This window comes from Rosenbergiella epipactidis (assembly GCF_018494055.1).
GTDB classification, from domain to species: domain Bacteria; phylum Pseudomonadota; class Gammaproteobacteria; order Enterobacterales; family Enterobacteriaceae; genus Rosenbergiella; species Rosenbergiella epipactidis.
Genome location: NZ_JABBFQ010000004.1, coordinates 230,687 through 273,303, shown reverse-complemented (window position 1 = coordinate 273,303; position 42,617 = coordinate 230,687). Strand labels below are relative to the sequence as shown.

Sequence of the window (42,617 nt, the reverse complement as noted above, 5' to 3'; positions counted from 1 at the left end):
TGTCACAGCGACGGATGCGGCGAAAAATACCTCTGCAGAAGCAACGACTATCGCGCCAGATACGACTGCGCCAACAGCACCGACGGATGTTACGGTCAGTGATGACGGTTCAACAGTGACCGGTAAGGCGGAAGCAGGATTGACTGTCGCTATCAAGGATACTGATGGCAACACAATCGGTAGTGCAACAGTCGGTAGTGACAGCACCTTTAGCGTTACCCTAACTACAGTTCAAACCAATGGCGAAACCTTAAGCGTGACGGCGACGGATGCGGCGAAAAATACCTCTGCAGCAGCTACTATCACTGCGCCAGATACGACTGCGCCTGCAGCGCCGACTGATGTAGCGGTCAGTGTCGATGGTGATACGGTCACTGGTAAGGCTGAAGCTGGCTCAACCGTTACCATCAAAGATGCTGAGGGCAACACAATCGGTAACGCCACGGTCGGTAGTGATGGCACCTTTAGCGTGACACTGCCTGCAGCACAAGCGAATGGCCAAACCCTAACTGTTACGGCGACGGATGCGGCAGGTAATGTCTCCCCAGCGGCAACAATCACCGCGCCAGATACGACTGCGCCAGCAGCGCCGACTGATGTAGCGGTGAGTGATGACGGTGCGACAGTCACTGGTAAGGCGGAAGCTGGCTCAACCGTTGTCATCAAAGATGCTGAGGGCAACACCCTGGGCAGTGCAACAGTCGGTAGTGACGGCACCTTTAGCGTTACCCTAACTACAGCACAGACTAATGGTGAAACCTTAAGCGCGACGGCGACTGATACTGCGGGGAATACCTCTATTGCAACGTCTGTCACTGCGCCAGATACGACTGCGCCTGCTGCGCCGACTGATGTAGTATTGAGCGATGATGGTGTAACTGTTACAGGTAAAGGTGAGGTCGGATCGATTATTACAGTTACCAATGTCAATGGTAAGGCCTTGGGAACCGGTAAAGTGGACAGCGATGGAACCTTCTCTGTCACGTTAGATGCCGCACAAACGAATGGACAGACACTCAGCGTCGCAGCTTCTGACACATCAGGGAATACTTCAGAAGCGGTATCAGTAACGGCCAAAGATACTACGGCACCAAATGAACCGACTGATCTCGTGATGGATGACACTGCTTTAACGCTATCAGGTAAAGGTGAGGAAGGTACAACCGTTAAAGTCTACGACAGTAACGGTAATGTTGTGGCGACTGGGACAGTCAATGACGATGGAACATTTGAGGTTAAACTACCGGAAGGGTTATCAGTCAATCAAGACCTATCAGTAACGCTTACTGACTCGTCGAACAATGAATCAGATAAGGGAACAATTACTTATTCAGATAATAGTGGGTCGGGAACAGATGACCAACTTATCGCTAATGCCGATACGCATACGGCAACGGTAACCGCTGTTCAAGATAATCTAACAGGCACGTCAGGAAATATTGTTCAGGCGGTAGGGTTGACTGCACTCAGTGTGGTTGATGTATCACTGTTCTCGTCTAATACCTTTAACTTTACAGTGAGTGATAACACGTCGGAAGACGTCACATTGGATGTGAGCGGTAGTGTGGCGTTAAGCGCCGTTGCAGGATTAACGTCGCTGCTTACGCTGTTAGGGTTAAATAGCTTTAGTGCAGATCTGTCGGTCATTGATACGAGCACAGGTGAAGTCGTTCAAACGCTGTCTAACGCTATAACAATCAACTCTGGGCTGGTTAACCTGACCTATAGTGGTTCGGTCTATATCCAGGGCTTGACCTCTGGAACCTATACGGTCGCCGTGTCATCTGCTAACTCATCTTCGGTGCTTGGACGTTTATTGTCCTTGTTGGTGAGCGCGAATGTTGGGACAGTACTGAGCGTCGATATTACCGATTCTGTGCAGTATGTGTTCGGTGATACCAGCGGTAATGTATTGAGTTCGGATACTGCCGGAGACGTTGCGGATACGGGAACCAGTATTCATGTGACGAGTGTGGTAGCTGACAGTGTCGATGGTGCTAGTGCGGTGACTGTGGCAAGTAGTGGGTCGACCACTATCACTGGCGAGTACGGTGTGCTTAGCATCGCCGCGGACGGTAGCTATAGCTATCAACCGACCAGTGCGACGAGTGATATCGGTAAATCGGATGTCTTTACTTACACCATTACCAACGCGTCAGGGCAGACGGCAACGGCAACCTTAACCTTGACGATAGAAGGTACGCATTCTACGGCAGTGGCAGATACGGTATCCGTTAGCGCTGACACTGCGTTGGCGGCGGGTACTAGCTTAACCTACACCACGAATACGCTAATCAGTGCCTTAGCAGTTGGGAAAAACTCAACGGTCTCTAGCACCGCAACAGAGTCCTTTACAGTGGCCTCAGGTACCACGTTGGATAGTGCAAGCTTAGTGTTGACCTTTAGTGCAGCGAATACTGGACTGGGGAATAACTCGACTACTACGGTCTCTGGAACATTGACGATTCTCAACCAAACGACGGGAGAGTCGGAGTCGACAACGCTATCAAAAATCACTATGTCTTTGGCTGATTTATATAGCACGACTCAAACGATATCGCTTTCTTCTTTGGGGCTCAGTGAGCTTACGGAAGGGAACTATACGGTCACCTTTACTTATAGTGCGTCGAATGCCCCGCTGACCATCTTAGGCACTGGTGGAACGGCACTTACCGTGACCAGCTCTTTATCTGGAACCTCGGTGGATACGACTCACCACTACACTGAATCTGAAACCGTAACCGGCAATATCCTAGATGGTACGGACTCTGATAGTGTCGCCGATACCTTCGGGAGTGAATATCAATCCTTTACGATAACGGGTAATAACGCTTCAGGTACCTCGGTCTCCTATACGGTAAGCGGGGGGGATAAATCGATTACTGATGCGAGCGGCAGTGCGGTGAGTGGTGATTCGGTCACGTTGTACGGTAAATACGGAACCTTAGTGTTATCGGATGACGGTTCTTATACCTACACCTTAAAAGCAGGTATCGATACGTCGACCATTACCTCTAAGGAGACATTCAGTTATTCATTGAACGATAGCGATGGCACCTCATCGACCGCTAACTTAACCATCGATTTGCATCCGGTGATTACGGGTAGCGCCAATGCCGATACCATCACAAGTACGGCGTATGACGATACCTTCACGACAGGAAGTGGTGCGGATACCGTGGTGTATAAATTGCTGGCCGATGACAACACTGGAGGTAATGGCAGTGATACCTGGACTGACTTCTCCGTCAGTGATGGTGACCACATAGACGTTTCGGCGCTACTGGTTGGCTGGCACAGTGAGTCGAGTAGTTTAGGAAATTATATTTCTGTCAGCCACACTGACAACAATACCGTTGTTTCGATTGACAGGGATGGAACGGGCAGTGCTTACAGCTCAACCACACTGGTCACTCTTGAAGGCGTGAACGTCACGCTTGATGAATTAATTGACCACAATCCGTCATCGTAATGATTAGGCGGGAGGCAACTCCCGCTTTTTTACGTCTGTAATAAATTAAAAAGTTTTACTGTCGACGCAAGAGAGTTGTTTTATGAAGAAATTTTGCTTGATCACCTTAAGTCATTTAGTGGTTCGGGGGGTGTTGGGGATCAGCATTATCACTAGCGTTCCGGCGCTGGCTGATGAGTCGATAATCAGTGCACATCAGATGATTGGTGAGGAGAATCTTCCAGATTTATATAGCGTCACGCCGAATGGGTCGGTGTATAATGGTCAGCCGCTGGATATGTCAGATGCGGTCGCGATGGCGGTTAACTGGCACCCTACCATTACGCAAGCAGTCGGTAAGTTATTTGAGCAATCGGCGAATGTCGATGTCGCCAAAGCAAAGTATTATCCACAAGTGAATGCTGGGGTGAATAATGGCTACAGCAACACTTACACCAATAAAGGCTATTCGCCCTCGATCGATATCTCTCTTTCTCAGATGTTATACGACTTCGGTAAGGTTTCCAGTTCTGTGCGTGCCGCCAATGCTGCGGTCGCTCAGCAACAGGCCGAAGTGATGCTAACCATCGACCAAGTTGCCCACGATACCGCTTCAGCAGTGGTTCAGGTGCAGGGGTATCAGCAGCTGGTCACTATGGCCACTCAACAGCTCGACTCCTTAAAACAAATTGGTAACTTGATCCGGCAGCGTAATACTGAGGGAGCCAGTCCACTCTCCGATGTGGTACAAACCGATACCCGTATTGAGGGAGCCCAAGCAACCTTGATGCAATACCAAGCGTCTTTACAACGCTGGCAGGCGACCCTCGCGACCTATATTGGCGTACAAGGGGTTAACCGAGTCACACAAGATGTGCCCGAAACGTTAACACGAGCCTGCGCGGTGCAGCATCCGGATTACAAGTTAATCCCATCGGTATTGGCGGCGTGGGCGGGAGCAAATCAAGCTCAAGCTAACGTCGATAATGCCAATGCCCAAATGATGCCGACCATCTCCCTAGAGCCGGAAGTCACGCATTATTTAAATGACCACTACTCGGGCAGTAGCGAGTTGGACAAGACCCAATATACCGCCTCCATCCGTATGCAAATGCCACTTTATCAAGGTGGGGGATTAAGCGCCTCTCGTGACGCAGCAGAGCAAGCCTTATCGGCGGCCAATGCGGCGATCAAAGCCGCACAGTTAGAGGCCTATCAAAAATTGGCTACCTCACAAGATGAAGCCACTAACTTGGGGCAAACCTTGGTGATTCAACAGCGGCAACAGGCACTTGGTGAGAAAACCTTGGGGCTTTATCAAGACCAATACTTGCAATTAGGCACACGTCCCTTACTCGACCTGTTGAACGTCGATCAAGAAATTTTCCAAGCTAAATTTAGCCAAGCGCAAACATTGGCGCAACTCAACAGTTTACAACTCGATTGCCTGTTCAGTACCGGCATGATGCGTTCCGTATTCCGTTTAGATAACCGCCGCATTCAGGGAGTGGATATTCGCCCATGATTAAAAAAGAGACTACAACTCAACGCGACGAATGGGTCGATGCCATCACGTTAATCGCGAGACACTATCGCCAATCCTTTTCCCCCGGTGCATTGGATGCCGCCGTACCTTGGTTATCGGAACAAAGCCTGCAAACTAAGTTACAGCACCTTTCCCGACTTGCTGGATTAAAATTTACCCTGTTAGACCAATCGGACAAGTTAATCTCTGGGCTTCGTTTACCGTTGGTCGCAACCTTAAAAAACGGTTCAGTTGTGGTCATCGAAAGCTTCGATGGACAAGATTGTGTCGGCGTACGTTTTATGGAAGAGGGCGGGTTAGTCAGTCAGATAAGTGTGACCGAACTGCTAGAGCAAACGGAGTGGGTGGTTGCTTTTCGTCCTATTGCGCCGGTTAAAGACAGTCGTACCGTCCAATACTTCTCGACCTATACGCCTGATTGGCTGAAAAAGCTGATTATCAAAGACATAAAACCTTACTTACATGTGATGGTTGCATCGTTCGTAATCAACTTGTTGGCGCTTTCAGGTATCTTATTTTCGATGCAGGTCTATGACCGCGTTATTCCCGCACAATCCTATCCCACGCTATATGTACTCTTTGGTGGGGTAATTATCTCCGTGGTCTTCATGTTTATCTTGAAGCTGGCACGGGGACATATTACCGATTTACTGGCCAAGCGTGCCGATATTCGCGTCTCAGATCGGGTATTTGGCCATGCGCTACGGTTAAAAAATTCCGCCATTCCTCGTTCGACAGGCAGTTTTATTGCGCAAGTTCGTGAGATCGAACAAATTCGTGAGATGGTCACCTCGCGTACCGTTTCCGTGTTGGTGGATCTCCCTTTCTTCTTACTGTTTCAACTGGTGTTGGTGATCGTTTCGCCGTGGTTAAGTTGGATTGCGCCTATCGCGGTGATTATCATGCTAGTGCCTGGGCTGCTTTATCAGAAAAAACTGGCCCGCTTAGCCCAGCAGAATCTACAAGAAGTGACCTTACGTAACGCTATTCTGGTAGAGAGTTTACAAGGGATCCAAGATATTAAGTTGATGCAGGCCGAGAGCCGTTTCCTACAGCAATGGAACAGTTATATCAGCATCACCGCAGAGTCTGGCGTAAAAACCCGTCAATTAACTCATGGCCTGGTTGCCTGGGGCACCACCATTCAGAGTTTAGTCTATGCGGCGGTAGTGGTGGTTGGTGCACCGCTAGTGATCAGTGGGGATATTACCACCGGTGCCATGGTCGCAGCCTCGATGCTCTCGACACGAATGATCGCGCCGATGACAGCGCTTTGTGGAGTCCTCGCTCGTTGGCAACAAGTTAAGGTGGCGAAACATAGCCTTGATCAACTGATGGCACTGCCAGTTGAAGATCATCCGGATGAGATGAAGGTTCACCGCGCGCTACTTCACGGTAACTATGAGCTACAGCAAGCTACCTTTAGTTATGGACAAGAGAATGAGTCAATCCCGCTGCAAGTAAACAAACTGTCGATTAACGCAGGGGAAAAAATAGCCTTATTGGGACGGATGGGGGCCGGAAAATCGACGCTACTACAAGCGTTGAGTGGAAACTTGGAGAAGGTTTCTGGTCAGGTACGGCTTGACGATTTAAGTCTAGAGCATATCGATATGGCCGACATGCGCAGGAATATTGGCTTACTGACGCAAGAAGCTCGCCTATTTCATGGCACCATCCGCGATAACCTGCTGCTTGGACGTCCTACCAGTGATGACGAAGAAATCTTTGAAGTCTTAACACTGACGGGGGCCATCGATTTTATTCGACAACTTCCTTTAGGGTTAGAGCATCCGATTATGGAAGGGGGAACGGGACTTTCAGGAGGCCAGCGTCAATCGTTATTGTTATCGCGTACGCTATTACGCGATCCGAATATCGTGCTTTTGGACGAGCCGACGGCATCCTTTGATGAGCCGTCCGAAAAACAGTTTATCGAACGGCTTGAAAAATGGATTGGTCATCGTACCTTAATTATCGCCACCCACCGTGCCGCCATCTTATCGCTTACGGAACGCGTGATTGTCTTAAAAGAGGGGCGCATTGCGATGGACACCTCACGTGAAGAGCTATTTAAAACCAAAGGGAAAGAGACTAGCCCTCAAGGAGCGACGCTATGAGCCAATCCACTACCTCCAATAAAGGCTATTTACCCTACGATCCCGCTGAGATATTGAGTGGCGGCGAGATGGACGAAGCGCATATCGTCAAGTCAGCGTATCTCATAGCGATTCTCGCGGTGTTAGTGATTATCTTCGGCGTTTGGGCCTGGTTTGGCCAAGTCGATGAAGTCTCGACCGGTACAGGAAAGGTCATCCCCAGCTCACGCGAGCAAGTGTTGCAGTCACTGGATGGTGGGGTGCTCACAGAGTTACCGGTACAAGAAGGTCAGCGTGTGAAGTTGGGGCAGGTGGTTGCACGATTGGATCCGACGCGTAGCGAGTCTAACGTTGGAGAGAGCGAAGCGAAATACCGGGCCTCGTTAGCTGCGAGCATCCGTTTGGATGCGGAAGTGAATAATCGTCCACTCGTCTTTCCGGCGAGCTTACAGTCTTATCCTGATCTATTAGCCGCAGAGACGCACCTCTATCAAAGCCGCCGTGATCAGTTAACCCAATCGATGAGGCAGCTACAAGACTCGATGTCGCTGATTAATCGTGAACTTACTATCACTCAGCGCTTGGCGAAAACCGGTGCAGCCAGTAGTGTGGAAGTGCTGAGGTTGCAGCAAAAGCAATCGGATATTGCGTTAAAGATTACTGATTTAAAAACCCATTACTACGTGGACGCGCGCGAACAACTTTCTAAAGCCAATGCGGACGTAGCGTCATTAGCGGAGGTGGTTCGAGGGCGTAGCGATAGCGTAAGTCGGTTAACGATTCGCTCCCCGGTACAGGGGATTGTCAAAAATATCAAAGTGACCACCATTGGCGGGGTCATCGCACCGAATGGCGAATTAATGGAAATCGTTCCCGTCGATGATCGTTTGCTTATTGAAGCCCGTATCTCACCGCGGGATATTGCATTTATCCATCCAGGTCAAAAGGCGATGGTAAAAATTACCGCCTATGATTACGCCATTTATGGCGGTCTACCCGGTGTAGTTGAAACGATTTCACCGGATACGATTCAAGATGAGCAAAAGCCAGAAATTTATTATTACCGTGTTTATATTCGTACTGACCATGATTCACTGGTCAACAAACGCGGTAAACATTTTGCGATTAGCCCTGGGATGATCGCTACCGTCGATATTAAAACCGGTGAAAGAACGGTAATGGATTATTTAATCAAGCCTTTCAACCGAGCAAGAGAAGCCCTGCGCGAACGTTAATCGATTTGCCACATTTTAAAGGAAACGCTAAACATGGCATTAAGTGATTTATTACAACAGGCGCATTTTGAAATGATGAGCGTTAACGCGCCCGAGCATGCCGCTCCTTATCCTGCTTGTATATTATTCTTCAGTCTTTGCGATGGAAAACAGCGCGCATACACTCATATTTCGACCGGGAAGACTTTTAATCAGGCTTGGACATCTGGCTCGCAATCTATTCAGCGGTATCGGCAACAACACGATCTTCAAATCTGTTGGTTACGGGTTGAACGAGTCGATCATATCGAAGAGATGAGCTGGGCAGGGTTACAAGATAAGCTGGGTAAAACAAAGCGTAACTATTTCCGTTTCGGACTCAGTTTTGACCCCGACTTCACGCATGCCATCCTGGAACAAGAGTTAGCCGCGAATGCCATACTCTATGACGGTAAGGTGGGGGTTGCTATCCCTAATGAGACTAATCTCAACAACTACGCTCAGCGCCGGTTTTCCTGTTCGCTAAGTTGGCCAACCGATCCCCAACAGAGGATCTGGCGGTTTAAAACCCAAGCGGTTTTCTGCGATGCTTCTGGGGCAAAAACGATTGAGCGCGAAGGCAAAGCATCTGGATTTAGAAAAATAGCCGAACCTTGGCAAGCGCATCTACCGAACCTTATTAATCACTCTGCGCAGTATCTTGCTTCGCAAATTAAATCGACGGGCGAGTACCACTATGGTTGGTTTCCCTGTTTTGACAGGAAGATTAAATCCTACAACGCGCTACGTCATGCCAGCTCCACCTATGCGCTCATTGAGGGGTGGCAGGTCACCCAGCAGCCCCAACAGCGGCAAGCGATAGAGCGCGCCTTAGCGTATCTGACCGATGAACTTATCCAATATAAAACCTTAGCGGAGGGTCGGCAGGCGGCATTTTTAGTGGATACCGGCGATGAGATAAAACTCGGCGGTAATGCAGTCAGTATCTTAGCCTATGCAAAATACACTGAAGTCACTGGCGATATGACCTATCTACCGCTGATGGAAGCGTTAGCGGAAGGAATATTACTGATGCAGGATGAACAGGGAAAATTCGTCCACGTCTTGGAAAACCATGATCTATCAGTGAAGGAGCCCTTTCGAATCATTTATTACGATGGGGAAGCGGCCTTCGCATTGATGCGCCTTTATAAATTATCGCCAAATACCCGTTGGATAGAGAGTGTTGAGCGAGCGTTTGAATATTTTATTGAAAATAAGCATTGGCAGTTTCACGACCATTGGCTTAGCTATTGTGTAAACGAACTAACACTTTATCGGCCGCTCGAAAAATACTTTAAGTTTGGCTTAGATAATGTATGCGATCATCTAGATTTTATTATGGATGATATAACTAATTATCCTAATTCAATTGGTTTGCTGGCCTCTACCATAGAGATTGTAAGTAAGGTAAATAGCCTGAAAGAAATTAGGTTTTTATTAAAAGATTTTAATGTTGAAAGGCTTAGTATATCTTTAGGGATTAGAGCTAAATATTTAATGAGTGGTTTTTTTTGGCCGGAAATTTCTATGTTCTTTTCATCACCAGAAAAGATAACAAATAGTTTTTTTGTGCGTCACCATAGTTATAGAGTTCGTATTGATGATATTGAAAGTAACCTTTTAGCATGTATAAATTATGCTAAAAATATGGAATGTAGAAAAATAGAGAGGGTTAAGGAAAATCACACCCGCTCTAATGAAAGGATAACAGTTTTTTTACTTGAAAATATAAGAGAAATTGGTAATGGTATCGAGGTGGCTTCTTTACGGCGCGCCAAATTGTTCAATAATCATCTCAATATAATACCTTCTTTAGTTATATCGCATTACAATCCAACACTTTCAAAAACTATCTCTAGCCTAAGGAATAAATCATTATTGGATGAAAGTACACGAGTTTATAGTATTTACTTTGAATTGATTAATCTCGTCAAAAAAAATAAAATATCATATTTAAATAAATTAGGTATTCAGGGTAAAAAAGTTGTTTCTGCAAATGAGATATGCCCAGTTGGTAAAGTCGTTTATAAATTTGCAGAAGGTAATTTTGTTATTGATGATTTTGTTGATAGTTGTGGTAATGTTCTATTGCGTAAATTTTGGCAAATAAAAAACAATAAGAACATATTAAATCATATAGAATTGAATAACAATGAAGGGGGGAGGAGATTTTTTGATAGTGAGGAGAAGTTCTCATCTTGGGCATTAGAAGAACAATTACCTAGAAATAAAAGTTGGGATTTTATTGTTGATAAGAATAGGGCTTGGAAAGATTTCGTTTTATCAAAACCCCATACTAGAATTAATTGCTCTATTACTACAGTTATTCATTCTACACACTTATTTGAAAGCAATCGATTTAAGCCATCTTATAGTTATTTTCTTAAATCACCTGATGTTGTAGATAAAATTATTGTATTAACTAAAGAGCAATACCAAGACTTGTTATCTATAGGTATTAATCCGGAAAAAATGCACGTTATTCCGAATCACTTAGATGAGAGTCTTTTTGATAAAAGATTACCTAAAAAATTAAATAAAAGAGTTATTTACTTAGCGAGATATTCACCAGAAAAACAACATTCACTTCTTATTGATGCTTTCGAGAGGGTACTTCAAGAGGTACCAGATGCTGAACTTTATACTTACGGATTAGGTCAGTTAAAGAAAAGTATAGAAGATTTAGTGGAAGAAAGAGGTCTTGGTCACGCTATAAAAATAAATGGCTATACTGATAAGCTTGATGAGGTTCATCAGCAAGCTTGTTGCTCAGTACTCTGTTCAAATCATGAAGGACAATCACTATTTGCTACTGAATCGATGGCTTTTGGAACTCCGTTAGTAAGTTTAGCAATAAAATACGGACCTCGAGATATTCTTGAAGGGCACGATGCAGGAATTCTTGTGAGTTCTGGACATAGAGATGAGTTAGCCAATGCACTGGTTAGTATTCTTAGCAGTCCTGAGCGGCAACTATTACTTCAAAAAGGTGCAATACGGTGCGCTGAGCGTTTTTCGAGTAATAATATCGCTAAAAATTGGCAAGGTTGGTTGGTTTCACTAACTTGATTCCAAGGCTCTTAATTTGATATAAGGGCTGAATCTCTTTTTATAAATGAACAAATATAAATTTTTTTGTGATATTTTTATTGAACTAGTTGAATAATATATGAGGAATGTTATTAATGAGATTGATACTAATTTTATTACTTTTTTTCTCTATCAAATCTTTTTCTAAAAATGAACAGAATGTATCCTTACCAATGAAATGTATTAAAGGTCAGCAACTTTCTAATCATTTTCTTGATGAGCACTATCAATCTGGTGTTTTTACCCTCTACTACACACTTAAAGGTGATGATAAATTATCAGATGTATCTAGGGTTACATCAAAATCACCGCCAGTCAGAATTATTGATATTGCAAAACAGTTAAAATCCGCTAATCAATTTTATCAGCAAGATGTAAAATTAACCTTCCCATTGAATCAATCAATTTATAAAGAAATAAAACATATTAATGTTTTTATTATTGATTTGAAATTGAATGGAAGTGCTTTCGATAAACCTGCCTTCGAAACATTTTCTGATGGTAGTACTACGAAGTGTGGACTCAGAATCATGATCTCTAATAAGCTCGATCCTCATGTTAAACAAACGCCTGCGCATGAGTTATTCCACCTCTATCAGTATGGTTATGCAATTTTTAAACAGACGTGGTATCTGGAAGGAATGGCTAGATGGATGGAAACAACATTTAAAACTGATGAGAATGTTAGGGTTGAGGTAGATAAGCCGTTTAATTGCCGTTCGTGGTACACAAAAAGTTATGATGCTGCTCTATTCTGGCAGAGTGTAGCCCATCGTTATGCTGATGTAATGGTAACTACACCTCAACAGTATTATTCTGGGCAAGAGCCAGTTTTTAAAAAGGAATCTTTTGCTGGCGGAGGGATGGTAGCCCCATTACTAAGTAAACTCAGCACGACAAGCAGGGAAATTGCCCTAAAAAACCATCGACCGATTCGAGATTGGAGCGCAGCGCAGCGCCGTCAACCGCGAGATAATGATACGATTTGTCGAATCGTCAATCAATTATAGATATTTAGTTTATAAAGAAAAAAATTCAATCACTAGCTCATAACATCAATATCCTAATGTATAATTCTCGCTAAAATATAAAAAGGATTAGCTCGTGTTAATCTAGGTAGGTACCTGTATTTTTATATATTTAACAAAAAAATTTTAATAAATAGTAGTGTGCTAGCCAATGATATGTTTTTTCTCATACTCTTTATCAGTAAGAAAAACAAAATCAGTATGGTTAATGATAAGTACCAAATCATTCATTTTTTCTTCGAGAGAAAATAGTTGAGCTTTTGTAATATCATCGAAGTTCACAGTAGTGCCAATGTACTGGGCGAGAAGATAGATAATACTTTTATTTTCAATTACTTTTCCGCGTGGAAGACTAAATATAATTTCAACTTCTGGTACGATTGAGATAATTTTCGGCATTAAGTCACCTTTTCAGAGAATACCCAACGATCATACGCAGTGCGCAGTGCTGTTGCATCAACAAATAGAGAAGAGTCACCTCACTTTTTGTGATGATCGGGCGGTGAGAGGATTTTTTGTTGATAAGATTAAATATAAAAATGCTCAATAAAGATGAATAGTAAAGTAAATCATTGATAAATAATAGCATCTTGCTCAGTGGGTATTGTTTCTCTGTTACAGAGCGATCTTTTATAGATGGGGATAATCTATGGTGTTTGCCATTATGATAGAGAATACCTTGCTTAGTCTACATGCAAGAGTAGTGTTTTTCTCTAACCAGATAAGAACTTTAAGCATAATAAATGATGGATGTAGACGCAATGCTTACTGACAGGATAAAATTAGTTCATCGACATAAGCAGTTTGTGCTTTCACTTATTAGAAAATAAAAAAGAGTATCTTCATTAATAATAAAGCCGATATGTTTTGGCTTTATTATTAATTGGTATCGGAAATTAACCGGTGATTTTAAATTTCCCTTAGATTGTATAGAACAAGCCGATACCTATCCCTAATAAGAAAATATAAAGTAAACAATATTTCAAGGTGGTGGACATTATATCACCGCTGAGATGCTCCAGTTTACTGGCCGACACTGCAATCGCGATACTTTGAGGGGAGATCATCTTACCCCCAGTTGCTCCAGCTGTATTCGCCGCGGCGAGGGCGTGGGGATCAATACCTAACTGTTGTGCCGCCGTTGCCTGTAGCTTACCGAATAAGACATTCGCATTGGTATCACTGCCAGTGACAAAGGTCCCCAATGCCCCGATCACCGGTGAGATAAAGACATAGCCAACGCCTGTCGTCGCAACTAAGGTTGTGGCGATTACCGTGATCATGCCACTTTTATCCATTACGGTCGCCATGGCAACGATCGCTACAATCGCAACGATAGACTTTTTAAGTTGGCCGAGGGTGGTTAAGAGTAGTCTAAGCATCTGTTGCGGTCGGCTCCCCTGAATCGCGCCGCCAATCAATGAGGCGAGCAGTATCAGTACGCCAGGGGTAATAAGCCATTCGATTTTTAACCTTAACGTTTCTGTGGCCGTTAAAGGGAAAGCGATCTGACTAGAGACTGCGCCTAAGCTCTGCTTAATCGCTGGAAAGAGCGGCGAGCAGAGTACAATAAAGATAAAGGTGAAGAGATAAATGACGCTGGCCTTAAACAGTGTGGGGAAGGCAACGCCCTCGGTGGCGCGATCAGATTTTTGATAGCGAGCGAGAATAATGGTAATAACCAAGCCGCCCAAACTGCCAGCGAAGGCAGGTAATTCTGCACCCAAGTAGCGCGCCACCACGTATTGAGGAAGTAGCGATGCAACGCCACAACAGAGTGTAATCCAGAATACACCACGAATAGCCTTAACGCCGCCACCAATGATCGCCACCAATACAAAAGGGAGAAGAATATTAAAGGCGGCTAACTGCAGGATAATATGCGTACTTAACGTTTGTACGGCTAGGCCGGTTTGCTCGGCTAGCATAATCACAGGGATGCCGACCGCACCAAAGGCTGTGGGAACGGAGTTAGCGATTAACGATACGACAGCCGCTTTAAGGGGCGCAATGCCTAAAGCGATCAGGATTCCTACCGGGATGGCGACAGCGGTTCCATAACCCGCCACCGCTTCAAGAAATCCGCCGAACCCCCAAGCGATAATCAACACTTGTATTCGTTTATCATCACTGATGGCCGCTAGAGCCTGCTTAATCACCGCCATACTGCCGTTTGCGAGCATAAGGTTGTAGCCATAAATTGCGGCAAAAATAACGATCACAATCGGCCACAACCCTTTAGTGACGCCGTAGAGCGACGCTACGCTCAAGGCTTGTAAAGGGAATTCAAAATGCCATCCAGCAATACACCACGTGACGATGAGCGTAATCAATACGGCGTAGTGCACCGCGACGCGACACATCAAAATAAGAATAATTAATAGGGCAAGGGGGGTAACTGCCAAGAGAAAGGAGAGTATATCCGTCATCATTTTCAATTCCTTGAAGAAGGCGAGTAAAGATTAACCGCTGAAAAACTATACGGAGTTTTTAGCCTCGCGTTATTGATTTGCGGCATAAAGCTACGCATCGGCAATCAATAGGAGAAACTCTCTGTATCAGTAACCTTAAGTGGCAGGACGGGCGATAAACTTCCCCTAGTTTGTGATATCTCTCGCAGTAAAACTTGATGAGAGCTCAGTGCATCACAACGGCACCGTATAGCTGTGTTGGCACGCCACTTGCTAGCTTTCTCTTTTACGCAAAGAGAGAGGTCGGCCTAATGTCACAGTACCGTTACCGTATTTATGGACTGCTTTTTTTAGTGGCTTTAGTTAACTATATCGACCGGGGAGCGCTCTCTTTTGCCGCCTCGGCGATTGCTCAGCACTATGACCTCAGTAAGGTCGCGCTCGGTGCATTACTGGGCTATTTCGGGATTGGCTATCTGCTTGGGTCACTCTGTGGCGGATTTCTTGCTGACCGTTACGGGACCCGTAAAATATGGCTTATTGCCGGCATCTGTTGGTCCTGTTTAGAAATCATGACTGCTTGGGCGGGGGAACTCGGTATCTCGCTACTCGGTGGCTCTGCCTTAATGGGTTTTGCATTATGTCGCGTACTGTTCGGGGTCAGTGAAGGGCCTGCGTATGCGCTGATGAATAAAACAATTGCTTATTGGGCGCCGGATCATGAACGAGGGGCTGCACTCTCCATAGGCCTACTTAGTACACAAATTGGTGCAATGCTTACTGCGCCAATCGCGGTAGGCTTGATGTTATTAACCGGACATTGGCAATCAATGTTTATCGTACTGGGATGCTGCTCGCTGCTCGTCATGATGATCTTTGCCAAAGGCTTTCATAATCGTCCTACTGACCATCCTCGGATCAGTACCACTGAACACCGCTATATCCTTACAAACCAGAAGGGTGAAGAGGTCGCCGACGAAAAGCTCGCGTGGTGGCAATTTTTTACCTCCCGGACTTTAGTCTGTAATGCACTGGGATATTTTAGCTTTCTTTATATCACCTTCACCTTAGTTACGTGGATGCCCAAGTATTTGCAAGATACCTTCCATTACGACTTACACGCGTTGTGGTATATCGCCATGATCCCGTGGAGCGGCGCGGCAATCACCGTACTCTGTGGGGGGAAGATCAGTGATTATCTTTTAAAACGCTATCGAAATTTACGCTTGGCACGCAATCTGTTCGCGGTAGTCAGTCTGGCCGGGGCGGCAGCCTGCTTCCTTGCAATCCCTTCCGTTGGCTCAGCGGCGGCGGTGATCGCCTTAATGACGTTGGGTAACGCCTTTAATGCATTAATTAATAATATTTATTGGTCAGTGGTGATTGATGTCACACCAACATCGTCGGTGGGCGCTTACAGCGGGATGACCTTAGCGATAGCCAACAGTTCTGCCATTATTTCGCCGATGTTGTGTGGCGCGTTGGCGGAGTATTACGGCTACGATGCTATGTTCTGGGCAACAGGAAGCTTGGCAGTATTCAGTCTCTGCGCCATGGCACTCCTACAGCCTGAAAAAAGGGTAATCAGCCGACAGCCAGCGGTTGCGCAATCCATTACTTCCCCGCAGTGATAGGGGTAAGCTATGCTTAACGCTAGGATCCTAGCTAAAGCGGACTGAGTGATGAAGAGAGTTGGCCTTAAGATCGTCTTGCTCATTGGGCTATTATCTGTCGGGCAGATGGCAGGTGCCGAGCTGCCACGCGTGGGGAGCTTAGTGCCCGCCGTTAGCGTACAACGGGGGGGCGAAATTATGCTCGGTAAAGGGGGCGATACCCGTCAGCCCTGGCAGGCCCAGTGGCCCCAATCACGCCCCCAATTGATTGTTCATGTTGCTGGGCGTTTGGCGGCTAAACAGCAGCTCGATCCTGTCGTCACACGACTTGCCCGCACGCCGTGGGTGAATCAACAGGTTGGCTTAACGACCATAGTGAATACCGACGACAGTATCTGGGGTAGCCAGCCCTTTGTTGAACACAGCATCCTGAAGAGCAAAAAACACGCGCCATCAAGCCATTTTGTTTTAGATAGCAGTGGGGTGGTGGCTCACCAGTGGCATCTTCAGCCCGAGAGTGCCGCCGTTATCGCGACCACGGCTCAGGGGCAGATTGTTTTTTTCCAACAAGCCCCCTTTTCTGCGGCAAATATTGATCAGCTTCTTGACCGCCTACAACTGGCGGTAAAAAGTGATTTAAATTCATCTTTTCACTAACATTTTAGTCTGAGTCAGCTACGCTTTAAGTAATGATAAATACTCTATTTTTTAACCTGTTTGTAATAAGGGGCGGCTATGTCGATTGGTACTGAAAAGAGCGAAGGAAGGGCGACTGATCCGATTACGCTCACCCTTAGCGCGATAGAACAGCGATTAGATCACCTACTTCCTAACCCGTCTGAGCGCGAAAAAGTCAGTTTGGCGATGCGCGAGGGGACCTTAACGCCCGGCAAACGTATTCGACCACTGTTGCTGCTGTTGACAGCACAAGATTTAGGATACCGATCGTCGCAACAGGGGTTACTCGATTTTGCTTGTGCGATCGAAATTGTCCATGCCGCCTCACTGATCATGGATGATATGCCTTGCATGGATAATGCTCAGCTGCGCCGTAACCAACCGACCGTTCACCGAAAATTCGGCGAGGCGGTGGCGCTGTTGGCCGTGGTGGCCTTGATCAGTAAGGCGTTTCAGATTATCAGCCAAGCGGAAGGGATCAGCGATTCGGCCAAGAATCTTGCGGTTGCGGAGCTTTCCCATGCGATTGGGGTACAGGGGCTGGTCGAAGGCCAGTATCAAGATTTAAGCGAAGGGGAAAACGCTCGGACTCCAGAAGCGATCGCGCTGACCAATCACTATAAGACCAGCACGCTATTTTGTGCTGCGTTACAAATGGCCGCTATCGCGGTAGGTGCTAGCGAGACGACACGTGAACAGCTGCGCCACTGCTCCTTTAATCTAGGCCAAGCATTTCAATTGCTCGATGATCTATCGGATGCCTCGCTATTCACAGGTAAAGACCCTCATCAAGATATTGGAAAATCGACGTGGGTTAACCTGTTTGGTGCGAGAAAAAGTGAAAAGCAACTGCGCGATCATCTTGGAAATGTCAGCCTACACTTTTCGCAAGCCTGCCAGCACAGCCGACAAACTCAGCAATTTGTCGAACAGTGGTTTGCGCAAAAACTTGCTGCGGTAGGCTAGGAAACGTCGATGAGTCATTACGCGGTCATTGCTCCACCTTTCTTTAGCCATATTCATGCGCTTGAACAGCTATCGTTGGCACTGATTGAACAAGGCCACCGTATTACGTTTTTTCAGCAAGCCGATGTCCGTGGCCTGATTCGCTCACCAGCCATTCACTTTTATCCGTTGGGGGCGCAGACCCATCCGCCGGGAACGTTACGCCATACGTTATCTTTGGCAGCGAAGCCTTTTGGACCCTCGATGTTTGGTCTGATTGGCGATATGGCGAAAAGCACCGAATTATTTTGTCGCGAATTACCTGCAGCCTGCCGAGCGTTATCGATTGATGGCCTGATTGTCGATCAGATGGAGCCGGGAGGTGCGCTAGTGGCAAAGAAACTGGATCTGCCTTATATCTCTGTCGCTTGTGCGCTACCGTTAAATCGCGAAGCGGGCTTACCTTTGGCGGTTATGCCGTTCGCTTATCAACAAACTGCACAGGCCTATAAGCGCTACGAAACCAGTGAGCGTATCTACGACTGGATGATGCGTAAACACGATGACGTTGTGGCGCACTATGCCCAAGCCTTTGGCCTAAATGGGATAACCCAGCTCCATCACTGTTTCTCGCCGTTAGCGCAATTAAGCCAGTTGATTCCAGAACTCGATTTTCCGCGACATCAATTACCTAAGCACTTCCACTGTGTCGGCCCTTTACGGGCCAAGACGGCGCTCACCGTCCCGCTCTCTGCTGCAGATCCTCAGCGTTGTCAGGTGTATGCCTCATTAGGTACCTTGCAAGGGCATCGTTATTCGGTGTTTAAGAAGCTTATTGCCGCTTGCCAGCATGCTCAGGCTGATTTACTGATCGCCCATTGTGGTGGGTTAACGGCAGGGCAAAGCGCCGCCTTAGCAAAAACGGCGGGAGTCGAGGTGGTGGATTTTATCGACCAACCACAAGCAATTGCCGCCGCAGATATTACGATTACGCATGGGGGAATGAACACCGTTTTGGACAGTATTCAGCACTTAACCCCGTTATTGGTCATGCCGCTGGCATTTGACCAACCCGGTGTTGCCGCGCGCGTCGTGCACCATGGGGTAGGGCAGAAGTTATCCCGTTTTGCGAGCAGTAAATCGTGGGGATCGCAACTTAGTCACTTACATGAGCAGCCAGAGATAGCCGCTAATCTTTTGCGACTGCAACAATCGATTGATCAGGCGGGAGGCAGCGTTCAGGCCGCCTTATTAGCCAGTAAAGCGTTGCGCGGTGGGCAACCGGTCGTTGCCAGAGGTGAACATGGCTGATTACGATCTGATTTTGGTCGGTGCAGGCTTAGCCAATACGCTGATTGCGCTCAGACTCAACGCCCAACAGCCCCAGCTTTCGTTACTGCTTATTGAAGCCGAAGCCCAACCGTTAGGAAATCATACCTGGTCATTTCATGGTGATGATTTAACGGAGAGTCAATTTGCATGGTTAGCACCCTATATTCGCTATCGCTGGTCTGGCTATGATGTCCGCTTTCCAACGCTACGCCGTACCCTGGCCGGAGGCTATTACACTCTGACTTCCGAGCAGCTCGCCACCGAATTGACCGACCGCTTAGGCGGACAAATCATGACCGGAACCGCGGTGAAAACGCTGAGCGAGCATTCGGTTAAGCTGGAGGACGGACGGGAAATTTTTGCGCATGCCGTGATTGACGGTCGAGGGTTCCGCCCCGACAAGTCGATGGCGATTGGTGTGCAAGCATTTGTCGGGCAAGTCTGGCAGCTTGCCGCTCCCCATGGGATGACTCGGCCAATTTTAATGGATGCCACGGTCGATCAGCAGCAAGGGTACCGCTTTGTCTACACCTTACCGCTGACAGAAGATCAGTTGTTGATCGAAGACACGCACTATATCGATCATGCCGATCTCTCTTTGGATCGCGGACGAATCAATATCAGCGAGTATGCTAAGGATCAGGGCTGGCAATTGATGACCCTTTTACGCGAAGAGTGCGGAAATTTACCGATCACTTTAGCAGGGAAATTCAGCCGCTTCTGGGCGGGACAGCCTCTCGCCGCCAGTGGCTTACGGGCAAATCTCTACCATGCCACCACCGGCTATTCACTGCCACATGCCGTAGCCTTAGCCGATGAAATAGCGAAGATGTCTTGTATGACCAGCCCTTGCTTACGCGCGTTGACTTACCAATTTTCACGCCAATCATGGCGAAAGCAGCATTTCTTTCGCCTATTAAATCGTATGCTTTTTCTTGCCGGCCCTGCGACGCAGCGTTGGGAAGTGATGCAACGATTCTATCGTCTTAAGGCTCCACTGATCACTCGCTTTTATGCGGGGCAGTTAACGCTGTGGGATAAACTCCGTCTGGTCAGTGGCAAACCTCCCGTACCGGTGATCGCGGCGATAAAAGCCATTATTACACCGCTTATAAAATGAGTGAGAGAATGAAAAAAACAGTCGTTATCGGTGCCGGATTTGGTGGATTAGCGTTAGCCATTCGTTTACAGGCTGCAGGCATCCCTACGCTATTATTGGAACAGCGCGATAAACCGGGCGGCCGTGCTTACGTCTACCAAGAACAGGGATTTACCTTTGATGCGGGGCCGACGGTTATCACCGACCCCACAGCACTTTTTGAACTGTTTGAATTGGCTGGGAAACGTATTGAAGACTATGTCGAACTGCTGCCAGTGAAGCCTTTTTATCGTCTTTGCTGGGAGAACGGTAAAGTGTTCGATTATGACAACGATCAAACTGAACTTGACCGGCAGATTTTGGCGTTTAACCCCGCAGATGTACAAGGCTATCAGCGTTTTCTCGCCTACTCGCAAGCGGTTTTTAAAGAGGGCTATTTAAAATTAGGGACAGTCCCCTTTCTCTCTTTTAAAGATATGCTGCGCGCAGCCCCACAATTGGGGCGGCTACAAGCTTGGCGAAGCGTATACAGCAAAGTCGCGAGCTATATTCAAGACGAACATCTGCGGCAGGCCTTTTCCTTCCACTCACTCTTGGTCGGGGGTAACCCCTTTGCCACATCATCAATCTATACCTTAATTCACGCCTTAGAGCGTGAGTGGGGCGTCTGGTTTCCGCGAGGTGGAACGGGCGCCTTAGTACAAGGGTTGGTGAAATTATTTCAGGATTTGGGAGGAGAGTTGCTGCTTAATGCGAAAGTGGATCAAATCGCCTGTGCCCAGCAGCGTATTACTCAGGTAATGCTTGAAGATGGTCGTGAATTTAGCGTCGCCGCGATAGCCTCCAATGCCGATGTGGTGAATACCTACCGCCATCTATTACGAGAACATCAGCCTTCGGCGGAATATGCTGAGCAACTCGTCAAAAAACGCATGAGTAACTCGTTATTTGTGCTCTATTTTGGGCTTAACCATCATCATGATCAGCTGGCCCACCATACCGTCTGTTTTGGTCCTCGCTACCGAGAATTGATCGATGAAATCTTTCACCACGATGGGTTGGCAGAGGACTTCTCCCTTTACTTACATGCCCCCTGTGTGACCGATCCGTCCCTTGCCCCAGAAGGCTGCGGCAGTTATTACGTTTTAGCCCCCGTGCCTCATCTCGGCACCGCGGCGTTGGATTGGGAGGTAGAGGGACCTAAGTTACGGGATAAGATCTTTGCTTACCTCGAAGCGCATTATATGCCTGGTCTGCGTAGCCAATTAGTGGTGCATAGAATGTTTACACCCTTCGATTTTCGGGATCAGTTACAGGCATTTCAAGGATCGGCTTTCTCGATCGAACCGATCTTGACGCAAAGTGCGTGGTTCCGTCCGCATAATCGCGATAAAACACTTGAGAATCTTTATCTCGTTGGCGCGGGCACGCATCCCGGTGCAGGGGTGCCCGGCGTACTCGGTTCAGCAAAGGCGACGGCTGGCTTAATGATTGAGGATAATCATGGATAATCGCGATTTAGATGAACATGTTAAACAGACAATGGAGGTTGGATCGAAAAGTTTTGCTGCGGCTTCTACGCTTTTCGATCTGGCGACACGACGCAGCGTATTAATGCTCTATGCCTGGTGTCGTTATTGCGACGATACTATCGACGACCAAGTCCTTGGCTTTCGTACTGAGCAGCCCGCTGCCGACACGGTTGCAGAACGCTTAGCCGATCTACGTAGCCAAACCGCCAGTGCTTTCGCAGGGGAATCCCAATCGATTCCCGCGTTTGCCGCGTTACAGCAGGTCATCAATGAACATGGTTTAAGCCAACAATTTGCATTCGACCATCTGCAAGGTTATGCGATGGATGTTGAACAAACACACTACGTTACCCTCAACCAGACTTTAACCTATTGTTACCATGTCGCGGGGGTGGTCGGGTTGATGATGGCGCAGATTATGGGGGCAAAATCATCGACCACACTCGATAGCGCCTGCGATCTGGGCTTAGCCTTCCAGCTCACCAATATCGCCCGAGATATCGTGGAAGACGCCGAAGCGGGGCGCTGCTACCTTCCCGAGCAGTGGTTAAGGGAGGAAGGATTAAGCCTCGACAATTTCGCGGCACCTGAGCACCGTCAAGCCTTGAGCCGTGTCGCGGCACGGCTAGTGGACTATGCTGATCCCTATTACCACTCTGCCTACCAAGGCTTGTCAGCCTTACCGTTACGTTCAGCTTGGGCAGTGGCGACAGCACGGCGCGTTTACCGCGAAATTGGGCGGAGAGTCAAAAAGGCGGGAGCAGGCGCATGGCAGCAGCGACTGTCGACAGCTAAGTGGGAAAAATTACTGATGCTAATTGCTGCCGCCGGGGATGTGGTGGTTAGTCGTTTACAGGCGACGACTCCGCGTTCCGCCGCTTTGTGGCAGCGGCCATAGCACGTTGGCGCTTTTTATAGTCTTTAAGCTGAGCCTGAATTTTTTCCACCGGCGGGGCGTAGATAAAGCCAAAGGAGACACAGTCTTCTTTGCCTCTGACCGCATGGTGGAAATGATGAGCCAGATAAAGACGGCGCAGATAACCTTTATGGGGAACATAACGAAAAGGCCAGCGCTGATGGACCAAGCCATCGTGCAGAATAAAGTAGATCACGCCATATAAAGTCATTCCCGCGCCGATCCACTGTAGCGGCCAGATCCCATGGCTACCGGCAAAGATCAGTGCGATGGCGATCCCAGCGAATACTAGCGCATAGAGATCGTTAACTTCGAAGATCCCGTGGCGTGTTTCATGATGAGATTGATGCCATCCCCAGCCCCAGCGATGCATAACATATTTATGCATTGCGGTGGCGACGACCTCCATCACCAGCACCATGACGACAACGATTAATAGATTAATAAACCACGGCATTCAGTTAATCCTTGTTAACAGATTATGATTGGGCCAATTGATTCCCTAGCGTTATATTGCAAAGGGTTACCCAGAAGTCAGCCGTCAGAAAATAGCATAGTCAATAAACTGCCCCGTAGCGAGCAGTGCGATGTAATATCAATTATTGTCTTATCGGGTCGCCAAGTCGGCTCACTTATTATTAAGAGGTCGTTATGTATAGTCATGTTGTGGTCGGTGCTAAAGAGATTGCCGTTGCTCAGCGGTTTTATGACGCGATTTTTTCCCACATGCCACTCGACGAGCAGGGGATAGACAAATTCGAGCGTCCTTTTTATCGGCAGGGAAAACAGCGTTTCATTATTACTCTTCCGATTAATGGCCAGCCTGCTACAGCGGCGAATGGCGGGACTATTGGTTTTGAGTTAGCAAGTTGCGAAGCGGTCTATGCTTGGCATCAGGCGGGGATCAGCCATGGCGGGAGTAGTGCTGAATCGGCGCCCCATATCCGTGAAGACGGTAAATGCGTGGCCTACTTGCGTGATCCAACAGGGAATAAGCTCTGCGCCTTTTATCAAACGCAGGGAGAGTAAGTCGACACGCCCTCCGCCAGAAGAAGGGCGTGTTAATTAACTACTTTTTATCGAGAGAGTAAGGTCCTGCTCCCGTCACAGAGAGCAGTAATAGCCCACCAATAATACTGATATTTTTGTAGAAATTAATCTCTGCTGCCATCTGTGCAGCGCCACTTATCGACCAGAAAGGGTGACCGATAATCGCGGTAGCCAAGGTGTAGATCGCCATAATGATCGCGATTGGTCGAGTAAAAAAGCCCAGCATAATCGCCAAACCCGCAAAGAATTCGAGGGCTACCGCAATTAATGCGCCAACTGTCGGCAAGGGAGTGCCTAATGCCTTCATATAGTCGACGGTGCCGCCGAAGTGAATCAGTTTTTGATAGCCGAAAATGACAAAGAGTAACATCAGTAAGATTCGGGCGATGAGTAGCACACTCGGTTGTTGTCGAGTAAAGGAGAAATATTGCATAAAAATCCTCATTATTTGGCTGGAGGTCGTTGTTAGCGACAGACTTTAGCGCTCGCAGAGGATGGAATAAATGGCTAGAATGAGTAAGATAATTTCAAATATGGGATAATAAGTGCGCGTCGATGCTAACGATTTGCTGCTCTTTACGCGGATTGCGGAGGAAGGCAGTTTTACTAAAGCGGCTGACAGGCTTGATATCCCAGCCTCTACGCTCTCTCGACGTATCGCCGCAGTCGAGCAGCAGCTGGGTGAGCGCTTATTTATTCGCACCACCCGTAAAATGACAATAACCCCCTTCGGGCAAGCGATACTCAGGCATACTCAACAGATCGCCGCGGAGATTACTGCAATCGATGCATTAATCGAACATCGAAGTATCGTGCCCAGTGGCAAATTACGGGTTTCCTTACCCGGTGATTTTACCCAAGCGTTAATTAGCGCGTTTTTGGCCGACTTTATTGCAGAGTATCCGCAGATTACTTTGGATATTGACGTCTCGCAGCGGCGAGTCGATTTAATCGCAGAAGGCTTTGATCTTGCCTTGAGGATTGGGGCCTTAGCTGATGATGCCTCGCTCGCCGCGCGATTATTAGGGCATTTCGAATTAGGACTCTACGCGGCACCGAGTTATTTATATCACGCCGCAAAGATTCGTCAGCCGGACGATCTGCTCGCTCATTCTTTGCTACGTCTGCACAGTGATACTTCACCATTGAGCTTATTAAGCGGTCAACGCCATTGGCAGGGTGAATTACCGACTAAAACGGTGGCAAACTCACCCAATATCCTGGTTAATCTTGCACTACGCGGTGCGGGAGTCACTCGGATTGCCGCCCATTCGGTACAGCATTATGTTGAATCAGGGGAATTAGTCCGAGTGTTGCCCGAGTGGCAGAGTAAAAAACGTCCGGTATGGATAGTATTCCCTGCGACACGCTTAATGCCTTCAAGAACTCGTATTTTTATTGATAGCCTAGTCAGTCGCTTTGAACAACTGAGTTAAGGCCCCTCATGGTGGGGAGAGGGGCTTGGCGCTTACTGGTGATCGCGAGCGGAAGGCTCAATAGGGAGTGAAAGTTTATACATCCTTACTGGATAATCGACAGTCGAGGGTTTACCGCCTGTTGTAGCGGGTGAACGGTTGATTTGGGCTGCAGGCATCCATAATGCGCCATGACTTACCCACATGGCATCCACCCAGATTAAGCGAGGGTCGCTAATCACTGTGGTCACTTTCCCTTCAGGACTGATCTTATTAATTGATCGAGTATTAATATTCGAGGCATAAATGTTGCCACGGCTATCAATAGCAGTACCTCCAGTGCTCCAGGTATCGAGAAATTTCTCTGCATGGCGGTTTACTTCTGCTGTAGAAAGCTTTTCGTCATTTAAATAACGCGTTTCGATCCGAGCAAGGGGACCCGGTATTGCTTGATAATACAGCCATTTACCATCAGGTGAGACCTCAAGTTGATCCAATCCAACTCGTTTTTCTTTACCGCTAGGAAGGTAGAGTTTCTTCCCATCAGCATAAATCGGCTGGTGATCGATTGATAGTGGGTGGTTATCTAAGACACGATGGGCCTGTTGAGTCTTCAGATTTAGCACGACCAGTCCGACAGCTCCAGGATCGGTGATATAGGCGTAATCACCATTAAAACGGACATCGTCTAGATAACTTTCAGGTTTTTGGACTGGCGGTTTGATCACGTAGGTCGCGATAACTTTATTGGTTGCGATATCAATTTTAACTAACTTACCTGCGCCGACAACGGATTTAGCACCGGTGCCAATGCCAGTATTTCCTGCATCCATCACCCAAAGATTACCATCTGGCCCAATGCGGACGGCATTGACATGAAGGAAGTGGTGCTCAGGGTCATTCTGTTGCCGAGTATTCCAGTCTTGATCGGGGTAGGGGGTAATTTTCCCTTCAGCCCCGACTTCACCAAGTTGTAAGCCTTTGCCTTCAGTTTGAGTAAAAGAGGCAAATATTCGGCCATTGGCGGCGACGGTCACGCCATTCCAGATATGGTTTGAGGTGGCAACTTGCTGTAGGCGCATATCTTGCTGCGTCGGTAATTTTACCGGTAGCGTATCCGTTGCATAAACATGTGAAGTGAGAAGGAGTGCTGTAAAAATACTGAGTTTTCTTATCATAATGTAAAAGCCTTACTGAACAGAGGGTTGAACAAGGACACCTTAACGTTAGTCTATCTTTTTCATTCTTATGGCGTGGTATCTATACCGGACAGCCTTTAGCGCGTAATAAGCTATTAAAACGCTCTGGATCAGCTGTTCCCGAAAGATTGGTTTGACGAATTTTTTCTTCACGCTGAGCATGGGCTTGGACTTGAGGCAAAAGTCCAGAAAGTTCCTCATAGGGAATTGCAATCACGCCATCGGCATCGGCAATAATGAGATCCCCCGGGGAAACAAGAAGTCCTGCACAAGAAATCGTCACATTGACTTCACCTGGCCCATCTTTGCTTGGCCCCCGTAAAATATTCCCCCGCGCGTAGACCGCCACACCGCCTTCTGCCCACTCATTGACATCCCTAATAGCGCCATCAATGATAAAGCCTGCAATTTTTTTGGTTAACGCTGAGGTTCTCATTAGGCCGCCGATCAACGCTTGAGTCAGATCGCCTGCACCGTCAACCACAATCACATCACCGGGCTGTGCCATTTCTATGGCTTTGTGGATCATTAGGTTATCACCGGGGCGAACCTTTACCGTGAGGGCGGGACCACAGAGGACATGTTGAGGATCATTGTGGTAAGGAACTAGACCCCGTGCAGCGACCGTACGTCCCATACAATCGCCAATATTCGGTACAGGAAGTTGACGGTAGGCATCAATTATCGACGCATCAGGTACTGATTGACGAGAACCAATATAATAGCCAGCTGGCCAGTCTTGACGATCACTCATAAAGTAAATTCCTTATTTTTTTGGAAATCGGGGTTTATACAAGCGCGAGGGGCAAATGTCTGCTGATCGAGATATGTCAGGCATTGCTGAGCCGCTGAACAAGCAACGGCATCTAACGCAGCTTGAGTCGAACCTCCGATATGTGGAGTAAGAATAAGATTCTTAAAGGTTCTAAAAGGGTGATCAGCGGGTAGCGGTTCAACTGCAAAAGTATCTAATCCTGCGGCAGCCACAGCACCGCTGTGAAGTGCTGCAATCAAGGCACTCTCATCGATTAATTCCCCTCTTGAAGTATTAATGACGACAGCTTGTTGAGGTAAACGAGCTAATGTTGCCTGATTAAGCATTTTCCGGGTGGCATGATTGACCGGACAATGCAGGCTAAGTACGTCGCTAACGGGGAGTAGGTCCTCAAACTGATGCAGGCGAGTAATATTTGGGTGCTGAGCATCGTCAGGGAGTCCCGGATCAAAAAAACTCACGGTCATGCCGATAGCTTGGGCGATATGTGCGACGCGTTGGCCAATTTCGCCGAAGCCCACCAAACCGAGACGTTTTCCATACAGTTCCGCTCCAACACTGCTTCGCGTCCAGCGGTTTTGTAGAATTTCGTGTTGGAAAAAGTGAAGATGTCGTGAGGCAGCAAGCATAAGGCCAATCGTCAACTCAGCGACCGACTGTGCATTAGTAGCGGGAGTAGTCAGTACGGGAATACCGCGTTGGGTGGCTGCGTTGACATCAATATTAGTGACGCCGACACCATGCTTACAAATTACTTTTAAACTAGGACAGGCCGAGATAGCGTGTTCTGAAAGCGTAACGGTGCGGGAAATCACCGCATCGTAAGCCGTTGCGGCCATTTTCTGTTCAACTTCATTGGCATCTTGACTCTCAGTGAGGTAGTCGACATGACAGCCAGCATCGATTAACAGTTGTTGACCTGCAGCACCAAGAGTTGATGCTGTCATTAGAAATTTATAAGCCATATCCCATCCCTCTATTGTTTTTTACATACTGGCACTGATAGAAGATAGAATTAACTTCTCAAGCTTATTTATTAATTCCTGTGAGGAATCAATGGACCTCAAAGATTTGCGCTATTTGTTGGCAATACAAGAAACTGGCCATTTGGGGCGAGCAGCTGTCAACCTTGGAATTACCCAGCCAGCTCTATCAAAGTGTGTGCAGAGGTTGGAAAAAATCTATGGTACAGCGTTACTATTGAAAGTGGGCCGGGGTATCAAACTGACGGAAGCAGGGTTATTGCTTTGTGATCGAGCTCAAAAAATAGTACGTACGCTTGACGACACTCATCGTGAAATGGATTCTCTGTGCGAAGGCAAAGCTGGCTATATTCGTCTAGGTGTGGCGGCGACTGCCGCAGAATTTATGCTCCCGAGTTTAATGAATGAATTATTTAAAATCGCCCCACAGGTACGCATCGATGTTAAGGTCGGGATGAATGACTATTTACAGAACCTACTTCGTGAAAACCGCCTCGATCTGATTTTAGGGTTTCTCCCCGCTGAGCATGATGAGTTTTCATGCCGCCCTTTATTGGACGATCCCGTTGTGCTTGCGGCAAGTCGCCAGCATCCGTTAGTCGGTGTGCATCCGACACCGGAAACACTGGCGCGCTACAATTGGTTATTACCGTCGACGAATGTGGCAACGCGCCAATGGCTTGAGCAGCGCTTGATCTCTGGCGGCTATCAAGCACCAAAGATCCAAATAGAGGTAAATTCTATCGCGACATTACGCACCGTCGTGGCGCAATCTCATCTCCTAACCTTCCTTTCTCGGCGCTATTTAGAGGCGACAAAAGCTCAAGTTGGATTAGTCGAGATCCCAATGCCTCTCGTTGTAATGCCTAGGACTTTTGGTTGGCAATATCATTCATTGAGTGAGTTATCCCCCATTGCCAGAAAGTTTGTTTCTCTTGCGAGTAAAATCTGGGTCTATCAGGAGTGAAACCAGACGCCTCATCGAGAAAGCGGCGTCTGGGCGAAGGTTAAGCACTATAGAGAGGAAAAATACCGAGCAATAGGCTGACTACAAATAGAATAAGGCAGTTAACCAGTGACCATTTCAATGTATATTTCTGGTTCTCTGCATAATCTAATTTCAACATACTCACCACGAGATAGGTCGATGCCACCAAGGGACTTAAAATATGAACAGGTTGTCCGACTAAGGATGCTCGTGCAATCTCTAAGCCAGTAATACCGTGGTGTTGCGCCGTATCGGCTAATACGGGTAACACGCCGAAGTAGAATACGTCGTTAGAGACCAACCAAGTCATAGGGATACTGATCAGTGCCGTAACTGGGGCCATGAAAGGACCTAATGAGTCTGGAATAACCTGTAATAACGCTGATCCGACCGCATCGACCATGCCAGTTCCTGTTAATAATCCAGTAAAAACACCTGCAGCAAAGATTAAGCTGCAGACTGCCAGAATCGGTGGCGCATGTTTCTCAATCTGCTCTTTCTGCGTGGTAATGTTAGGAAAGTTAACGATCAAAGCAATACAGGCTGCCAACATAAAAAGATAGCTTAGGGGTAATACCTCGGTACAAAGCGCAATGATTAAACCGACCGTAAGCACCCAGTTAAAATAGAAGGTGATACGCCCACGACTTCTTTCTTGTCCCTGTTGGTAAATATCGGAAAGTGCGGCGGCGGGGGTATTAGCAAGACGCTCGCGTTCACGGCGACCAAATATCCATGCGAGGATAAATGTCCAAATGACACACGCAGCCAGAGCAGGAAGCATTGGAACAAAGAAATCACTAATTTCAGCGTGCATCGCGGTTGCCGCTCGAGCGGTAGGCCCGCCCCAAGGCACCATATTCCCTAAACCAGAAACTTGAAGCAGTAAGCAGCACACCATAGGTAAAGAGAGACCTAAGCGTTTATATATAGGTAAAAATGCTGAAAGTACAATGATATAGATTGTCGCACCATCACCATCTAAGGCCACAATGAAGGCTAGTAATACCGTCCCCATAAAGATCCGTACTGGGTCGCCTTTTGTCGCTTTTACGATACGGTTTACCAGAGGGTCGAACATCCCTGCATCAGTCATAACCATAAAATAAAGCATGGCAAAAATGATCATAATTCCATTAGGGGCAACCGTACGGAGTCCTTCAATAACGAATTTACCCGCTTGAGCATAGAAGCCTCCAAATAGAGCAAAAATTGTCGGAATGATGATCAACGCAGTTAACGCTGATAAGCGTTTTGTCATCAAACATACGACAAAACAGAGCAACATTAGAACACTCAGTACAATCAGCATTGCTTCATCCTTCTTTGTTTTTAAAGGTTTTCAACATTCATTCCCGTGTAGAAAATACATTTTCGGAGTAAGGGGAATTTTAATTATTGAAGTCAATATTCTTATTATCTGTCCAAGGCGATTATGGCAGCCTACAACTTTCAATATAGTGACTCCTTTTTATCAATCTATTCCATTTAGGAATGGAATGAGGTTTTTATTAAGAATGGCTCGTCATAATTAATATGATGATTTGCTTGTAATTGACTGATGTTATTAATTTTTAGTGGGTTTTATTTTTAAAGTAGTCAGATGAGTAAGTAAAATATTGCTGAAGAAAATGTGATATCAAACAAGTATTAAGCGGATTTTATTGCCAGTGTTGTGTGTTAAAACGCCCGATGTAAAGTTATCAGTTGCGTAGAGTGGGATTTTATTATTATAAATAATTAGGAGTGCTATCCATTATTAATTCAGCATTCATGAAAACCTCTCTTGATGATTTATTAACAACAATAATAAGTAAATGAGGCCTCTATGCAGAGCTCAACAGCATTGTTTTATGTTATCGCAAGGATTTTAGCGGTAGGACTTTTTTTTACTTCGGGTATCGATAAGCTTTTTCACTATTCAGAAAATCTAGCCTTAATGACGCACAATCAAGTGCCAACCTTTTTTCTCCCTCTCGTTATTTTACTCGAAGTCGGAGGAAGCCTCGCGATTGCATTAGGTTTCTTAACGCGTTTTACCGCATTTTTTATGGCCATTTTTTCTATCTTGGCGGCAATCCTTTTTTATCAGGGGTGGAGTTACCAACATCTTATGGTGTGGCTGAAAAATGCTTCATGCGCTGCAGGATTTATTCTCTTAGTCATACAGGGCGCTGGACGTTTCAGCCTCGATTATTGGTTTTTTTCTTCCCATCAGAAAAAAACTCGAATTTGAAATATTAATGAGTGAGGTTTCTTATGAAAAAAATCTATTTATCTGCGCTCTTTGCAGTGACCGGAGCATTGGTTTCACTTAGTACGCATGCCACATTAACGCAGACCCTTTTAGCGGTAAGCGATACCGACCAATTAGTGAATGCGGCCGTTGCGAAAGCTAATGCACTGAATGCGAAGGTGTGTGTGGCGGTGGTCGATCAAGGCGGACAATTGTTAGCGTTTAAGCGGATGGATAACGCACCAATAGGCTGTATCGACGCTTCGATCCTCAAAGGCCGTGCTGCGGCGCTCTATCGTACCCCAACAGATAAATATATGGAGCGCGCCAATGGTAAAGAACCGGCAATTGCAACGTTACCAGGGCTTGTACCCTTGGGTGGCGGTTCCCCAGTGAAATACCAAAATACTGTAATCGGTGCGGTCGGTGTGAGTGGTTCCGCGAACCCGAATGAAATTGCGATAGCGAAAGCGGCTGCCGACAGTTTTCATTAATTGTTCCGAGAAAGTATCGAGCAAGCCTCGGTAGGGCTTGGTGTCAACGCAACTTCTGTCTGTATGAGGCAATATTTATCGTGAAATATTTACCATTAGTTATCGTTTCCTTGGGGATAGTGTCCAGCTCTGTTTTTGCTGCGACGACAGTGACTCGCCAACCCGTACTAACCTATGCGCAATCCCGTCAAGTGGCGAATAAAGCGGAAAATATTATTAAGGGACACCATCTCGGTGGTGTGATTGCTATCGTCGATAATGCTGGCTTACCGGTCATTATCGAACGCTTGGATGGCGCAACGCTAGCGAACAGCGAACTCGCCCCAAAGAAAGCGCACAGTGCTGCCGCATTTGGTGTATCGACCGCGACTTTTCAGCAAAAAATAGCCGCGGGAAATGTCGGGTTGCTCGGGAATCCCGCTGTGGTCCCCCTGCTAGGTGGTGAGCCATTATCGTTAGACGGGGTAATCGTCGGGGCTGTAGGCGTGAGTACGCCTGACGGAAATGTGGACAGTGAAGCGTCCAAGGCTGCTGCTGCAGCCTTGGACGCAGGCTAGCTGAGTCGCGCTATGAATAGACGGTATTTTCTACAATTGATGGTGGGCACTTCAGCCATCGCGCTCTTTCCTTTGCAATCTGTCAATGCAAATACAGTGAGTTCCTCTTATGTCGAGCAACTCTTAAAGACCAGTGAGCTATTGACTGGTCGTAGAGGCCTACCCATTGCGGTAGCGGACCGGCTTTCGACGCTTTTAATCAAGCATGATGCGCAATTTCCTCAACAATTAGCCCGCCTCTTTACGCACTTAAATACCTTAAGTGATAGCGACCGTCAAAATTTGGTAGGCAAGTTAGACGATCAGGATGTTAAAACGGCTTTGGCCATTATCTCTCCTTGGTACCTCGGTTTTACGGGGCATCCCTCGACGACTCAGGCAACCGACGATGCGGAATTTGTCACGTTTTTATCGGCGTTAATGTATGAACCGACCCACGATATCACTATCAGACCGAGCTATGCGCGAGCGGGAAGTGATTATTGGGCTGAGGTTCCTGATGGCGTGATCGCGCCAGATATGCCCGACAATATCCGAGAGTGGGGGGAAATGGCACCTAAACCGGCTTCCAGCATCCCAGCGCCAAGAGCGCCTTGGTTGCTGATGGTTCAGGGGAAAGCGAAAACCCTAACCGAAGCTGAAGCATTGCTCGCAGCACAATAAAAATAAGAGATAACTATGAGCCAATTTGATGCGGATGTGGTGATTGTCGGTTCCGGCGCATTGGGCGCAAATGCCGCTTACCAGCTTGCCAAAGCAGGGAAATCAGTCATTATGCTCGAGGCGGGGCCTTATGTGCCTCGTTGGAAGGTCGTTGAAAATTATCGCAATATTGCTAGTAAGCGTAACTGGTGCGCACCTTACCCGAACCTACCATGGGCACCTAACTCTTACACAGATGGCTATATCAATGCCACGGGTGATGATGACTTTGACTACGTTACAAGCTACTTACGCGTCGCGGGGGGCAGTACTCGTCATTGGGCTTCAGCCTGCTGGCGGCTCCTCCCTAATGACTTCAAAATGCAAAGTGTCTATGGCGTAGGCCGCGATTGGCCGATCAGTTATGAGCAGCTTGAGCCTTGGTACCTTCGTGCTGAACAAGAAGTGGGGGTGGTGGGAACAGGAGCCGAAGACCAAAGTGGTCAAGGTAGAGGGTATTACCCCCCGCGCTCTGCAGAATATCCTTTACCGCCTGAAGCGAAGCCTTATATGGTGCAGCGAATGCAGGCAAAACTGGGGCCATTAGGGTATCAAGTTGTACATGAGCCACACGGCCGTGTATCACGACCTTACGACGGTCGTCCTCCCTGTGCAGGTAATAACAATTGTGAGCCAATCTGTCCGATTGGTGCAATGTATTCTGGCGATATGCATGTTGATAAAGCTGTCGCCCTAGGTGTCGATCTGCGTACGGAGAGCGTGGCGTTTAAACTCGAAAAAGCAGGCAATGGTAAAATTACTGCGCTGCATTACCGTAAGCCTGATGGTCGTGATACACGTTTGACGGCGAAGGTATTTATCATTGCCGCACACGGACTCGAAACGCCGAAATTATTGTTGATGAATGACTTAGCTAATAGCTCTGATCAGGTCGGGCGTAATTTAATGGACCACACTGGGCTAAGCTTGACGTTCCTTGCTGATGAGCCATTGTGGACCGGGAGAGGTTCGGTCCAACACGGGTCAATTGTTAATCGGCGTGATGAACCCAGCCGAGCGAAGTACTCTGCAATCCGTTATTCACTGCGTAATTTAGTGCCCAATGTGGATATTACAGTCCCACTATTAAAACAGGGCATGATGGGACGACGGCTCGATGAAGCGATTCGCGACCGAGCCTCGCGGATTATGAATATCAGCACTATGAGTGAAACCTTACCGAATCCCGCTAATAGAGTCGTTCCTAATTATTCGCGAAAAGATGCTATCGGTTTACCTATGTTGACAGTGAACTATCACCTCGACAGCTATGTGCGAGGTATGCGTGACCAAGCTAATTTTGATTTCGCGAATTTCTTGCAGGCCTTTAATGGTGAGGTGATTGAGGCTCCCACCGGCTGGCGTAACCAATACCATATTATGGGCACCACTCTTATGGGGGCCAATGCTGAAGATTCAGTCGTGGATAAGGACTTACGCTGCTGGGATCACTCTAATCTATTTCTTGCGACTACCGGGGTCATGCCATCTTCAGCCACTGTGAATCCAACGCTGACGGGTATCGCTTTAGCACTACGCTTGGCTGATACCCTGCTGAAGGAGATTTGATGTTGAAATCATTGTTAACTGGATTGGCATTAACCTTCAGTATAACCTCGCTAACTTATGCCTCGACCACTGCCACAGAGGCATTGCCAGAATTAGTCTCACGCGGCGCGTATTTGGCCACAGCAGGTGACTGCGCGGCATGCCACCGAGATACGCAAAGTGAACACCCTCTGGCGGGGGGATATGGTATTCAATCGCCAATAGGAGTGATTTATGCCTCTAACATCACTCCCTCTCTACAGTATGGGATCGGCCGTTATTCGTTGGCAGACTTCAAAGCAGTGATGCGCCAAGGTATCGCTCCAACAGGGCGTTATCTCTATCCCGCTATGCCTTATACAGCATTTGCCGGAATGTCGGATGGTGATCTTCAAGCACTTTATTCTTATTTAATGTTGGCCGTAAAACCGGTCGATCATCAGGTGGCACAGACTGAATTACCCTTTCCATTCTCTTTTCGCCCAGTGATGCGTGTCTGGAATGCGCTATATCTCAATTCGGCGCCGGTGTCGGGCAGTGACGCCAGTGCTGGCAGTATTGAGCGTGGTGGATACCTAGTCAAAACACTCACCCACTGCTCAACGTGTCATACTCCACGTAACACGCTAATGGCTGAAAAAGCGGATGTATTTCTTTCAGGTAGTCAATTGGCTGGATGGATTGCGCCCAATATTACCCCTGATCGGCAAGCGGGTATTGGTCAGTGGAGTGAGCAGCAATTAGTGACTTATTTACAAACCGGTGCCGTTCACGGGCTGGCAATTGCCGGGGGAGAAATGGGCACGGCGGTACAAAACTCATTTTCTAAACTGAATGATGATGACTTAGTGGCAATTGCTCGCTATATAAAATCCGTATCGGCGATACAAGGAGAGGCCAGAAATCAGACGGTGCAGCACGGGAAGAGTGCAGATCAGCTCTCCACCGAAACTGGCGTGAAAATGGATCCCCATGGCCTGACCGAAACCCAGTCGATGAGTGGCGCACAACTCTATAATGGCGCATGTGCAACCTGTCATGGCAGTGATGGGAAAGGCACTCAAGATCCGCAGCACTTTTACCCAGCATTAGTCGGGGCGTCGGCGGTAAACAACCGCCAGCCGAACAACCTTATTATGACAATCGCAGAAGGGATCGACCGAAATACGTCTTCGGGGCATGCGTTTATGCCTGAGTTTAGAACGCAATTTACGACCGCGCAGTTAGCCCAAGTTGCTGAATACGTTACGCAGCAGTTTGGTGGCAATACCTCAACACAGATCTCTGCTCGGCAAGTACAACAAGCTATCAGTGGTGTGGATAACTGTAATGGGGTGATTCACTATGCGTCACGCCTAGTGTATATCGGGATTGCCGGAATAGTGATCGTGTTACTAGGGTGTATTATCTTCTTTAAGCGTCGCTCTCGATAAATGGGACAAGGCGAGATAGGGAGTGTCTCGTCTTGTAATGAAAGCTAAATAATTTTTTCGAGCAATTGGACAAAAGACTCGGCCTTAATGTGAATGATGGTCGTGACAATGGTCCAATCGGTCCCGTCAGTTTGCATCGTTTGAGCGGTGGGGCCATCTTGGACAAGACTCGGCGAGATAACTTCATACTCGATTTATCGTAATGCCGATCCCCTCCCCAATATGGCGATTTCTTCATCACTTTCGGTCCAAAAAGCATAGAGGGTTAAGGCTTGTTCTAAATCAATACCGAAATGATATTTCCCTCCTTTCATTTACTGCCTAAAATAGAGAGAGTGGCTATCGATAACGATAGCGTTAATTTTTCAACTCATTTCTATGGAAGGTGGACTGTGCCAGATTGGCTGAATCTCGCCGCGGAATCATTCTGGCCGATGCTACATGCCGGATTGACCTTTACGATACCCTTAACGCTGATAGCCTTTGTGCTGGGTCTATCACTCGGTTTCCTGGTGGCGCTTGCCCGCTTGTACGGGCCTAAGCCTCTACAATATTTTGTCCGTTTTTACGTCTGGTTGTTCCGCGGCACGCCGTTGTTAGTACAGCTATTCTTAATCTTTTATGCCTTGCCGAGCGTCGGGATTACCATCTCTGCTTTTCCGGCAGCGGTGATCGGCTTCACGCTAAATATTGGCGCTTATTCCTCTGAGATTATTCGTGCGACCATTAAATCGGTGCCAGTCAGCCAGTGGGAAGCGGCGCACTCGATTGGCATGAGTTGGCGTCAAGCATTGGTACGCATTATCTTGCCTCAAGCGGCGCGGATAGCGGTGCCCCCTCTATCGAATACCTTTATTTCGTTGGTCAAAGATACTTCCTTAGCCTCGGTGATCACTGTACCAGAGATGTTTTTGGCCGCACAGCGTATTGCGGCAGTAACGTATCAGCCATTGATTTTGTATATTGAAGCGGCGCTTATCTATCTATTTTTCAGCACGATTCTTTCTGCAGCACAAAATAAGCTCGAAAAGCATTTCTCACGTGAAACCGTGACAGGAGATTAGCGCGATGATTTCATTACAGGGAATTAATAAATATTTTCAGGATAACCATGTCCTGAAGGATATTAGCTTGACACTACCGAAAGGCTCGGTGACTGCGCTCATTGGCCCGTCAGGCAGTGGTAAAAGTACATTACTACGCTGTGCTAATCTGCTTGAGATCCCTCAGTCCGGTCAAATGCAACTGGGTGAGGAGAAACTGGTGTTTACGCGTAAACCACCACGCTCACGGGATATTCAGAAAATTAGTCGCCAGACGGGGATGGTGTTTCAAAACTTTGCCCTGTTTCCCCATAAAACGGTGATTGAAAATATTACGGAAGGGTTGATTATCGTACATCGGATGTCGAAAGCGGAAGCAATAGCCCGAGCGGAAGCGCTGCTTGAAAAAGTCGGCCTCTCGCACAAACGTGATGTGCTGCCAGCAACCTTATCCGGTGGGCAGCAACAACGCGTCGCCATTGCCCGGGCACTGGCTCCCTCACCACAAGTCTTGCTATGTGATGAGCCAACTTCAGCCCTGGATCCAGAATTAGCCGCGGAAGTGGTGGCGGTACTCCGTCAGCTCGCCAATGAAGGGACGACGATGCTGATGGCGACACACGACCTGCGGTTAGCTGCCTCGGTCGCTAACCAAACTATTTTCCTTGAAGCAGGGGAGATTGTCGAAACGGCAGATTCGGCTACGCTTTTCCATTCCCCGCAAAAAGCACGCACGGCAGAGTATATTGCCACGTTAACGGAAGGCTTGCCTGCTGGCAGCCCGACTTAATTTACCAGGAGTCGTTATGAAAAAGAGTTCTCTTGCACTAGCCGCTATGTTAGTCCCTCTGGCCTTCGCAAGCTCAGCGATGGCAGATACCCTTGCCAACGTAAAATCGTCTGGCCAATTGAAGATCGGTACAGAAGGCACCTATGCGCCCTTTACCTTTCATACTATCTCGGGAGATCTGACTGGTTTTGATGTGGAGATTGGTGAAGCGATTGCTAAACAGCTTAAAGTGAAGCCGGTCTTTGTCGAAAGTAAGTGGGACGGTTTGATCGCCGGTTTGGATGCAAAACGTTATGACGTGGTCATTAACGAAGTCGGTATCAGCCCAGAGCGTCAGAAAAAGTATGCGTTCTCAGCGCCGTATATCGCGTCCAAAGCGGTACTGGTCGTTAAAAGTGATAACGACAGCATCCATCAGTTTACCGATCTAAAAGGGAAGAAATCTGCGCAATCCCTGACCAGTAATTATGCACAGATTGCTCGCCATTATGGCGCGGAATTGGTAAATACCGACGGCTTTAATCAAGCGGTAGATTTAGTTGTACAAGGCCGTGCTGATGCAACGGTCAACGATAACCTCTCTTATCTCGACTTTAAAAAGCACCGTGCGAATGCGCCCGTGAAAGTCGTCGCCTCGGAAGATAATGCCAGTGCATCGGGTGTGTTAATGCGTAAAGACGATACGTCGTTACAAACCGCCATTAATACTGCCTTAGCTGAGCTGAAAAAAGACGGTACCTATCAGAAAATCTCCCAGAAATACTTCGGGGCAGATGTTTCGCACTAATCTCCCCAATGCCCCCTTCTGGGGGCATTACCCTGCACGGTATGCGGTCAATCCAGAGATGGCAAAATCGGCCAGATACTGGGCAGTGGGCAGGAGAACCTGATCGTTTATCTTGAAAGCGGGGTGGTGCAGCGGGTGTTGCTCTCCGGTGCCGACCATCACAAACGTACCGGGGGTACGCTGTAAATAATAGGCGAAGTCTTCGCCAATTGGACTGGCATCGACCTCTTTAGCGATCAAACCACTTTTTGTTGCCTGTGCTAAGGCAAATGCCGCCCAGTGCGGATCGTTAACCACTGAAGGAGGACCAGCCTGCCAGTCGAGATCAATCTTGACGTCAAACGCGGCAGAAAAGCCGGTGATAATCTGTTGAAAACGTTGTTGAATCCTCTCCCGCGCTTGAGCAGAAAAACTTCTGACCGTCCCTTCTAGCCATGCCTTATCAGGAATGATATTCCACGCGCTACCGCTATGGAACTGGGTAATAGAAACCACGGCATTATCCGCCGACGGAATATTACGACTAATAATGGATTGCAGACTAGCGACCAGCTGGCTAGCGATAACGATAGGATCGATACTCTGCTCAGGTTTTGCCGCATGGCTCCCAACTCCTTGAACACTTATAGCAAAACAGTCGACTGCCGCGGTTAAGGGACCGCTTTTACAGCCAATAGTGCCCGCTGGGAGGGAGGGATCGTTATGGAGACCGACTACCGCAAAAGCCTCATCCAATGCACCGCTAGCAATAATCTCTTGCGCGCCCACGCCAATCTCTTCAGCGGCTTGAAATAAAATACGGACTCGACCCAACAGCTGAGCCTCTTGTCGCTTCAGGATGATCGCTGCGCCTAAGGCGGCGGTACTGTGAAAATCATGACCACAGGCATGCATGATGCCGGGGTGTTCAGAGCGATAACTGACATCAGCTTGCTCTTCAATCGGCAACGCGTCAATGTCTGAGCGGATCACGAATAGCGGCCCGTCTACCGGTCCCACTTCAGCCACCAATCCGGTGTTAAGCGGTAAATCAAGCACCCGTATTTGATGCGCATCAAGTTGTTGGCGGATACGGCGAGTGGTTTCCACTTCTTGTGACGAAAGCTCCGGAAAACGATGAAGTTCGTGGCGAAAATCGGTTAGGTAGGTCGAAAATTCCTCAGTGTTCAACGACATCTTAGCAGCCTTAGCGTCAGTGCGAATCGAAAGGGTAGCGTTTGAGCCTAACAGTAACCGTTTGGTTTGTTAAAAAACGATAAGCGAAAAGCTTAGTCGTAATGGATATAAGCGCAAGGCATCAAGGGTTTCCGGCATCCTTGGCCTGATCATGAAAAGACCTTCAGCTCTTTCACTTGCATCAGCCTCAAAGATTGATTAGATTTATTTGGATGTCTAGATGCCTAAACTTCCACTTATGTCGTGACCACTATCTTAAGGAACCCTGATGCGCCACCTAAAACTAATGTCATTACTCTTTGCGGGCTGCTTGCTGGCGGCATGTGATAAAGCGCCAGAAGATATGTCGCATATCAAGGTGGGGGTGATCACCGGAGCGGAGGAGCAAGTCGCCGAAGTGGCCAAGCAGGTAGCTAAACAGAAATACGGTTTAACAGTCGATTTGGTCAGTTTCAGTGGGTCGATACTGCCCAATGATGCAACGAATCGTGGCGAGCTGGATGCCAATGTCTTTCAGCACCGACCTTTCTTGGCACAAGATAATGCTGCCCATGGCTATCATTTAGTTGCGGTAGGTAATACTTTCGTTTTCCCGATTGCGGCCTATTCTCGTCATATTCATTCTGTGTCGCAGCTCAAGGATTATGCGACCGTCGCAGTACCCAATGATCCGACTAACTTAGGGCGGGCGCTACTGCTGTTAGAAAAGCAGGGGCTACTCAGCTTGGCGCCGGGTAAAGGACTTTTACCCACCACATTGGATATTACCCAAAACCCTCGGCATCTGACCATTCTGCAGTTGGAAGGGGCGCAGTTACCGCACGTATTGGATGATCCTAAAGTGGCGATTGCTATTATCAGTACCACCTATATCCAACAAACAGGGTTATCCCCGTTGCACGACAACTTGTTTATCGAAGATAAGCACTCCCCCTATGTCAATATTATTGTTAGCCGCGAGGATAACCGCCAAGCGAAAAACGTGCAGGAGTTTGTAAAAGCTTATCAGTCACCGGAAGTGGCTCAGGCCGCAGAGCGACTGTTCAAAGGTGGTGCGATTCCAGGGTGGTAGCTATCGAAAAAAGAATAAAAAAAAGAGTTTTAATGCTTTTTAAAACTGGATTAACAATGCTAGATTGTCAAAGTAAGTAAAACTTACCTATAAAAATTCATATAAATTTACATAATAGGCAGACACAGTGAACAAGGTTTTTTCTTTTTCTTTTTTAGCGATGTTGGTCGCCCAACCCGCTTTTGCAGCGTCTCAACAGGAAAGTAACGGATTTATCGAAGATAGCCACCTTAATCTTTTAATTAAAAATGCGATGATCAATCGTAATTATAAAGATGAAGGGGTACGCACACGTCGCGAATGGGGTCAGGCCTTTATCGGTACCTATAGCTCCGGCTTTACCCAAGGTGCGGTAGGCTTCGGTGTCGATGCCATCGGTCAATACGCCGTCCGTCTGGATGGTGGTCGTGGCCGGAGTGGTGCGGGGGGAATAGACTACTTTTCGCAAGACAGTGATGGCCGCGCGAAGAAAGATTTGGCGAAATTTGGCGCGACAGCGAAAATGCGCTTTTCCAATACCGTTTTTAGTTACGGTACACAACAGCCAACCCTACCTATTCTGACCTCGGACAGTTCTCGTCTGTTAGCTGAAACCTACACCGGTTTTATGCTGGATTCTCAAGAGATCGACGGTCTGGATATTACCGGCGGTTACTTTACCGCCGAGCAGCGCAAAAGCGCTGAGAGCCACGATTCTGGCTTAGATAATATCGCCTTTGGTGGTGTGAAATACGTCTTTAATGACCAGTTCACCGCCTCGGCCTATGCGTCTCATGTACAAGATGTCGACAACAAACAGTATTTAGGTTTTACCTATACTCAACCCTTCGACGAAAAACAGAAGATGGTCTGGGACTTCAATGGCTATAATTCCCGCCTTGATAAAGCCTATGCCGACAGTATCAATAGTGGCCGCAGTAATACCATTTGGAGCCTAGCGGCTAGTTATACCTACGATATCCATACGTTTAAAGTCGCTTACCAACAGAATACCGGTAGCAGTGGTTATATGTATGGCGGTTACCGTAACAAAGGCGGAATCGGTGATGGCGGTAACACGATTTGGTTAGCGAACTCCTACTGGTCTGACTTTAATGGTGAGGACGAGCGCTCTTGGCAAGCCGCTTATTCCGTGGATCTCGCAGGGTTAGGTATAGAAGGACTGCGTTATGACGTGGCTTATGTGCGCGGCGATAACATCAAAACCTCGGCCTCCAGTAACGGTCATGAGCATGAGTTCTTCAACCAGATCCAATATAAGATCCCTTCTGGTTTCGCCAAAGATCTACAGTTAGGGATCCGTTACTCAGTATTGCGTGTCTCGTCTGACGCCTCTGACTACAATGCTGGCGGGAATGAAATTCGCGTCATCG

General features: G+C 47.4%; 36 protein-coding genes (1 of these 36 cut by a window edge). 27 read left to right on the top strand and 9 right to left on the bottom strand.

Translation table 11 applies throughout. The annotated features are described in order from the left end of the window. The 6 genes from HGT71_RS09320 to HGT71_RS09295 all read left to right on the top strand — a co-directional run. On the top strand, positions 1-3,472 hold a 3,472-nt coding region (locus HGT71_RS09320), incomplete at its 5' end, for an Ig-like domain-containing protein (protein ID WP_214217528.1). Positions 3,473-3,554: 82 nt separating this feature from the next. After that, positions 3,555-4,976 (top strand): TolC family outer membrane protein, encoded by a 1,422-nt coding sequence (locus HGT71_RS09315; protein WP_214217527.1) that lies wholly within the window; start codon positions 3,555-3,557, stop codon positions 4,974-4,976. Further along, a complete protein-coding gene (locus HGT71_RS09310) occupies positions 4,973-7,117 on the top strand; it encodes a type I secretion system permease/ATPase (RefSeq protein WP_214217526.1) in 2,145 nt (714 codons plus the stop codon). The genes HGT71_RS09315 and HGT71_RS09310 overlap by 4 nt, the downstream gene beginning before the upstream one ends. 68 nt (positions 7,118-7,185) lie before the next feature. After that, a complete protein-coding gene (locus HGT71_RS09305) occupies positions 7,186-8,331 on the top strand; it encodes an HlyD family type I secretion periplasmic adaptor subunit (RefSeq protein WP_241596230.1) in 1,146 nt (381 codons plus the stop codon). Positions 8,332-8,364: 33 nt separating this feature from the next. Next, positions 8,365-11,421: a glycosyltransferase gene (locus tag HGT71_RS09300; protein WP_214217524.1), complete on the top strand. Its 3,057-nt coding sequence runs from the start codon at positions 8,365-8,367 to the stop codon at positions 11,419-11,421. A 116-nt stretch (positions 11,422-11,537) separates the two neighbouring features. Continuing rightward, complete coding sequence (locus HGT71_RS09295) at positions 11,538-12,452, top strand: peptidase (protein ID WP_214217523.1); 915 nt, start codon at positions 11,538-11,540, stop codon at positions 12,450-12,452. Between the two features lie 162 nt (positions 12,453-12,614). Here HGT71_RS09295 and HGT71_RS09290 read toward each other — a convergent pair whose 3' ends face one another. Continuing rightward, a complete protein-coding gene (locus HGT71_RS09290) occupies positions 12,615-12,869 on the bottom strand; it encodes a hypothetical protein (RefSeq protein ID WP_214217522.1) in 255 nt (84 codons plus the stop codon). 521 nt (positions 12,870-13,390) lie between these two features. After that, a complete protein-coding gene (locus HGT71_RS09285; RefSeq protein WP_214217542.1) occupies positions 13,391-14,899 on the bottom strand; it encodes an L-lactate permease in 1,509 nt (502 codons plus the stop codon). A 293-nt stretch (positions 14,900-15,192) separates the two neighbouring features. Between HGT71_RS09285 and HGT71_RS09280 the strand changes: the two genes are divergently transcribed. From HGT71_RS09280 to HGT71_RS09250, 7 genes are all read left to right on the top strand, one after another. Further along, positions 15,193-16,512: an MFS transporter gene (locus tag HGT71_RS09280; protein WP_214217521.1), complete on the top strand. Its 1,320-nt coding sequence runs from the start codon at positions 15,193-15,195 to the stop codon at positions 16,510-16,512. Between the two features lie 51 nt (positions 16,513-16,563). Further along, positions 16,564-17,151 carry a YtfJ family protein gene (locus HGT71_RS09275; protein ID WP_214217520.1) on the top strand — a complete coding sequence of 196 codons (588 nt, stop codon included), beginning with the start codon at positions 16,564-16,566 and terminating at the stop codon, positions 17,149-17,151. 78 nt (positions 17,152-17,229) lie between these two features. Continuing rightward, positions 17,230-18,138 carry a polyprenyl synthetase family protein gene (locus tag HGT71_RS09270; protein ID WP_214217519.1) on the top strand — a complete coding sequence of 303 codons (909 nt, stop codon included), beginning with the start codon at positions 17,230-17,232 and terminating at the stop codon, positions 18,136-18,138. Between the two features lie 9 nt (positions 18,139-18,147). Further along, complete coding sequence (locus tag HGT71_RS09265) at positions 18,148-19,428, top strand: glycosyltransferase (protein ID WP_214217518.1); 1,281 nt, start codon at positions 18,148-18,150, stop codon at positions 19,426-19,428. Beyond that, the gene (gene crtY, locus HGT71_RS09260; protein ID WP_214217517.1) at positions 19,421-20,569 is read left to right on the top strand and encodes a lycopene beta-cyclase CrtY; all 1,149 of its coding nucleotides are present in this window, start codon (positions 19,421-19,423) and stop codon (positions 20,567-20,569) included. The genes HGT71_RS09265 and crtY overlap by 8 nt, the downstream gene beginning before the upstream one ends. Positions 20,570-20,577: 8 nt before the next feature. Further along, entirely contained in the window at positions 20,578-22,059 is a 1,482-nt protein-coding gene (locus HGT71_RS09255; RefSeq protein WP_214217516.1) for a phytoene desaturase, read from the top strand. Next, positions 22,052-22,978: a phytoene/squalene synthase family protein gene (locus HGT71_RS09250; protein ID WP_214217515.1), complete on the top strand. Its 927-nt coding sequence runs from the start codon at positions 22,052-22,054 to the stop codon at positions 22,976-22,978. The genes HGT71_RS09255 and HGT71_RS09250 overlap by 8 nt, the downstream gene beginning before the upstream one ends. Here the strand turns inward: HGT71_RS09250 and HGT71_RS09245 are convergent. Next, positions 22,923-23,453, bottom strand: a complete 531-nt coding sequence (locus HGT71_RS09245) for a sterol desaturase family protein (protein ID WP_092672957.1) — start codon at positions 23,451-23,453, stop codon at positions 22,923-22,925. The genes HGT71_RS09250 and HGT71_RS09245 overlap by 56 nt on opposite strands. 194 nt (positions 23,454-23,647) lie before the next feature. Here HGT71_RS09245 and HGT71_RS09240 point away from each other — a divergent pair, with 194 nt between their 5' ends. Beyond that, positions 23,648-24,025 carry a VOC family protein gene (locus HGT71_RS09240; protein ID WP_214217514.1) on the top strand — a complete coding sequence of 126 codons (378 nt, stop codon included), beginning with the start codon at positions 23,648-23,650 and terminating at the stop codon, positions 24,023-24,025. A 40-nt stretch (positions 24,026-24,065) separates the two neighbouring features. Here the strand turns inward: HGT71_RS09240 and HGT71_RS09235 are convergent, their stop codons facing one another. Next, positions 24,066-24,479, bottom strand: a complete 414-nt coding sequence (locus HGT71_RS09235; RefSeq protein WP_214217513.1) for a DoxX family protein — start codon at positions 24,477-24,479, stop codon at positions 24,066-24,068. 112 nt (positions 24,480-24,591) lie between these two features. Here HGT71_RS09235 and HGT71_RS09230 point away from each other — a divergent pair, with 112 nt between their 5' ends. Beyond that, positions 24,592-25,482 carry a LysR family transcriptional regulator gene (locus HGT71_RS09230; RefSeq protein ID WP_214217512.1) on the top strand — a complete coding sequence of 297 codons (891 nt, stop codon included), beginning with the start codon at positions 24,592-24,594 and terminating at the stop codon, positions 25,480-25,482. Between the two features lie 32 nt (positions 25,483-25,514). Here HGT71_RS09230 and HGT71_RS09225 read toward each other — a convergent pair whose 3' ends face one another. From HGT71_RS09225 to HGT71_RS09215, 3 genes are all read right to left on the bottom strand, one after another. Then, complete coding sequence (locus HGT71_RS09225; RefSeq protein WP_214217511.1) at positions 25,515-26,639, bottom strand: L-dopachrome tautomerase-related protein; 1,125 nt, start codon at positions 26,637-26,639, stop codon at positions 25,515-25,517. Positions 26,640-26,721: 82 nt separating this feature from the next. Next, the gene (locus tag HGT71_RS09220) at positions 26,722-27,414 is read right to left on the bottom strand and encodes an RraA family protein (RefSeq protein ID WP_214217510.1); all 693 of its coding nucleotides are present in this window, start codon (positions 27,412-27,414) and stop codon (positions 26,722-26,724) included. Beyond that, complete coding sequence (locus tag HGT71_RS09215) at positions 27,411-28,400, bottom strand: hydroxyacid dehydrogenase (protein ID WP_214217509.1); 990 nt, start codon at positions 28,398-28,400, stop codon at positions 27,411-27,413. Before HGT71_RS09215 ends, HGT71_RS09220 begins: the two co-directional genes overlap by 4 nt. A gap of 91 nt (positions 28,401-28,491) precedes the next feature. Here HGT71_RS09215 and HGT71_RS09210 point away from each other — a divergent pair, with 91 nt between their 5' ends. Beyond that, the gene (locus HGT71_RS09210) at positions 28,492-29,385 is read left to right on the top strand and encodes a LysR family transcriptional regulator (RefSeq protein ID WP_214217508.1); all 894 of its coding nucleotides are present in this window, start codon (positions 28,492-28,494) and stop codon (positions 29,383-29,385) included. 40 nt (positions 29,386-29,425) lie between these two features. On the opposite strand, the gene HGT71_RS09205 is transcribed toward HGT71_RS09210, so the two are convergent. After that, positions 29,426-30,718, bottom strand: a complete 1,293-nt coding sequence (locus HGT71_RS09205) for a CitMHS family transporter (protein ID WP_214217507.1) — start codon at positions 30,716-30,718, stop codon at positions 29,426-29,428. Between the two features lie 516 nt (positions 30,719-31,234). On the opposite strand from HGT71_RS09205, the gene HGT71_RS09200 reads away from it, so the two are divergent. The 9 genes from HGT71_RS09200 to HGT71_RS09160 all read left to right on the top strand — a co-directional run bounded on the left by HGT71_RS09200 (position 31,235) and on the right by HGT71_RS09160 (position 38,996). After that, complete coding sequence (locus HGT71_RS09200) at positions 31,235-31,642, top strand: DoxX family protein (RefSeq protein WP_214217506.1); 408 nt, start codon at positions 31,235-31,237, stop codon at positions 31,640-31,642. Positions 31,643-31,665: 23 nt separating this feature from the next. Then, entirely contained in the window at positions 31,666-32,136 is a 471-nt protein-coding gene (locus HGT71_RS09195) for a GlcG/HbpS family heme-binding protein (RefSeq protein WP_214217505.1), read from the top strand. Between the two features lie 80 nt (positions 32,137-32,216). Continuing rightward, positions 32,217-32,693 carry a GlcG/HbpS family heme-binding protein gene (locus HGT71_RS09190; RefSeq protein ID WP_214217504.1) on the top strand — a complete coding sequence of 159 codons (477 nt, stop codon included), beginning with the start codon at positions 32,217-32,219 and terminating at the stop codon, positions 32,691-32,693. Between the two features lie 12 nt (positions 32,694-32,705). Then, positions 32,706-33,356 (top strand): sugar dehydrogenase complex small subunit, encoded by a 651-nt coding sequence (locus tag HGT71_RS09185; RefSeq protein ID WP_214217503.1) that lies wholly within the window; start codon positions 32,706-32,708, stop codon positions 33,354-33,356. Positions 33,357-33,371: 15 nt separating this feature from the next. Further along, positions 33,372-34,964: a GMC family oxidoreductase gene (locus HGT71_RS09180; RefSeq protein WP_214217502.1), complete on the top strand. Its 1,593-nt coding sequence runs from the start codon at positions 33,372-33,374 to the stop codon at positions 34,962-34,964. Next, positions 34,964-36,376, top strand: coding sequence for a cytochrome c (locus HGT71_RS09175; protein WP_214217501.1), 1,413 nt, complete (start codon positions 34,964-34,966; stop codon positions 36,374-36,376). Before HGT71_RS09180 ends, HGT71_RS09175 begins: the two co-directional genes overlap by 1 nt. Positions 36,377-36,768: 392 nt before the next feature. Beyond that, positions 36,769-37,440 (top strand): amino acid ABC transporter permease, encoded by a 672-nt coding sequence (locus tag HGT71_RS09170; RefSeq protein ID WP_048913959.1) that lies wholly within the window; start codon positions 36,769-36,771, stop codon positions 37,438-37,440. Positions 37,441-37,444: 4 nt separating this feature from the next. Next, positions 37,445-38,209: an amino acid ABC transporter ATP-binding protein gene (locus tag HGT71_RS09165; protein ID WP_214217500.1), complete on the top strand. Its 765-nt coding sequence runs from the start codon at positions 37,445-37,447 to the stop codon at positions 38,207-38,209. A gap of 16 nt (positions 38,210-38,225) precedes the next feature. Continuing rightward, positions 38,226-38,996 (top strand): amino acid ABC transporter substrate-binding protein, encoded by a 771-nt coding sequence (locus HGT71_RS09160; RefSeq protein ID WP_214217499.1) that lies wholly within the window; start codon positions 38,226-38,228, stop codon positions 38,994-38,996. Positions 38,997-39,023: 27 nt separating this feature from the next. Here the strand turns inward: HGT71_RS09160 and HGT71_RS09155 are convergent, their stop codons facing one another. Then, on the bottom strand, positions 39,024-40,172 hold the full coding sequence (locus HGT71_RS09155) for an amidohydrolase (RefSeq protein ID WP_214217498.1): 1,149 nt from the start codon (positions 40,170-40,172) through the stop codon (positions 39,024-39,026). A gap of 268 nt (positions 40,173-40,440) precedes the next feature. Here HGT71_RS09155 and HGT71_RS09150 point away from each other — a divergent pair, with 268 nt between their 5' ends. Both HGT71_RS09150 and HGT71_RS09145 read left to right on the top strand, forming a co-directional pair. Then, positions 40,441-41,244, top strand: coding sequence for a MetQ/NlpA family lipoprotein (locus tag HGT71_RS09150; RefSeq protein WP_214217497.1), 804 nt, complete (start codon positions 40,441-40,443; stop codon positions 41,242-41,244). Positions 41,245-41,371: 127 nt separating this feature from the next. After that, positions 41,372-42,617: the 5' portion of an OprD family outer membrane porin gene (locus HGT71_RS09145; RefSeq protein WP_422047223.1), read on the top strand. 26 nt of this gene lie beyond the right edge of the window; 1,246 of the gene's 1,272 nt are visible here — the first part of the coding sequence; it begins with the start codon at positions 41,372-41,374; its stop codon lies beyond the right edge, outside the window.

Bases quoted from the DNA above. Each gene is read 5' to 3' on its own strand.
- HGT71_RS09205 (WP_214217507.1), bottom strand. From the start codon at position 30,718: ATGCTGATTGTACTGAGTGTTCTAATGTTGCTCTGTTTTGTCGTATGT.
- HGT71_RS09175 (WP_214217501.1), top strand. From the start codon at position 34,964: ATGTTGAAATCATTGTTAACTGGATTGGCATTAACCTTCAGTATAACC.
- HGT71_RS09225 (WP_214217511.1), bottom strand. From the start codon at position 26,639: ATGATAAGAAAACTCAGTATTTTTACAGCACTCCTTCTCACTTCACAT.
- HGT71_RS09200 (WP_214217506.1), top strand. From the start codon at position 31,235: ATGCAGAGCTCAACAGCATTGTTTTATGTTATCGCAAGGATTTTAGCG.
- HGT71_RS09280 (WP_214217521.1), top strand. From the start codon at position 15,193: ATGTCACAGTACCGTTACCGTATTTATGGACTGCTTTTTTTAGTGGCT.
- HGT71_RS09245 (WP_092672957.1), bottom strand. From the start codon at position 23,453: ATGCCGTGGTTTATTAATCTATTAATCGTTGTCGTCATGGTGCTGGTG.
- HGT71_RS09295 (WP_214217523.1), top strand. From the start codon at position 11,538: ATGAGATTGATACTAATTTTATTACTTTTTTTCTCTATCAAATCTTTT.
- HGT71_RS09150 (WP_214217497.1), top strand. From the start codon at position 40,441: ATGCGCCACCTAAAACTAATGTCATTACTCTTTGCGGGCTGCTTGCTG.
- HGT71_RS09275 (WP_214217520.1), top strand. From the start codon at position 16,564: ATGAAGAGAGTTGGCCTTAAGATCGTCTTGCTCATTGGGCTATTATCT.
- HGT71_RS09300 (WP_214217524.1), top strand. From the start codon at position 8,365: ATGGCATTAAGTGATTTATTACAACAGGCGCATTTTGAAATGATGAGC.
- HGT71_RS09305 (WP_241596230.1), top strand. From the start codon at position 7,186: ATGGACGAAGCGCATATCGTCAAGTCAGCGTATCTCATAGCGATTCTC.
- HGT71_RS09270 (WP_214217519.1), top strand. From the start codon at position 17,230: ATGTCGATTGGTACTGAAAAGAGCGAAGGAAGGGCGACTGATCCGATT.
- HGT71_RS09310 (WP_214217526.1), top strand. From the start codon at position 4,973: ATGATTAAAAAAGAGACTACAACTCAACGCGACGAATGGGTCGATGCC.
- HGT71_RS09220 (WP_214217510.1), bottom strand. From the start codon at position 27,414: ATGAGTGATCGTCAAGACTGGCCAGCTGGCTATTATATTGGTTCTCGT.
- HGT71_RS09315 (WP_214217527.1), top strand. From the start codon at position 3,555: ATGAAGAAATTTTGCTTGATCACCTTAAGTCATTTAGTGGTTCGGGGG.
- HGT71_RS09255 (WP_214217516.1), top strand. From the start codon at position 20,578: ATGAAAAAAACAGTCGTTATCGGTGCCGGATTTGGTGGATTAGCGTTA.
- HGT71_RS09250 (WP_214217515.1), top strand. From the start codon at position 22,052: ATGGATAATCGCGATTTAGATGAACATGTTAAACAGACAATGGAGGTT.
- HGT71_RS09180 (WP_214217502.1), top strand. From the start codon at position 33,372: ATGAGCCAATTTGATGCGGATGTGGTGATTGTCGGTTCCGGCGCATTG.
- HGT71_RS09240 (WP_214217514.1), top strand. From the start codon at position 23,648: ATGTATAGTCATGTTGTGGTCGGTGCTAAAGAGATTGCCGTTGCTCAG.
- HGT71_RS09195 (WP_214217505.1), top strand. From the start codon at position 31,666: ATGAAAAAAATCTATTTATCTGCGCTCTTTGCAGTGACCGGAGCATTG.
- HGT71_RS09290 (WP_214217522.1), bottom strand. From the start codon at position 12,869: ATGCCGAAAATTATCTCAATCGTACCAGAAGTTGAAATTATATTTAGT.
- HGT71_RS09265 (WP_214217518.1), top strand. From the start codon at position 18,148: ATGAGTCATTACGCGGTCATTGCTCCACCTTTCTTTAGCCATATTCAT.
- HGT71_RS09155 (WP_214217498.1), bottom strand. From the start codon at position 40,172: ATGTCGTTGAACACTGAGGAATTTTCGACCTACCTAACCGATTTTCGC.
- HGT71_RS09210 (WP_214217508.1), top strand. From the start codon at position 28,492: ATGGACCTCAAAGATTTGCGCTATTTGTTGGCAATACAAGAAACTGGC.
- HGT71_RS09285 (WP_214217542.1), bottom strand. From the start codon at position 14,899: ATGACGGATATACTCTCCTTTCTCTTGGCAGTTACCCCCCTTGCCCTA.
- HGT71_RS09185 (WP_214217503.1), top strand. From the start codon at position 32,706: ATGAATAGACGGTATTTTCTACAATTGATGGTGGGCACTTCAGCCATC.
- HGT71_RS09235 (WP_214217513.1), bottom strand. From the start codon at position 24,479: ATGCAATATTTCTCCTTTACTCGACAACAACCGAGTGTGCTACTCATC.
- HGT71_RS09165 (WP_214217500.1), top strand. From the start codon at position 37,445: ATGATTTCATTACAGGGAATTAATAAATATTTTCAGGATAACCATGTC.
- HGT71_RS09160 (WP_214217499.1), top strand. From the start codon at position 38,226: ATGAAAAAGAGTTCTCTTGCACTAGCCGCTATGTTAGTCCCTCTGGCC.
- crtY (WP_214217517.1), top strand. From the start codon at position 19,421: ATGGCTGATTACGATCTGATTTTGGTCGGTGCAGGCTTAGCCAATACG.
- HGT71_RS09215 (WP_214217509.1), bottom strand. From the start codon at position 28,400: ATGGCTTATAAATTTCTAATGACAGCATCAACTCTTGGTGCTGCAGGT.